The organism is Lentilactobacillus hilgardii, assembly GCF_009832765.1.
GTDB classification, from domain to species: Bacteria; Bacillota; Bacilli; order Lactobacillales; family Lactobacillaceae; genus Lentilactobacillus; species Lentilactobacillus hilgardii.
On sequence record NZ_CP047121.1, the window covers coordinates 173,015 to 230,685 of the forward strand.

General features: G+C 39.4%; 51 protein-coding genes and 1 riboswitch (2 of these 52 running past the window's edge). Of the genes, 32 read left to right on the plus strand and 19 right to left on the minus strand.

The window, feature by feature from the left end; genetic code table 11:
• A protein-coding gene (locus tag GQR93_RS00800) for a glutamate--cysteine ligase (RefSeq protein WP_003551322.1) crosses the window boundary here: on the plus strand, positions 1 to 378 show its 3' end. 960 nt of this gene lie to the left of the window's left edge; 378 of the gene's 1,338 nt are visible here — the last part of the coding sequence; its start codon lies beyond the left edge, outside the window; its stop codon occupies positions 376 to 378.
• Between the two features lie 105 nt (positions 379 to 483).
• Here GQR93_RS00800 and GQR93_RS00805 read toward each other — a convergent pair whose 3' ends face one another.
• From GQR93_RS00805 to GQR93_RS00815, 3 genes are all read right to left on the minus strand, one after another.
• Complete coding sequence (locus GQR93_RS00805; RefSeq protein WP_003556915.1) at positions 484 to 1,224, minus strand: gamma-glutamyl-gamma-aminobutyrate hydrolase family protein; 741 nt, start codon at positions 1,222 to 1,224, stop codon at positions 484 to 486.
• 131 nt (positions 1,225 to 1,355) lie between these two features.
• Complete coding sequence (locus GQR93_RS00810) at positions 1,356 to 2,732, minus strand: glutamate--cysteine ligase (protein ID WP_159298617.1); 1,377 nt, start codon at positions 2,730 to 2,732, stop codon at positions 1,356 to 1,358.
• Between the two features lie 265 nt (positions 2,733 to 2,997).
• Positions 2,998 to 3,615, minus strand: a complete 618-nt coding sequence (locus tag GQR93_RS00815; RefSeq protein WP_225430411.1) for a DUF4349 domain-containing protein — start codon at positions 3,613 to 3,615, stop codon at positions 2,998 to 3,000.
• 268 nt (positions 3,616 to 3,883) lie between these two features.
• Here GQR93_RS00815 and GQR93_RS00820 point away from each other — a divergent pair, with 268 nt between their 5' ends.
• Positions 3,884 to 5,641, plus strand: coding sequence for an ABC transporter ATP-binding protein (locus GQR93_RS00820; RefSeq protein ID WP_003551330.1), 1,758 nt, complete (start codon positions 3,884 to 3,886; stop codon positions 5,639 to 5,641).
• On the plus strand, positions 5,634 to 7,427 hold the full coding sequence (locus tag GQR93_RS00825) for an ABC transporter ATP-binding protein (RefSeq protein ID WP_003551334.1): 1,794 nt from the start codon (positions 5,634 to 5,636) through the stop codon (positions 7,425 to 7,427). The genes GQR93_RS00820 and GQR93_RS00825 overlap by 8 nt, the downstream gene beginning before the upstream one ends.
• A gap of 69 nt (positions 7,428 to 7,496) precedes the next feature.
• Here GQR93_RS00825 and GQR93_RS00830 read toward each other — a convergent pair whose 3' ends face one another.
• Both GQR93_RS00830 and GQR93_RS00835 read right to left on the minus strand, forming a co-directional pair.
• Positions 7,497 to 7,931: an Hsp20/alpha crystallin family protein gene (locus GQR93_RS00830; RefSeq protein ID WP_003551336.1), complete on the minus strand. Its 435-nt coding sequence runs from the start codon at positions 7,929 to 7,931 to the stop codon at positions 7,497 to 7,499.
• Between the two features lie 120 nt (positions 7,932 to 8,051).
• Positions 8,052 to 8,486 (minus strand): Hsp20/alpha crystallin family protein, encoded by a 435-nt coding sequence (locus GQR93_RS00835; protein WP_003551338.1) that lies wholly within the window; start codon positions 8,484 to 8,486, stop codon positions 8,052 to 8,054.
• A 275-nt stretch (positions 8,487 to 8,761) separates the two neighbouring features.
• Between GQR93_RS00835 and GQR93_RS00840 the strand changes: the two genes are divergently transcribed.
• The 4 genes from GQR93_RS00840 to GQR93_RS00850 all read left to right on the plus strand — a co-directional run bounded on the left by GQR93_RS00840 (position 8,762) and on the right by GQR93_RS00850 (position 13,200).
• Positions 8,762 to 9,337, plus strand: coding sequence for a TetR/AcrR family transcriptional regulator (locus GQR93_RS00840; RefSeq protein WP_003551339.1), 576 nt, complete (start codon positions 8,762 to 8,764; stop codon positions 9,335 to 9,337).
• A gap of 104 nt (positions 9,338 to 9,441) precedes the next feature.
• Positions 9,442 to 9,564: a hypothetical protein gene (locus GQR93_RS15535; RefSeq protein ID WP_003551341.1), complete on the plus strand. Its 123-nt coding sequence runs from the start codon at positions 9,442 to 9,444 to the stop codon at positions 9,562 to 9,564.
• Between the two features lie 52 nt (positions 9,565 to 9,616).
• Positions 9,617 to 11,311 carry an oleate hydratase gene (locus GQR93_RS00845; protein WP_035444215.1) on the plus strand — a complete coding sequence of 565 codons (1,695 nt, stop codon included), beginning with the start codon at positions 9,617 to 9,619 and terminating at the stop codon, positions 11,309 to 11,311.
• Between the two features lie 245 nt (positions 11,312 to 11,556).
• The gene (locus GQR93_RS00850; protein ID WP_003551344.1) at positions 11,557 to 13,200 is read left to right on the plus strand and encodes a hypothetical protein; all 1,644 of its coding nucleotides are present in this window, start codon (positions 11,557 to 11,559) and stop codon (positions 13,198 to 13,200) included.
• 814 nt (positions 13,201 to 14,014) lie between these two features.
• On the opposite strand, the gene GQR93_RS00855 is transcribed toward GQR93_RS00850, so the two are convergent.
• Positions 14,015 to 15,046 (minus strand): NAD-dependent epimerase/dehydratase family protein, encoded by a 1,032-nt coding sequence (locus GQR93_RS00855; protein WP_003551346.1) that lies wholly within the window; start codon positions 15,044 to 15,046, stop codon positions 14,015 to 14,017.
• Between the two features lie 92 nt (positions 15,047 to 15,138).
• Here GQR93_RS00855 and GQR93_RS00860 point away from each other — a divergent pair, with 92 nt between their 5' ends.
• Positions 15,139 to 15,795, plus strand: coding sequence for a TetR/AcrR family transcriptional regulator (locus GQR93_RS00860; protein WP_003551347.1), 657 nt, complete (start codon positions 15,139 to 15,141; stop codon positions 15,793 to 15,795).
• 58 nt (positions 15,796 to 15,853) lie between these two features.
• On the opposite strand, the gene GQR93_RS00865 is transcribed toward GQR93_RS00860, so the two are convergent.
• Both GQR93_RS00865 and GQR93_RS00870 read right to left on the minus strand, forming a co-directional pair.
• Positions 15,854 to 16,561 carry a VIT1/CCC1 transporter family protein gene (locus GQR93_RS00865; protein ID WP_003551349.1) on the minus strand — a complete coding sequence of 236 codons (708 nt, stop codon included), beginning with the start codon at positions 16,559 to 16,561 and terminating at the stop codon, positions 15,854 to 15,856.
• A 32-nt stretch (positions 16,562 to 16,593) separates the two neighbouring features.
• The gene (locus tag GQR93_RS00870; protein WP_003551350.1) at positions 16,594 to 17,283 is read right to left on the minus strand and encodes a VIT1/CCC1 transporter family protein; all 690 of its coding nucleotides are present in this window, start codon (positions 17,281 to 17,283) and stop codon (positions 16,594 to 16,596) included.
• 231 nt (positions 17,284 to 17,514) lie between these two features.
• On the opposite strand from GQR93_RS00870, the gene GQR93_RS00875 reads away from it, so the two are divergent.
• The 6 genes from GQR93_RS00875 to GQR93_RS00900 all read left to right on the plus strand — a co-directional run bounded on the left by GQR93_RS00875 (position 17,515) and on the right by GQR93_RS00900 (position 23,338).
• Entirely contained in the window at positions 17,515 to 18,282 is a 768-nt protein-coding gene (locus GQR93_RS00875; protein ID WP_003551352.1) for an NADPH-dependent oxidoreductase, read from the plus strand.
• A 411-nt stretch (positions 18,283 to 18,693) separates the two neighbouring features.
• The gene (locus GQR93_RS00880) at positions 18,694 to 19,353 is read left to right on the plus strand and encodes an amino acid ABC transporter permease (protein ID WP_003551354.1); all 660 of its coding nucleotides are present in this window, start codon (positions 18,694 to 18,696) and stop codon (positions 19,351 to 19,353) included.
• Positions 19,334 to 20,023 (plus strand): amino acid ABC transporter permease, encoded by a 690-nt coding sequence (locus GQR93_RS00885; RefSeq protein WP_003551356.1) that lies wholly within the window; start codon positions 19,334 to 19,336, stop codon positions 20,021 to 20,023. The genes GQR93_RS00880 and GQR93_RS00885 overlap by 20 nt, the downstream gene beginning before the upstream one ends.
• Positions 20,016 to 20,756 carry an amino acid ABC transporter ATP-binding protein gene (locus tag GQR93_RS00890; protein ID WP_003551358.1) on the plus strand — a complete coding sequence of 247 codons (741 nt, stop codon included), beginning with the start codon at positions 20,016 to 20,018 and terminating at the stop codon, positions 20,754 to 20,756. Before GQR93_RS00885 ends, GQR93_RS00890 begins: the two co-directional genes overlap by 8 nt.
• 30 nt (positions 20,757 to 20,786) lie before the next feature.
• Positions 20,787 to 21,635 (plus strand): transporter substrate-binding domain-containing protein, encoded by an 849-nt coding sequence (locus tag GQR93_RS00895; protein ID WP_003551360.1) that lies wholly within the window; start codon positions 20,787 to 20,789, stop codon positions 21,633 to 21,635.
• A 419-nt stretch (positions 21,636 to 22,054) separates the two neighbouring features.
• On the plus strand, positions 22,055 to 23,338 hold the full coding sequence (locus GQR93_RS00900) for an MFS transporter (RefSeq protein ID WP_003551362.1): 1,284 nt from the start codon (positions 22,055 to 22,057) through the stop codon (positions 23,336 to 23,338).
• A gap of 212 nt (positions 23,339 to 23,550) precedes the next feature.
• Here GQR93_RS00900 and aroD read toward each other — a convergent pair whose 3' ends face one another.
• Positions 23,551 to 24,306: a type I 3-dehydroquinate dehydratase gene (gene aroD / locus GQR93_RS00905; RefSeq protein ID WP_003551364.1), complete on the minus strand. Its 756-nt coding sequence runs from the start codon at positions 24,304 to 24,306 to the stop codon at positions 23,551 to 23,553.
• A gap of 169 nt (positions 24,307 to 24,475) precedes the next feature.
• On the opposite strand from aroD, the gene GQR93_RS00910 reads away from it, so the two are divergent.
• Complete coding sequence (locus GQR93_RS00910; RefSeq protein WP_225430369.1) at positions 24,476 to 25,288, plus strand: YhfC family intramembrane metalloprotease; 813 nt, start codon at positions 24,476 to 24,478, stop codon at positions 25,286 to 25,288.
• 108 nt (positions 25,289 to 25,396) lie between these two features.
• Here GQR93_RS00910 and GQR93_RS00915 read toward each other — a convergent pair whose 3' ends face one another.
• The gene (locus GQR93_RS00915; protein ID WP_035444218.1) at positions 25,397 to 26,449 is read right to left on the minus strand and encodes a polysaccharide deacetylase family protein; all 1,053 of its coding nucleotides are present in this window, start codon (positions 26,447 to 26,449) and stop codon (positions 25,397 to 25,399) included.
• Positions 26,450 to 27,007: 558 nt separating this feature from the next.
• Between GQR93_RS00915 and GQR93_RS00920 the strand changes: the two genes are divergently transcribed.
• From GQR93_RS00920 to thiW, 8 genes are all read left to right on the plus strand, one after another.
• Positions 27,008 to 28,273 (plus strand): metal-dependent hydrolase family protein, encoded by a 1,266-nt coding sequence (locus GQR93_RS00920; protein ID WP_003551372.1) that lies wholly within the window; start codon positions 27,008 to 27,010, stop codon positions 28,271 to 28,273.
• A gap of 346 nt (positions 28,274 to 28,619) precedes the next feature.
• Complete coding sequence (locus GQR93_RS00925) at positions 28,620 to 28,934, plus strand: chorismate mutase (RefSeq protein ID WP_003551374.1); 315 nt, start codon at positions 28,620 to 28,622, stop codon at positions 28,932 to 28,934.
• Between the two features lie 12 nt (positions 28,935 to 28,946).
• Positions 28,947 to 30,116: a chorismate synthase gene (aroC, locus tag GQR93_RS00930; protein WP_003551378.1), complete on the plus strand. Its 1,170-nt coding sequence runs from the start codon at positions 28,947 to 28,949 to the stop codon at positions 30,114 to 30,116.
• 11 nt (positions 30,117 to 30,127) lie between these two features.
• On the plus strand, positions 30,128 to 31,432 hold the full coding sequence (gene aroA, locus GQR93_RS00935; protein WP_003551380.1) for a 3-phosphoshikimate 1-carboxyvinyltransferase: 1,305 nt from the start codon (positions 30,128 to 30,130) through the stop codon (positions 31,430 to 31,432).
• Positions 31,433 to 31,449: 17 nt separating this feature from the next.
• Positions 31,450 to 32,307 (plus strand): prephenate dehydrogenase, encoded by an 858-nt coding sequence (locus GQR93_RS00940; protein WP_003551383.1) that lies wholly within the window; start codon positions 31,450 to 31,452, stop codon positions 32,305 to 32,307.
• Between the two features lie 6 nt (positions 32,308 to 32,313).
• On the plus strand, positions 32,314 to 32,820 hold the full coding sequence (locus tag GQR93_RS00945; RefSeq protein WP_003551387.1) for a shikimate kinase: 507 nt from the start codon (positions 32,314 to 32,316) through the stop codon (positions 32,818 to 32,820).
• A 29-nt stretch (positions 32,821 to 32,849) separates the two neighbouring features.
• Positions 32,850 to 33,722, plus strand: coding sequence for a shikimate dehydrogenase (gene aroE / locus GQR93_RS00950; protein WP_003551389.1), 873 nt, complete (start codon positions 32,850 to 32,852; stop codon positions 33,720 to 33,722).
• An 87-nt stretch (positions 33,723 to 33,809) separates the two neighbouring features.
• Positions 33,810 to 33,912, plus strand: a riboswitch (TPP riboswitch).
• Positions 33,913 to 33,958: 46 nt separating this feature from the next.
• Entirely contained in the window at positions 33,959 to 34,471 is a 513-nt protein-coding gene (thiW, locus tag GQR93_RS00955; RefSeq protein WP_003551391.1) for an energy coupling factor transporter S component ThiW, read from the plus strand.
• A 104-nt stretch (positions 34,472 to 34,575) separates the two neighbouring features.
• Here the strand turns inward: thiW and fucP are convergent, their stop codons facing one another.
• The 3 genes from fucP to GQR93_RS00970 all read right to left on the minus strand — a co-directional run bounded on the left by fucP (position 34,576) and on the right by GQR93_RS00970 (position 37,589).
• Positions 34,576 to 35,940 carry an L-fucose:H+ symporter permease gene (fucP, locus tag GQR93_RS00960; protein WP_003551392.1) on the minus strand — a complete coding sequence of 455 codons (1,365 nt, stop codon included), beginning with the start codon at positions 35,938 to 35,940 and terminating at the stop codon, positions 34,576 to 34,578.
• Positions 35,941 to 35,993: 53 nt separating this feature from the next.
• Positions 35,994 to 36,389, minus strand: a complete 396-nt coding sequence (gene rbsD / locus GQR93_RS00965) for a D-ribose pyranase (protein ID WP_003551394.1) — start codon at positions 36,387 to 36,389, stop codon at positions 35,994 to 35,996.
• A 180-nt stretch (positions 36,390 to 36,569) separates the two neighbouring features.
• Entirely contained in the window at positions 36,570 to 37,589 is a 1,020-nt protein-coding gene (locus GQR93_RS00970; RefSeq protein WP_003551396.1) for a substrate-binding domain-containing protein, read from the minus strand.
• A gap of 356 nt (positions 37,590 to 37,945) precedes the next feature.
• Between GQR93_RS00970 and GQR93_RS00975 the strand changes: the two genes are divergently transcribed.
• From GQR93_RS00975 to GQR93_RS00985, 3 genes are all read left to right on the plus strand, one after another.
• Positions 37,946 to 39,904: a glycoside-pentoside-hexuronide (GPH):cation symporter gene (locus tag GQR93_RS00975; RefSeq protein WP_035444220.1), complete on the plus strand. Its 1,959-nt coding sequence runs from the start codon at positions 37,946 to 37,948 to the stop codon at positions 39,902 to 39,904.
• A gap of 296 nt (positions 39,905 to 40,200) precedes the next feature.
• A complete protein-coding gene (locus GQR93_RS00980; protein ID WP_003551400.1) occupies positions 40,201 to 40,386 on the plus strand; it encodes a hypothetical protein in 186 nt (61 codons plus the stop codon).
• 243 nt (positions 40,387 to 40,629) lie between these two features.
• Complete coding sequence (locus GQR93_RS00985) at positions 40,630 to 42,081, plus strand: MFS transporter (protein ID WP_003551401.1); 1,452 nt, start codon at positions 40,630 to 40,632, stop codon at positions 42,079 to 42,081.
• Between the two features lie 80 nt (positions 42,082 to 42,161).
• On the opposite strand, the gene GQR93_RS00990 is transcribed toward GQR93_RS00985, so the two are convergent.
• Positions 42,162 to 44,012 (minus strand): VIT1/CCC1 transporter family protein, encoded by a 1,851-nt coding sequence (locus GQR93_RS00990; RefSeq protein WP_003551403.1) that lies wholly within the window; start codon positions 44,010 to 44,012, stop codon positions 42,162 to 42,164.
• An 860-nt stretch (positions 44,013 to 44,872) separates the two neighbouring features.
• Between GQR93_RS00990 and GQR93_RS01000 the strand changes: the two genes are divergently transcribed.
• The gene (locus tag GQR93_RS01000; RefSeq protein WP_003551407.1) at positions 44,873 to 45,961 is read left to right on the plus strand and encodes a PTS transporter subunit IIC; all 1,089 of its coding nucleotides are present in this window, start codon (positions 44,873 to 44,875) and stop codon (positions 45,959 to 45,961) included.
• 71 nt (positions 45,962 to 46,032) lie between these two features.
• Here GQR93_RS01000 and GQR93_RS01005 read toward each other — a convergent pair whose 3' ends face one another.
• The gene (locus tag GQR93_RS01005) at positions 46,033 to 46,389 is read right to left on the minus strand and encodes a hypothetical protein (protein ID WP_035444222.1); all 357 of its coding nucleotides are present in this window, start codon (positions 46,387 to 46,389) and stop codon (positions 46,033 to 46,035) included.
• A 343-nt stretch (positions 46,390 to 46,732) separates the two neighbouring features.
• Here GQR93_RS01005 and GQR93_RS01010 point away from each other — a divergent pair, with 343 nt between their 5' ends.
• Together GQR93_RS01010 and GQR93_RS01015 are read left to right on the plus strand one after the other, a co-directional pair.
• On the plus strand, positions 46,733 to 47,506 hold the full coding sequence (locus GQR93_RS01010; RefSeq protein WP_003551412.1) for an acetoin reductase: 774 nt from the start codon (positions 46,733 to 46,735) through the stop codon (positions 47,504 to 47,506).
• A gap of 138 nt (positions 47,507 to 47,644) precedes the next feature.
• Entirely contained in the window at positions 47,645 to 48,238 is a 594-nt protein-coding gene (locus GQR93_RS01015; protein WP_003551414.1) for a PAS domain-containing protein, read from the plus strand.
• A 98-nt stretch (positions 48,239 to 48,336) separates the two neighbouring features.
• On the opposite strand, the gene carB is transcribed toward GQR93_RS01015, so the two are convergent.
• Both carB and GQR93_RS01025 read right to left on the minus strand, forming a co-directional pair.
• Complete coding sequence (gene carB / locus GQR93_RS01020; protein WP_003551416.1) at positions 48,337 to 51,402, minus strand: carbamoyl-phosphate synthase large subunit; 3,066 nt, start codon at positions 51,400 to 51,402, stop codon at positions 48,337 to 48,339.
• Positions 51,402 to 52,463 (minus strand): carbamoyl phosphate synthase small subunit, encoded by a 1,062-nt coding sequence (locus GQR93_RS01025; RefSeq protein ID WP_187117500.1) that lies wholly within the window; start codon positions 52,461 to 52,463, stop codon positions 51,402 to 51,404. Before GQR93_RS01025 ends, carB begins: the two co-directional genes overlap by 1 nt.
• A gap of 566 nt (positions 52,464 to 53,029) precedes the next feature.
• On the opposite strand from GQR93_RS01025, the gene GQR93_RS01030 reads away from it, so the two are divergent.
• Entirely contained in the window at positions 53,030 to 53,977 is a 948-nt protein-coding gene (locus GQR93_RS01030; RefSeq protein WP_003551421.1) for an aspartate carbamoyltransferase catalytic subunit, read from the plus strand.
• 67 nt (positions 53,978 to 54,044) lie between these two features.
• Positions 54,045 to 55,316, plus strand: a complete 1,272-nt coding sequence (locus GQR93_RS01035) for a dihydroorotase (protein WP_003551423.1) — start codon at positions 54,045 to 54,047, stop codon at positions 55,314 to 55,316.
• 125 nt (positions 55,317 to 55,441) lie between these two features.
• Here GQR93_RS01035 and GQR93_RS01040 read toward each other — a convergent pair whose 3' ends face one another.
• Together GQR93_RS01040 and GQR93_RS01045 are read right to left on the minus strand one after the other, a co-directional pair.
• Entirely contained in the window at positions 55,442 to 56,011 is a 570-nt protein-coding gene (locus GQR93_RS01040; RefSeq protein WP_003551425.1) for an NUDIX hydrolase, read from the minus strand.
• 567 nt (positions 56,012 to 56,578) lie between these two features.
• The gene (locus tag GQR93_RS01045) at positions 56,579 to 57,226 is read right to left on the minus strand and encodes a helix-turn-helix transcriptional regulator (RefSeq protein ID WP_035444223.1); all 648 of its coding nucleotides are present in this window, start codon (positions 57,224 to 57,226) and stop codon (positions 56,579 to 56,581) included.
• 361 nt (positions 57,227 to 57,587) lie between these two features.
• Between GQR93_RS01045 and GQR93_RS01050 the strand changes: the two genes are divergently transcribed.
• Positions 57,588 to 57,671 carry the 5' portion of a hypothetical protein gene (locus GQR93_RS01050; RefSeq protein WP_155114970.1) on the plus strand. Its footprint extends 90 nt past the window's final position, so only the first 84 of its 174 coding nucleotides appear in the window; its start codon is at positions 57,588 to 57,590; its stop codon lies off the right edge, out of view.

The following is a 57,671-nucleotide window of genomic DNA, read 5'->3' on the forward strand; positions in this document are numbered from 1 at the left end:
GCTGTTAAGAAAAACGATACGGTTGCCTTGGAGAATCCGTTGACGGTTACTCAATTCCATGATCAAGCGGTTTCTTTCATTGAAAAGCTGAGCGCGTTTAGCCAAATGATTAGCTTACCATTTAATGCTGAGGAGTTATGTTTAAGAATGCTTGAAAGAATTGATAATCCTTTGTTAACACCGAGTGCAAGGTTAGTAACTTGGTCAAATAACGATGCCCAGCAATTATTTGACAAATTACTGTTAATGGCTAAGGGTTATCAGAATGATTTCTTGGATCACCCACTCTATGGGTATGAGGATCGATCACTTAAAGAACAAAAACGAAAGATTCAGCAATTGAAAATGGGTAAACAATTAGTGTTAAAAAATAACTAAAAACGTGAACTTCTATCAATGGTCAAAAAACGGTATGATAGAGGCTCACGTTTTTAGTTATCACTAAGTGAAAATCATTTTAAAAGTTGTTCAGAGCGTGCAGCCTCACGTACGACTCTTCTCAGCAACCTTTTTACTTCGTTCAACAAAATCTTTAAACAATTTTTTTGAATCTTCATAGTGTTTGAAGATATTTTCCGGATGCCATTGCACGGCAAGAATTTGATCACTCTTAATTGATTCGACACTTTCAATGACTTGGTCGTCGGCACGTGCCGTCACCTTTAGATAAGGTGCGACATCTTTGATTGCCTGGTGATGACGAGAGTTAACATATGGCCGGGCACCAATCAACTTATAAAGCTTGCTGGTAGGATCAACGGTAATATGGTGTGAAGGCATGTTACCGGGTGCTTCTTGAGAATGCTTTAAAGTTGCATGAAGGTCTTGGGAAAGGTCTTGATAGAGTGTGCCACCCAAACCAACGTTGATCAGCTGCAAGCCACGACAGATACCCATAATGGCTTTGCCAGCGGTAACAGATTGTTTTAACAACTCAATTTCAAAAAGATCTCGTTTTAAATAGGTTGCTCCCAACTTTTGAAAAGGTTCTTCACCATAGAAAGTTGGGTCAACGTCCGCGCCCCCTAGGAAACAGACACCATCAAACAGCGTCATGTAGTCGCGAACATCTTCTGGATTCACACTAGGGAAAATGACAGGCACACCACCTGATTTAACAATGGCTTCAATCGCTGGCCTTGGTGCGAAAGCCGCGTTTCGTTCGTTAATAATATTGGTTGCTTCAGCGAGTGTATCAGCTGGTAATGCGATTCTTGGGCGCAAAATAATCCCTCCTTGGGTTGTGATAATAGTTGTTTTAATATAGTAGTTTTGCATTTTTATAGACGACCATTATTGTACTTTAAAAAGAAAAGATTTAGTTATAATTTGACTTTATAGGAACTTTTTGGTAGTTACCGTTGACCCTTATCTTTATCCGGTTCCCAGCTACCTTGAAAAAGTTCATGCTTCAAATCATTCGCTGAAATTTTTCTATTGGTTTCAAATCCCTTGAATGGTCTAATTGATTGTAAAGCCGATGCCTGATAATGTTTTGCACGGCGCAACGCGTAGTCGGTCAGGGAATTATTTTTGATATGTGTAATCATCTTTGCACTAGGCGTTGATAATGGATTTTCCACCCGATCCTGTAAATCTTCAATTTCTTCCTGATACTCAGGGCCAAGTTGAATTTTATCGGCATACATCTCCAAGCGTTGTAAAAAGGCCCTTGCACTTGCCTGATACTTGGAAATATCGTTTGGATGTTCTTCGGAAACTTCCTCGTTCATTTTATCAGCTCGTTCAACAACTGCATTGACCTGATCCGGTTTGAGAGCGGGTGACATAATGAAGTAACTGGCCATTAAACGAAAGAACCGTAATGTGTTCGTACGAATGCCAACAGAACTGCTTGGATCCAGATCAAGCATGCGTAATTCCAAATATTGAACACCGGTTTTCGGTAATTCTTTGAGGTTTGTATTTCCCTTAAACCGGACAGCCCCGTGAAACTCATAATCAGAAATTAGTTTCCCATCAGAGACGCCTTGTTCGATTCTATTAACATATTGCTGGAAATTTGTGTAATCACCCGTAAATTTGTTGCCAAATCCATGAGAACTTTGGCGGATACTTCTGATAGGTGCTTTTGGACCCTGTCCTTTATCAAAGTAATTGGCTTCAGCAATTGGACTGGCACCAAATAAGTATGTGATCACCCAGCGATATCTAAGAAATCCTTGCGCAATTTTTGCGTATAAGTAATTTTGTAGGTCCAATTCGGAATCAAATTGGTCGTGCATTCGATCGTAAACGAGATTAAAGACGTGGGGATCGATACTAAGGTTAATGTGTGCGCCACAAGGGGTTCCTTCAGAGAAGCCGTGGCGTTTCAACCATTCCTTAAGGTAGGCTTCTTTTTTTGGCCCCATCTTGGCTAGTGGAATCCGGCTCTTGTCTTTTGGTAACCGTGGTGGCATAGATAGTGGCCATAATAATTCACCTGGAGAAAGGGCTGTTCGTAAGGCATTGTTGATGCCGTATAAATAATGCATTGCATCAAGCGCGTGAGCGGCAGGTGGTGTGACAACCTCGGACATTGTTTCCAAGAAATCATTTGTAATCCATGGGTTGATTTTTTCATCTCCCGCTCCGGCAGGATAGGGTTCTTGGCTAAGTTCTCCTGTTTCATCCACTCGTTGCATTTCGATTTCCAAACCCATTGTAAAGTCGGAGGTTTTTGCGACGGCTTCATTATCGAAAATAAATTGTCCAATTTCACTGAACATAATTGCCACCTCCAAAAAAATTCTAATAATTAGAAAATAATGATAATTGATGACAAAATACTAACACTATCATAATGAAACTTCAACGGTAGTGCCTTGTCATTGAGATTGTCGTCGGGCTAATTCAATAAAGAAATACCTGTCACCTGATTTTGGAATTAACAATTAAGTTAAAAAAGAAGGCATGAAGCCGGGGCTCAAATTATTTTGTCCCGCTTTCGTGTCCTTCTGAAAAGTAGATATGTGTCGTAAAATTGGTATCATCTTATAGCATTGGCTTTTGCCAAAAGTGTTTAAAGAAGTTGCCGTCCTCTTTTTCAGGTTTTTGAATAATCTTTACCTTGGATGACTGACCCTGATTGTCTACTTGTTGTTTTTCTGCCTGATCCTTGTCGAAATAGTCAGGATCTAATTGGCCGCGTTCATTACTTTGAGGTGCCCTTGTAAGTGTTGCGACAGCGGATGGTGTGCTGATCTGCTGCTGCAATTCGGTTACTTGTCTTTCAACCTTTTGAGTCCGCTGTTCGGCAACTAATTGCAAACGCTGAGATTGATCAAGGAGACGTGTTAACGTTTCGATTTGCGTTTGTTGGGCCTTTACCCGATCATTCAATGATTCGAGTAAGTCGTTTTCTGTAGCACTGCGATTAGTCTGTCTCGGTTGCGATGCTGTTTGGGCATTTGCCGGTTCGGTTTGTCGAATCGCGCTTTCAACGGCATTTTTCGCTTCTTGATCGAAGTAAAGCGTTTGGCCCTTTTTAAACGCCTCTGTTAAGCCAAGCCTTGAAATCGTTCGGTAGACCCGCATTTTATTCACGCTGAGTTCATCAGCGATCTGTTTCATTGTCCAACCCTGTTTTTCCTGTTCACTCAATTGAATCACCACCGTTATGTTATGTATCGTTACGTTATTGCTTTCAACCCCTTATTATACATTAAAATCAAAGTAAACAACAATTAATTATAACAGGACGGTTACGGTCTCGTGAGCAACATCAGTAAGTGGAAATATTGTTGTTAACTGTTGTGAAAGATCGGCCATAAGTATTAGTCATCGTTGTTGCGGGAGATGGCCTTTTGCCCAACAATATCAGGGATTTGTGCTATCATTGTTTCTGTCTAATTAATTTCTAATGTAAGAGGTGAATCCGATGAGCATCTTTGTTAAATTGAGTTGGTATTTTAAGCAGGAATGGAAAACCTATATGGTTGGGGTGTGCGGTTTGATATTGACTGCGTTATTAGCAATTATTCCACCAAGAATTATTGGTGTTTTAGTAGATGCTATTCACAGCGGCAAACTCGCCGCCAACAATCTGATGATTTTGTTAATTGTACTGGCCGTTGTGGCAATTGCACAATATGGAAGTCGCTATATGTGGCGGACGGCTATTTGGGGTGAAGCTGCCAAACTTGAGAAAGTTCTCAGAAATCGTTTGTTTTGGCATTATACTCAAATGGATCAGGCCTTTTTTCAAAAATATCGAACTGGGGATTTAATGGCTCATGCAACCAATGATTTATCAGCGATTCAACGAGTTGCCGGCGGTGGCATTCTTCAATTTGCTGATTCTATGATTACTGGTGGAACAACGTTGATCGCCATGGTTAGTTTGATTGATTGGCGACTCACAATTATTGCGATTGTGCCATTTCCGTTGTTGGCTGTTATGGCGCGATATATGGGATCAAAAATTCATATAGCTTTTCGTGATTCGCAAGCAGCATTTTCACGGTTGAATAACAAGGCAGAAGAAAGTATTACAGGAATCAAAGTGATCAAAGGGCTGGGTCAGCAGAAAGAAGATATGGCGGATTTTGATAACCAAGTTGCCCAAACAATCAATATTAATCGGCGGGTTAACCGACTTGATTCATTGTTTGATCCGATGACAACAATGATCATTTCTTTATCATATGTCATTACGATTGTGTACGGCGGCTATTTGGTGACAACCGGTCAGATCACGATTGGATCATTAGTGTCGTTTGTTTCTTATTTAGCCATGATGATCTGGCCGATGTTTGCCGTTGGTATGCTATTTAACACACTTGAACGTGGGAATGCCAGTTATGATCGGGTCATGGATTTATTGAAGCAACAAAGTAAGGTTATTGATGACCCTGATGGCGCAAATCAGTCTCCGAAAGGTGAAATTAAGTATGATGTGCAACAGTTTGCTTATCCAGGAGATGATCGACTTGCCTTACAACAGATTAATTTTGAAGTGCCGGCTGGAAAAACAGTTGGGTTGGTAGGGAAAGTCGGTTCCGGAAAGAGTACGATTCTTCGTTTGATTTTGCGGCAGTTCGATAATTATAAAGGATCAATTAAATTTGGCGGCATTGATATCCGACACTACAAAATGGACGCGTTAATTCCGGCAATCGGGTATGTACCGCAGGATACATTTTTATTTTCAGATTCAATTCGCGAAAATATCCGCTTTGCAAGGCCTCAAGCCAGTCAAAAACAAGTCGAGTTGGCAGCCCAAAAGAGCGATTTATTTGATCAAATTAAAGGAATGCCGGATGGCTACGATACAGCGGTCGGCGAAGAGGGCATTTCTCTTTCCGGTGGTCAGAGACAGCGACTTGCAATTGCCAGGGCCTTACTAATTAACCCTGAACTTTTGATTTTGGATGACGCATTGTCAGCTGTTGATGCCGAAACGGAAACCCAAATTCTTGATAATTTACGTTCTGAAAGAAAAGAAAAGACGACCATTATTTCTGCTCATAGACTGAGTTCTGTTATGAATGCTGATGAGATCCTGGTTATTAATGATGGCCGAATTGCGGAGCGGGGAACTCACGATGAACTAATGACGCTCGGGGGTTGGTATCATGATATGTTTGAACGTCAAGAATTGGAAACCAAGGTGAAAGGAGGGCAAAATAATGGCTAGTTCGAAGCGTCAGTCAGCATGGTCGGAAAGCATCCCTGTTAAAGAACAGATTCATATTATTGGTCGTTTGTTTCACTATGCTGCACCATATAAATGGTACTTTTATTTTTCCGTTTTCTTTGCGATTGCGGTTTCTGTTGTTAATATTTTGTTGCCGAGGATCATTCAGACTTTTATGGATTCACATTTAGTGGTTGGTCATCCGGATTTTAAAGTCATGTGGTTTTTTGCCGGCCTTTACTTCTTTGGGATGATCATGAAAGCAATCATGCAGTTTGCACAAACCTATCTGTACGAAATGGGTGCCGAATATATGCTTGAAAATACTAGGCGACAGTTGTTTTCAAAGCTGCATCGATTAGGAATGCGCTATTTTGACCAAACCCCAAGCGGCTCGATTCTTTCACGATTAACAAATGATACAATGGCCTTTTCAAACTTCTGGGCATTGTTCAGTAGTTTGGTGGTCACAATTTCAGCGATGATTTCTTCGTTCATTGCAATGCTGCTTGCTGACACGACGATTGCACTTTGGCTGCTTATATTTATGCCGTTTTTAGCAGTTACCGTTTGGTACTATCAGCGGTATAGCACACGTGTATACCGACGAATGCGCGAGCGGCTTAGTCTGTTAAATGCTAAATTAGCTGAAGGTATTACCGGGATCAGTGTGATTCAGCAGTTTCGACAGGAAAAACGGGTGAACCATGAATTTAACGATACAAATGATCAGTATTTTAATACGCGACGTGCAATGATTCGAATTAACTCGTTATTGTTAAACCCGATTATTAATTTATTTTATGCTTTGGGAAGTGTTCTGGTCTTAGGTATGTTTGGTGTTCGCGGTTTACATGGTTATGTGGCCGCCGGTGTCATTTATGCATTTGTCACTTATCTTGATAATTTTTATAACCCGATGTCTAATATGATGGATCGTTTGTCAGACTTTCAGGATGGTGTAGTTGCCGGTTCGCGAGTGCTTCGAATTATGGACGATCAAACGATGGAGCCTCAACAGCATTCGGTTGAAGGGGCAACGATCGCTCAGGGGAAGATTGAATTTCGTCATGTGACGTTTGCCTACGATGGTCAAAACCCGGTACTCCATGATATCTCTTTTGTTGCCGAACCGGGGCAAACCATAGCGCTGGTTGGTGAAACCGGAAGTGGGAAAACTTCTATTATTAACATTTTGATGCGGTTTTACGAGTTTGGCAGTGGTGAAATCTTGATTGATGATCGTGATATTCGGGATTATACGATTAAAGAACTGCGAGAGAAAATGGGGTTAGTCCTCCAAGAGCCCTTTATGTTTTACGGGACGGTTTCGTCCAATATTCGAATGTTTAATGAGCATATTACGGATGAAGAAGTTCGCAAAGCCGCTCACTTTGTTCAAGCAGATCAGTTTATTGAAGCACTTCCCGATCAGTATGAGGCGCGAGTGATTGAACGTGGGGCCAGTTATTCAAGTGGTCAGCGACAGTTGATTTCTTTTGCGAGAACGCTGGTAACGGATCCTAAAATTTTAATCCTGGATGAGGCAACTGCCAATATCGACACTGAAACTGAGCAGGTTATTCAAAAGGGACTGGCAAAACTTCAGGAAGGCCGAACAACGATCGCAATTGCCCATCGGCTATCAACTATTCAGAACGCAGATCTCATACTGGTTCTGGAAAAGGGTCGAATTGTAGAACGAGGAACAAATGATGAGTTGCTGAAAAAACGTGGGTATTACTATGATATGATCAAACTGCAAAATTCAGCGCATCTGGATTAAGAAAAGATCAGTAAATAAAAAAAGCGGAAACCACCAAATGTGGTTTCCGCTTTTTGTGATGATAAACAATCATTGGATTTCAATTTGACTGTTCTTGTCGTTACTTTTAGCAGCTTTTGGCAAAACAATGTTTAAAACGCCATTTTCAACCTGAGCTGAAATATGATCACGATCGACACTAGGAAGTTCGTAAGTCCTGGACATAACACCGTGACTACGTTCACTGGCAATAACCCGACCTTGTTCGTCCTTCTTTTCGGAAGCATGAGTTTGGTCAATATTTAATGCTAAATCGCCATCATTGTAAGCCAAGTGAATGTTCTTCTTATCAATTCCAGGAACGTCAACCTTAACCATATAATCCTGATCAGTTTCTTTAATATCAGTCTTAAGGGCACCCATATTTACTGAGTCGTTTTCCCATTCAGTTGGACTGAAGAAGCGACGTGCTAAACGATCAAAGAATGGATCCACTGCAAAACGATTCATCATTTCATTTGCCATAATACCAATCTCCCTTTTAAAAGTTATTGGATTATGAAGCGTTTCAATCGGTGAAATGAAACTTCTCTCATTCCCCCAATTAATGTTAATTGAGTTAGCGTTTTTATTTTTTAAATAGAATTAGTTGATTTCGATATGACCATCCTGATCATGACTTTCAGTAACTTTTGGCAATGTCACATTTAAAACACCATCGTCTACCGATGCAGCAATGTGGTCGCGGTCAACACCGGGCAATGTGTAGCTGCGTGACATGACACCATGACTACGTTCACTGGCAATAACTCGACCGTTCTCATCTTTTTGTTCAGATGAATGATCTTGGTTAATGTTTAGTGACAATGTATCGTTTTGATAGGCCAGATGGATATCTTGCTTATCAACGCCTGGTACATCGATCTTTAAAGTATAATCCTTATCGGTTTCTTTAATGTCAGTCTTTAAATTGCCAAAGTTTGCATAATCATTATCATAATTACTTGGGCTAAAGAAGTGACGTGCCATACGATCAAAGAATGGGTCAACATCGAAACGATTCATTAAGTCATTTGCCATAACTACCAATCTCCTTATATACAAAATTTTATGATCGGTAAAAGTTGACGGAACACTATTTTTTTCTTTTTTGGTTCCCCTTTACCTTTCATCTTCTATAATAATCAGTTTGAACAAGAATGCTAGTAATTAGCACTCTCGTGTTTAGAGTGCTAATTATCATAAAATCTTTCATCTTATTTGTAAGACAATAGCGAACCGTTGCTGGAACGGTATACTATAAATGAAGACTTTTTAAGATCACTATTTGAATTGCAATTTGAGGTGTTGTCTACGTGAAAAGATCAGATACTAAAATTAAGCTCGGCGGAACACTTAAGTCACTTATGATGACGACGCCGGTTGATAAAATAACGATAGATATGCTGACACAGAAAGCAGATTTAACCCGCAATACTTTTTACTACCACTTTGAAGATATTTATTCGCTTTTGGAATGGGTCTATAAACAAGATTTGCTATCAAATATTAATGCCTATACTAAGATTGAAGATTGGAAGGTGGCTTATCGGTTGATTCTCAATTATATTGAAGATAATAAAACGTTTTGTATGAATACGTTTCATTCTGTTGCGCGTGATTTGTTGGAAAATTTTCTTTATTCGGTTGCAAGTGATTTGGTTGGTAAGGTTATTATTCATTCGGATCGAAATGTTTCTAAAAAATTAACCGAGTCAATCCAGGACTTCTATGGATGGGCATTGGTGATGCAAGTTGTTCAATGGCTTTCCAATGATTTGAAAGAATCAAAAGCAGATGTGATTCAACGAGCATCAATTATGCTAACTGGGGGTATCGATAATGCAATTCGAAACGGTCAGCGAGTGAAAGGATTTGGGCAAATGAGTTGAATTGACCATTTTAATTTTAGAGAAACAACTTTAGAATGAGAGTATAACGTAACAGCTTACAAGGTTACCAGATAATCTATAAACTATTGATTGGAAGTGTCACAATGAAACATAAAGAATTATTGATTTTTGGGCTTGGACTAACCGTGGCCAGTTTATATTTTTTGAAATCAATTGGTTGGTTTGAGGATGATTCCCACTTATATGATGAGTATGAAGCCAAATAGTATATGTATAAAATGAGTTGAAATTGATCGGATTTATCAGGGAGGTTTTATGATGACAAAGAATAAAGCGATTATGATTGGTGCCGGTCTTGCAAATATGGCTGCAGCAGTGTACTTGATCCAAGAAGGTCATTGGAATGGTAATCAAATTACCTTCTATTCGTTAGATGATCACGGATCAAATGATGGTTCTGCTGCTAATGATGCTGCTGATGAATATTGGAATAAAAATCATCCGTTGGAAAACACCAAGGGGTTTGTCGCTCGAGGCGGACGGATGCTTAATTATCGAACATATGTTGATTTAATGGACTTGTTAAGCAGAGTCCCGTCAGCTACTGAGCCCGGGATGACTGCAGCTGAAGATACCAGAGATTTTGATGCTCATCATCGGACCTTTGACAAGGCCCGTTTGATGGAGGGTGGTAAAGGTATTCTAAATGCTGGAAAACTTGGATTAAATAACAAAGACCGTCTTAAACTGACAGAATTAATCTTGATGCCGGATTCTAAAGAGGAAAAACTCGACAATGTAACCATTGCCGACTATTTTCAAGATGATCCGCATATGTTTGAAACACATTTTTGGTATATGTGGGAAACAACGTTTGCTTTTCGAACTCAAAGTTCGGCTCAAGAGTTGCGCCGTTATATGCACATGATGATTTATGAGTTCACACAGATTGAACATTTAGTAGGTGTTAATCGGACGCGTTATAATCAATTTGAAAGTATGATGCTGCCCTTAATCAATTATTTGAAAGATCAGAGCGTCAATATAATTTTAAATCGACGAGTGACGGATTTTGATTTTAAGGATACACCGATGCAGGATGAAATTACGGTCACGGGGTTAACCATGACCAATACTGAAACCAACGAAGAGGAACATGTTGACGTTGATGACGATACAGCCGTTATCTTTACAAATGGCTCAATCACTGACTCTGCGACTCTTGGAGATTACAATACACCAGCTGCGGAGAATATGGATTACGGGGCTGCAGCGAGTCTTTGGAAAAAGGCAACTGCCCGTTTCTATAATTTGGGAAATCCAGACAAGTTCTTTAACGATCGAAATGCCAGTGAATGGTCCAGTTTTACTTTAACGACAAGTAATCATGTTTTGTTAAATGAAATCACCCGAATCACTACTCAAGTACCAGGTAATGCACTTAATTCGTTCTTATCTACTTCGCCGATTACGTCACTGGGGCATAAGGACGTTAATATGTCGATTGTTGTCCATCACCAACCGCATTTTACAACGCAAAAACCAAATGAGTCCGTTATTTGGGGATATTTCCTTTATCCTCGGCGCCGCGGTGAATTTGTCCAAAAAGAATATATTAAAATGACGGGTAAAGAAATGGCTGAGGAATTGATTGGTCAATTATCAAAAGTTGATCCCGGCCCCGGTAATATTATGGATAAGAAACAGGAGATTCTTGACAGTATTATCAATTGCATTCCGGTTTATATGCCCTATGCATCTGCGTTGTTTAATAATCGGGCCAAGTCGGATCGACCAAAAGTGATTCCACAGCATTCAACTAATTTAGCGTTTACCGGTGAGTTTGTTGAACAGCCATATCAAATGGTTTTCACGGAACAAAGTGCGGTTCGTTCCGGTGAAATTGCTGCCTATCACTTTGCCGGTGTTCCAATGGCAAAATTAGTTAAAAACAAGCGTTATGATCGAGATCCAAAGACGTTGGCAAAAGCAACAAAGAAAATGTTTGAATAATGTTTGAGGAGCACAATAAGCAATAACAGTTGGAGAAAGCATTCAAATTCAGTGAATAAATTTGAATGCTTTTTGTATTAATAAAAATTAACAGAGGGGATGACAATGTGACAACTAACGGATTGTGATGAAATCATCTCTAGGCATAGAAAAATAAATCCAAAAATGGTATTCTATAAATTAGTTATAGTTTGCGTTACACTTAAAACACACTTTATGTCTCCATATTAAAGAAGGGAATTCTTATGACGCATTTTGACAAACAATTCAAACGACTTTTTTTGGCAATAGCCGCTTTAATCTTATTCATACCACTATTTGGCAGTTCGGTTGCAAATAGTCTCTTTAGTGATGGTCAGGGAATGGCTAGTGCTGCGAAGAAATCGGATAAATTTGATGTAAACAAGGTTGTTAAGGCGACGGTTGTTTATTCCAAGCATGTACCAATTTTAAAGGTAACCGTTAAGCCGACTATTACAAATGCGTTTGCAAAAAAAGATCAATTGAAGTTTGAATTTGACAAGAAAAATGTTGATTTGAAGAATATGCAGGCAAGTGTTGAAAAAAACCTGCCTTTTAAACATACAACCAAAAAAGATACTGCCCTTCTATTAACGTTTGAAAAGGATGTTAAGTCTGGTACATATAAGCAAGCGTATGCTATTCCAACCAAGAAGCTTTCTAAAATCACTAAGATTAAAGCCACTTATAATGGACAAAAGATTAAAATAACCAATAATAAGATCAAGTCTGGTAAATATGCTCAAAAACAAGCTGATACGGCGTCCAAGAAAGATCAAAGCGATTTTAAAAATAAATCAACAAGTACGACCAATAAGTCCAGAGATAGTCAGTCAGCAGATAACAATTCCAGTAATCACACAACAGGTGCTCGGGAAAATAGTTATCCAGTTAAAGCTGGCGCTGTAAGTGATACTCAAAGTACCGTTGCTCCACAGGCAAGTGGACAGTACAGTAACGATCGGTCGGCAACTTCGACGTCTCAAGAAGCGTATGGTCATACCACAACGATTAGTCATTATGGGGATGCAACTGCCAATACAAGTAATAATTACGCCTCAAATGGTTCTCAAAAGACAAATTGGACCGCTACAACTTCTCAAACCAATAATAAAGACTATGGTCGGGGAACAGGATCATCTTCTGCTAACGTTACCTATCGTCCGGTTTCATATAATAGTGGCGTAAATAGGTCAGGTAACGGTGTATCGAACAAAAATACAAGCCGCCATAACGATAAAAAAGCAGCAAGATCTAATAGTCAAAAGTCCTCGAAGTCAACTGTGAAGACAAAGAAAACTGAAACCGGTAAAAAGACGACGAGTGACAAAACTAAGGCTTCTGACAGTAAGAAAACAACTAATAAAGATAGTAATGATAATCAGAAAACCTCAAACAAAAACAACAAGAGCGATTCAACTGTAAATAAAGCAGGTGATTCTTCCCAAAAGAATGATGATGGCGCATCAAATAATAATGCTTCCCAATCATCTAATACTAACTCAAATGCAGACAGTAACGATCAAACAACGCCAACCTCGCCAACAACTGATAATAACCAAACGCCTGCTGTAGGTGAGGACAATACGAATTCTCAGGAATCTTCAACGGTAGATAGCAGTGGAAATACTGATAATACTCAAAATGGATCTCAGACAACAAGCGATAGTCATTCGGCAACGACGACTAATACTAATGCAACTTCAACAAGTTCTGATGATGGTAGTAGTAACCAAACACAAGCATCATCGACAACCAATGATCAGCAGAGTACACAGGATCAAAGCGCAACTCAAACAATGACAGCTTCAACAACAGGAACGGCGACTGCAGGTAGTAATAGTGTTAGTACAGCTGTGGCAGCATAAACATAAATTAATATAAAATTTTTGAGCCATAAGGATCCCTTTCTATCAAGCAGATAGAACTAGGGGGTACTGTGACACAGTAAGCTAAATTGCATTGAAATGACAAGACAAGCACTAGTATTCAGGTTTATTAAAGTCATCAAAAAATTGACGCATTAAAATTCTGCCAAAACAGCAGGCTTATTAAATTTACCTTTTTTGCTTTATTATGGATTGATATGATAGTTATCCATAGCCATAGTAGTTTTGATAACGGTTCTATTTAAAGGATGGTTTACGACTTTGCGCTCATAGTTGATCATAAGCGTATTAATTAATTGTTAATATGGGATGGGGCTTAAAAATCGCAATTTTAATGATGCGTAAGTAAGCTTAAAGTTCATCATTATTTAGAACAAAGCTATAAAATAATTGAGGCGGTTTTTAAACAGCTTGACTTTTAATATGAACATGAACAGATTACAACAGTACGAGTTCCTTTTTGCATAGAGAGGTCATTAAAAAGGAAGGCATTGTGTGGCCTTCAAAGTGTGGACTAAGATAGATTTAAAACTAAAATAGGGATGTGTTGGGGAAAGCTTAAAGTTGCCGCCGGCTTGTTCACTATATTAAACGCAAGACTGTGGGAAGCACTCTCAATAATTTTTAAATCGGAAACCTATCACGAACTGGTTCGCGAACTTGTGGGATTAAAATGAAAATAATTTTCATACAGTTTCTTGAGTATAGTGCACTCAAGAAATGAGTGTAAAAAAAGAATCCACAATTTTTTGTGAACTCTTAGGGATTACCCGATAATGTTTAAGTTGAGGATTTAACGGTATGTTTTTTCAGGAATGTTTTTAACTAACTTATTGAATATCAATAAATCAGCAGCATCAGTTATCGTTTTCTGAACGGGTCGCTGCTTCCAACCTAATAATTTTTGCGCGGACTGGGTTGTATGGCTATACTTTCGTTTTAGCATCGGCACCAGCGGACGTAATGAAGGTGAAAACTTTGAAGCAAGGACAGTAACCCAATTTGGCAGATAGGTGAATTTAAGTTGTAGCCTTGGATACTGTTTTTGATAGATTTGCGCGATTTCTGCCATCGTTAGTTTTTGGTCAGCTGCCAGAAATCGATGGCCGATTGCGACATCTTTTTCTAATGCAAGACGGTGTAAGGTTGCCAAATCGCGAACATCGCTGATTTCCATCGGCACTTTTGGAATCATTCGTTCACCGTTTAGCAATTTTAATAAGATCTCATCAGAACTTAAGCGATCTGGTGAAAGAATGGGGCCAAAAACTGCACCGGGTAAAATTGTTGTTAATTGTAGTTGATTGTCCTTTGCATATTGCCAAGCAGCTCTTTCGGCCTCAATTTTGGAGATTCTATACGCATCCAATTCTGGATTTTTAATGTCTGACCAAAAGTTTTCGTCAATTGTCTTTTCACCAACGCTTATAGATGGTGTTGAGGCGGCCTCTGAACTTGTCATGATAATTCGTTTGATATGATTATCTTTTGCGGCTTTTAAAACGGTAAGCGTACCGCCCTTTGCTACCTTGACCATCTCTTCCACTGATTCAGTACCGTGACCAAGAGGTGAAGCAACGTGAATCACGCCATCTGCCCCTTTCATTCCCTCATCCCAACCATTATCATTTGTCAGATCAGCTTTAAAGAAAGATAAATTCTTTGAAAGTGCTGTTGGTTGAAGTAGCATGATTCCCTGACCAATTTCTTCTGCCCTAGAAGTGTCTCGTAATGATGCACGAACTTTATAATCATGAGTGAGTAGTTCTCTGATGATCCAGCCAGCAACAAAGCCGGAACCACCGGTAACAACGATTGTCTTCATCTTCAGATTCCCCTTTAGTCCTGATATTAGACAAAATATACTTCTTTTTGTATAATTTGTCAATAAAGATGGTAGATGAGAGGAATTGAAAAATGGTGGATAGGAAAATAGAGCTTGTCGACAAATTAAACCACATTATGACAGCAAATGGATTTAATACTTTGTCAATGAATGAATTGGCAAAGCGTGCAAATGTTAGCCGTGCAAAGCTATATATCTATTTTAAAAATAAACAGGAAATTGTCACTGCTGTTGTTGATCGCCATTTAAAATTTATTAATCAGCAACTTCACGAAGATTTTAAATCGACAGTTACTGATTATGTGCGGATTAAACTGAATCAATTATTACTTATTGGTGCGCAGTCACCGATTTTTAGAACTGAACTAAAACAATATTTTCCTGAGCTATCTATTAAGCTGGAACAGGCATATCATACCTTTAAATCATCTTTTTTATCAGTTATGGTTAAGCTTCAAAATGAAAATATTATCATCCAGCAAATCGATTTTGAAAACTTGTTTATTCAGGATGAGTTGATGATTCACGCTGCGTTAAGCCACGCCATAGACAATAAATTTAATTTAGAAAAAGCTCAAAAACTACTTGGGAATTATTTAGAAATTGAAATCCGGGGCACGGTTAACGATCAATCATTGGTCGCAAATGCCTTTTTAAGCAATCAAGAACTTTTGAAAATAATTTGGCAGGAATTAAACGATACTTATTTTAGCGTAATTTCCTATTAAAAAAGTCAATCGCTAAAGTTTAACGATTGACGAAAGGGTAACAATTATAATTAATTAACTAGGCTTGTAACAACATTCCCAAGGAATAGTGAATAATCATGGTAATAATACCAACAAGCACATTTCGAATCATAGCGGTTTTTACAAGACCGTTTCCCAAACGAGCGCTCATAAACCCAGTTAATGCAACTGAAAAACAAACGGCAAGGATGGTGGCCTGCCACTGATAGGCAACGGGTGTGACCGTCATTGCTACTAATGGAAAGATGCCTCCTGCAGCTGCAGAGAATAAGGAAGAAAATGCTGCGTCCCATGGATTCATATAATGGCCTAGTTGAAGATCATACTTAATATTAACGATAGTTTCCAAGGGTTTCTTCTTCATAAGATCATCTGCAATCTTGTCAGCCGTTTGTTTTGTGACGCCTTGATCGACGTAATAATCGGAAACAGTTTGCAGTTGTTGCTTATAGTTGGTTTTTAAAAGTTCTTTCTCTTTTCTGACAACGGATTGTTCGGTATCTTTTTGGGTACTTACAGAGGCATATTCACCGGAAGCCATTGAAAACGCACAGGCTAGAAGATCGGAAAGTCCTGCAATGAAAATAGTGAATTGATTTGTAGTAGCAACAGCAACACTAAACAGGACGCCGACAACCGTCAGGATACCATCATTGGATCCTAAGACACCGGCTCTTAAGGAGTTTAGTTTTTCATCCATCGTTTGAGATGGCTTTTCTTTCTTTTTTGAACGAATACTCATCATTTTTCTCTTCCCCCGATAAAATGGTATCAAGATTACGAACCGATTAAGGTTCCGATAATATAAGTGACTGTCATAGTCAAAATCCCCGAAACAACGTTTCTAAACATACCTCGATTGGTGTTAGAGTTTCCAAGCTTTGCAGCGGTAAACCCTGTGATTGCTAAGGCAATGATAACCGCAATGGCAGTTGCAATAATTCTGATTGACTTAGGAAACATTGTGATTGCCACAAGTGGTAAAATAGATCCTGTCGGAAAGGAAATCATTGAGGCAATTGCAGCTGAGAGTGGGTTCGTAAACTCACCAACGTTAAAGCCGTATTTTTGTCGAACCGATGTTTTTAATGGATCGCGTGTCATCATTTCTTTAGTTGCTTGTTCTGCAAGATCGGTAGAAATACCGTCTGACACGAGCTTCTGACGGACAGCGCCATATTCATGATCATATGATTTTGCGAGTGCATTTTTTTGCTGATTAATGGCATTTCTTTGTGAATCCTTCTGGGTGTTTACAGAAACAAATTCCCCCATAGCCATTGAAACGGTTCCGGCTAACATTCCAGAAATTCCGGAAATAAAAATTGCAAAGTTATTTGACGTAGCACCTGCAACACCGATAACAATTCCGGCAACTGACACGATGCCATCATTGGCTCCCATTACAGCGGCTCGCATGACGTTTATTTTCTGTGCTAAAGTTTTTTTCTTGGCGTTTTGTGCCATGGTTACACCGGCTTTCTAATTTATAATGATTATTATCTGATATCGATTATTATTGTATCTCAATTCATTACAAATGTAAATTAAATTACCGGATTAATATAGATAAAATTATTTCGGCACACCTTAATTTTAACTTAGATTTCCATAAATACATAGTCTATCTATAAAAACTTTACCAAATTAGTTATTTTTGAGTTTCAAACGGTATCTATATTTAAGGAGGCAACGTCTATGTCATCAGCAACCAACCCAATAATTGAGCAATTGTTAGCTCACCGAAGTATCCGACAATTTAAGGATAAAACCTTAACAAATCACCAGATTCATGAGCTGATTGAGGCTGCCCAGCATGCTTCTACGAGCACTTTTTCTCAACAGTATTCGATTATCAGCGTAACGGATCAGCGGATACTGAGTGAATTTGCAGAGATCACCGGGCATCCATGGTTACTTAAAAGCAGTCATTATTTTGTGATGATTGCAGACCAATATCGTAATCTCCAAATTGCCAGGAAAGCAAATGCTGATCCGTTTGTTCTGCACACAACTGATAAATTTTTAGCGGCAGTTTTTGATGCATCCATTGCAACCGAAAATGTGATGGTTGCAGCAGAAAGTATGGGGCTTGGTGCGACCATTATGGGTAGTATTTTAAATGATTCAAAAAGAGTAATTGACCTTTTAGGGCTTCCGGAATTAACGTTTCCATTATTGGGAATTGCGATTGGATACCCTGCAGATCAGCCGGAATTAAAGCCCAGATTGCCTCAAGAAGAAGTTCATTTTGTTAATCAATATCAGTTACGAAGTGATAAAACACAGTTAAAGCAATACGATCAATTACTTTCGGATTATTATCGAAGTAGAGGTTCTAACAACAGGGTGGAAACTTTCAGCCATCATATTGTTTCCGAATTGGGAATCGGGCATCACGTTAGAGCTGATTTATTGAGTAATATTAAGTCTCAAGGCTTTTTGATTAGCCAAGCGGAAGATTAAAATCTGCGCAGAAGCTATATGATAAAATAATGAGAATAACAGTTGACTTTTTTTGCAATTAACTTTACATTTATTAGTAATTGGTTGACAGTTTTTTACTTCAACATTGACGAGAAGAGTAAATCGAAAACCTGATATAAAGCGACCATTAATAGTGAAAGAATGGGTTAGGTTGATTGAAAGTGCACTCTGAGTTGGAGATAGGGATTAACCCTAAAATTTTATAAATTCTAATGAAGGTGTGTGGGGACGATACAGTCCTTAAACACAAAGTAGGGTGGAACCACGTTGAAAACGTCCCTGTTATTTTGGCTAATCCAAGATAGCAGGGATTTTTACATTTAATTTTTAAAATGCTGTTGATTAATATGGTAACTTTTTTGATCGAATTAAGACGGGAGATGATTTTTAATGAGTTGGGCTATTATCCAGCAAAGTTTGCCAATGTTTGGTAAAGGCTTTGTTTTGACGTTATGGCTATCTTTTGTTGGCATTATCGGCTCAATTATTGTTGGCTTGATTTGTAGTTTGTTTCAATACTTTAAGGTGCCTATTCTTCACCAAATTGCCTCAGTGTATGTTGAAATATCTCGTAATACACCACTCTTGATTCAGTTATTCTTTTTATATTACGCTTTTCCGGTTATTGGAATTAAATTTGGTGCCGAATTATGCGGTATTATTGGTTTGATCTTTTTAGGTGGTAGTTATATGGCTGAGGGATTCACGGGTGGTTTCAATGGCGTTTCCAAGGGCCAAGTGGAATCGGGAAAAGCAATCGGACTGAGTCGTTGGCAATTGGCAAAATACGTTGTCTTTCCCCAGGGATTTTCATTAAGCGTACCGGCAATGGCTGCAAATATCATCTTTTTGATCAAAGAGACCTCAATCTTTACAGTGATTGCAATCCCTGAATTGACTAATACGGCTTTGGATTTAATCGGGATGTATTATCGATCAAATGAGTATTTATTGGTCTTGGTGATTGGGTATGCCATCATTTTGGTGCCGTTGTCAATTGTGTTAACGTTACTGGAAAAGAGGGTTCGTTATGGCGCATTCGGGAATTAGTGTATTGCTCGAGGGAACAAACTTTATGCGGCTTCTTGGCGGACTTTGGGTAACCGTTAAGATTGCAGCGGTTGCATTAATTGCGGGTATTATTCTAGGTATCGCCTTAGGTGTTTTGAGAACGTTTAAGAATCGTCCGTTAAGGATTGTGTTAAGACTTTACCTAGAGTTTTTCCGAGTTGTTCCAACCGTTGTTTTGCTGTTTTTATTCTATTATATTTTGCCAAAGCAGATGAACTTTAATTTGCCGGCTGATCAACTTGCAACTTTGGTATTTGCACTTTGGGTTGGAGCAGAGATGAGTGATATTGTACGTGGCGCTCTGATTTCAGTTCCCAAGCATCAGATTGAATCCGGCAAAGCGATAGGCTTAAGTCGATTTCAGCTATATTGGTACGTTTTGATTCCGCAATCGATTAATTTGGAAATTCCGGCAACAATTAATTTAGCTACTCGGGTTATAAAAACGACTTCAATCCTGCTATTAATTTCGGTTATGGATGTCATTAATATTGGTCAGCAGATTATTGAGGCCAATAATCATACTTATCCGACCGGTGTCTTTTGGGTTTATGGATTAATATTCCTGTTCTACTTCCTGATTGATTATCCGTTGTCGTGGTGGGCAAAGCGATTAGAGAAGAAGAGATTGGAGCGGGAAAATGGCTGAAAAAGTGTTGCAGGTTGAGCATTTGGAAAAGTCTTACCAAAAGAAACATGTGTTACATGATATTAACTTTTCTGTGGCGCAGGGAGAGGTTGTTACGCTGCTTGGCCCGTCCGGTTCGGGTAAAAGTACCCTGATTCGGTGCCTGAACGGTCTGGAGATATATCAAAAAGGAACGATTACATTTGAAGGGCAAAAAATCATTCCAACTGAGAAAAACTGGCAACAAATTCGTCAAAAAATCGGAATGGTTTTTCAAAGCTATGACTTATTTCCAAACTTAACGGTCATGGACAATATTTTGCTCGGCCCTACAAAGGTTCAAAAAAAGGATAAAGTAACAGCTCGCTCTGAAGCCTTATCGCTTTTAAAGAGTGTGGAGCTAGATGATTATGCCAATGCCTACCCCAGAGAATTATCTGGTGGGCAAAAGCAGCGGGTAGCGATTGTCAGAGCATTGGCACTTCACCCGGATTTTATGTTGTTTGATGAAGTAACTGCGTCACTCGATCCCGAGATGGTTCGTGGTGTATTGACAATTATTGAAAATTTAGCAAATCGAGATAATATGACGATGATTGTGGTCACCCATGAAATGAATTTTGCCAAACAAATTGCTGATAGGGTGCTCTTCTTGCAAGATGGCAGGATTTTGGAGCAAACGCCATCCGAGCAATTTTTTACAGCACCTCAAACGGATCGGGCAAAAGCGTTTTTAGATAGTATGGATTTTTAACTGAGTGATATCTTGAGGAGGAAACTTATAATGAAAAAGCATTGGTTAACGAAGTTGATTGCGGTTGTCAGTGTGTTGGCAACTTTGCTTCTGGTTTTGTCTGGTTGTGGCAATAGTAAAAAGAGTTCCAGTAACAATCCGAGTTCAGTTTCGCAAATTAAGAAAAAGGGAACAATTCGGGTGGCCGTATTTGGCGATTTACCACCATATGGTTGGGTCAATAAAGATGGTAAACGGGTTGGATACGATGTTAAATTAGCTCACCAGGTTGCTAAGGACTTGGGCGTAAAAGTAAAATTTGTTCAGGTTAATGCCAACAACCGAGTTGACGCATTGAATTCAAACAAAGTCGATCTTGTTTTAGCTAATTTTACGGTAACGCCTGAGCGTAAACAGGTTGTGAGTTTTGCAAAACCCTACATGAAAGTTTCTGTTGGCGTTGTTTCACCTAAGAATAAGCCGATCACTAAAGTTAGTCAGTTGCAAAATAAGAATGTCATTGTGACTAAAGGAACAACGGCTGAAAATTACTTCACTTCAAAACAGCCAAATGTCAAGTTGCTAAAGTTTGATTCCAAGACACAACAATTTAACGCATTGAAGAATGGCCGTGGTGTTGCACTTGCAGATGATAATTCATATCTTTATGCATGGTCCAAGAGTAACTCTAAGTATACCGTTGGCATTAAGAGTATTGGACCTAAATCGTACATTGCACCGGCTGTAAAGAAGGGGAACAAGTCACTTCTTAATTGGACAAATAAAGAAATTACCAAGCTGACTAAGAAAAGTTTCTTTGTTAGTGACTACAATACTGATTTAAAGCCTTATTTTGGTAAAGAAGTTAAACCATCGGATATTGTATTGCCGACAAAATAAATGAGACGGCTAATAAATGAATGAAGCGAGAACTTGATCGCCTGAGTTTCCGATTGGGTTCTCGCTTTTTGTGGAAACACAAGTTATTGCGAGCTACTAAGAATTCGGAATATTAAAATAATTTTAATGTTGACGGATAATTTCTAATATGTTTTAATAGATTCAACATCAAACAGGAAAGGAATTTTTACTATGACGAAACTTGTTCAACAACTTAATGCCTATTATTACGGCTATGCTTGGTTTAGATAGCGCCCGTGTAGATGCGGGCGCCTACGCGTTCGCGTCTAACAGCAAAGCCGTTATTGGTTGTTGCCAGCTAGACGCCAGAGTCTAGCTGGATAGGATAATTCTTTTACGCGAGTAGAAAATTAGCCAGCTGGATTCTCAAATCCAACTGGCTTTTTTAATACTTTGGGATGGAGAGTGACATTATGATGAATACAATGACAAAATCGAACAAACGGAGGCTTTCAATCAGCCTTTACTTAAACTACCTTGTTCATGGAATTGGGTTGATTATTTTAACTCAGAATATGCAGGCTCTTGGAAATTTCTGGAAAGTACCAATTGCAACTGTCTCCTACGTGATTTCAGGAATTGGAATCGGTAAATTAATCGCATATTTTTTATTTGGTTACCTATCGGATCGATTTGGCCGCCGTCAATTGGTTTTAACCGGAACCTTAAGCTATATGGTTTTCTTTATCGGGATCCCATTTACTCATAATATTGCGATTGCATATGTATTTGCTATTATTGCCGGAGTTGCTAATTCGGCACTTGATTCGGGCACATACCCGACCTTTGTTGAAATGGGCGGTAGTTCCAGCGCTTCAAACGTGTTTATTAAAGCTTTTATGTCACTCGGTGAGTTTATCCTGCCATTGGCAATTGCGATGCTTGAAGCTAAGAGCTTATGGTTTGGCTGGTCATTTATCGGGACGTTGCTTGTGCTTGTTGCCAACCTGTTTATTCTTCGAGGTGCAAAGTTCCCCGAGATGAATCATGCTGATGAAGCTTTTATCGAAAATCACGAGAATACATCGAAATTAAGAAAAATTATTGCAACAGTTTCACTCGCAATTTATGGCTATACGACAATGGCTATTATGATTTTATTTACTCAGTGGATTAGTATGTTTGCGACAAATAATCTTGGTTATAGTTCATTGGTTTCTCACGGATTGTTATCCCTTTATAGTATTGGTTCAATTAGTGGTGTGATTTTCAACTTTATTCTTCTGAAAATGAAAGTGTCGGAAACTAAATTACTGGTTGCGATGAACGCGCTCTCGCTACTTGCAATTTTTGTTGTCAGTCATTCGGCCACTGTCCTGGTCACCTTTATCGCTGCGTTTGCATTTGGTTTTACTGCAGCAGGTGGGGTTATGCAGGTTGCCTTGAACGTTTTGTTGAAGATGTTTCCAAAACATAAGGGTATTATTACGGGTACCTACTTCACTTTTGGAAGTATTGCGACTTTTACAATTCCAATTGTGACTGGGTGGTTGTCAAAAACAAATATTCAGTTAGTGATGAACTTTGATGTGATGATTGAATTAGTCGGTACTATATTAGTTGTTCTTGCTGCAGTTTCGTTGAGTTCTGGCAGTGTACTTTCAAGCATTCGCCATATGGTAACAGGGTTACTGCACGTGCGAACATCAACGATTTCCAGTGATCAAACAAAAGATAACTAAAAATGACGTATAAAATAATGGAGGCTGCGACAAAAATAATTTGTCCAGCCTTTTTTAATATCATCACGACTATTATTGAAAAAAATGTGAAAAAGAAAGCAACATTCTGCCATGAAATCGAATTATCCCACTATCTCTACTCAAAACATAGTTGGATAAACCAATTCACTCTGAAAGTTAATTGCCTCTTGTTCCACTCTTATTTTTTACAATCAGTTCAAAGTGGCCATGCCTTTTCTGACAGCTTCCACCGTTAGTTGACCAGGTGCAGATGCCTCTGCAACGGTTGCAAATGAAAGTGTTGATCCAAAGAGCGGACCGGTTACCCTGCTAACCTTACCCAAATTTCCCATAGACATTGTAATAATGGGAATTTCAAGTTCGCGGTTTGCTTTTTCGGTAGCGTTTAATAAAGTTAAAACATCTTTGGAAGTATGTGGCATAACAGCAATCTTACCGATATCGGCATTTCTTTCCTGCATTCGTTTTAACTTTGAAATGATCTCAGTTTCATCAGGCGTTGATTGAAAATCGTGATTACTTAAGATTACTGGGATATTTTGATGGTGAGCTAAATTAATCAAAAAATCAACCGTGGCTTTATTGCGATTTAATTCAATATCGAGCATATCAGTTAGCCGATTTTCTAAAAGCCATCGATAGGTAGAGAAGTACTCTGCATCTTCAAGGCTTGAGACACCGCCTTCATGAGCGGTCCTAAAGGTCGTTAAAAGTGGTGTATTCCCAATAAGTGACTGAATATGGTCGACGGTGTCTAGATAGTTCTCATGATCAAGTACATCGCGATCATAGTCAATACGCCATTCTATGACGTCTGGATGGTGATTAAGTGCTTGTTTGACTTGACTAATAATGTCAGTACTAATTTTACCGGTAATCGGGACAGCGATATTCGTTTTACCGGATTCAAATGTTGTATGTTTTACTTGAACAATTTTCCCAGCCATTATAGAAATCTCCTTACATTTTTATTGAATTAAGTTTAGCAAGACAATGGGATAAACACAATTTAAAATAATGGTTAATTCTATTAAACCGGCTAATTTAGTAGTATTCTTAAGTCGAATATGATGGATGAACAGGGTGATCATTAAACTGTTTGGAGGCGATTCTGATATGGGAAAATTAGCAACTAGTGTTAGTATTTCCGGCGGTATGATCGGCTTTATGCTACTCACCGGTATTGTCATGTTTTTAATTCCGATTGGAACTTATTGGGGATTGAAAAGGCATTATAAACTGGTTTCAACACCAGTATGGGTTGGGATTGCAGTTTTTATTGTTGCAGTAATGATTTTGGAACGAATCCTTCACATGATTATTCTTCAACCGTCTGCGGATGGTTCTATCGCTTTGGCAACTCATCATCCATACATGTACGTTGCCTATGGCGCCTTGGTGGCTGGTATTTTTGAAGAAACAGGACGTTTTTTCGGCTTTCGTTATCTCAAAAAACGGGTTTCCGGCTTTGGAACAGCGATTGCATACGGGATTGGTCATGGCGGCATTGAAATGATTTTAATCGGGACGATGGGAATGGTTAACCTTGTTGTTATGAGTGTGGCAATTAATTCGCGAAACGCTGCAGTTTTATCTAAATTACCAAGTGGGACGATTCATTCTCTGATTAGTCATGCAGGTGCTGCGACTACTAGTTCTTTTTTTGAACGAATTGCCGCCTTTATTATTCAAATCTTATTATCCATTATTGTATGGGCCTCGGTTAATTATGTGGGAAAGATTTGGTTATATCCTTTGGCTATTGGCCTACATGCGTTAATTGATACGCCTGCAGCAATGTTTCAGGCTGGCATAATATCTAACGAATTAACTGTTGAGATTGTTTTATGGATTTCTGTCTTGGCAATGGGCGTATTTGTGTATCTATATATTGGTAAGTTGCGGAAAAGTCGTGTCACTACTAGTTAATTAAGCTAATAAATTAAAGTAAATAAAAGACTGTCATTTATATTTCAAAATTGTTTAAGAAGATAAGCAATTTTGAATCGTTAATCAATGACAGTCTTTTTATCTGAATTAGAAACCGCGGAAATCGTTTCTGCCAAAGTATTGTAAATTGGCTAATAGCGGTTTTTCATTTAATTGCTCCAAAGTAACAAACGTGTAACCGCGCTTTTTTAAAGAACGGATAATTTGAGGAACGGCGGCTACCGACGTTGCGTGAATATCATGCATCAAAATGATAGAACCGTTGGTTGTTGTGGAAAGTACGTGGTCAACTGTTTTAGCAGTATTGAGGTAAGACCAATCTCTGGAATCAACGGACCAACGAACGATTGGACGATCGTACAAATTACCAATCCGTGAATTAACAGCGCCATATGGTGGTCGGATATAATATGGAATGGTGCCAGTTGCTTTATAAATAGCCGCATCGGTTAGTGAAATTTGTCGAAGTGCTTTGGCATTGGTCAGATCGGTTAACTGTGGATGGCTCCAAGAATGATTTCCGATTTGATCACCATATTTCAGGACCAGTCGGCTAATATTTGGATATTTAATAACGCTGCTGCCAACTTCAAAGAAAGTTGCCGGTACCTTGTATTTTTTTAAGGTTTTTAGCAACCTTGGCGTTAAAGTTGGATCCGGGCCATCATCGAATGTGAGTGCAACAACCTTTTTGGCGGTTTTCGGTTTAACAAAGTCGTATTTAGCTGGCATATAACGGTTTAAAATGATGCCGGTGAGTTTGCTGAGTGGAATAGCAACATTCTTTACGCCATAGTTATTTTTGGTCAAATGAATTGTTAAGTGTTCATTGTCGAGTGTAAAATTTTTCGCGGTTAATCGTTTTGGCAGTGGTAAATAAACCAGTTGCTGAACTTGCTTACCTGTTAGTTTATGAGTTTCAGCCAATGTTGTTCGGGTCAATTGTCGGATAGTGCCTAAACGTTTCGTACTATTGTTCGTTATGTCACCGTACGTTAGTCGTTTCGTTGTGCTGGTAGTCTTTGTTGCTTTAGTCGGCGTTGATGCTGCAAAGACAGGTTGATTAGCAATAGCTGCTAATGTGAAGCCAAATAATGCAGCAACACCCAGCCGCCGAACTAATGAATATTTTCGAATCATAAAAATCCCCCCAATATGGATAACTGATGTTTCTAAATCCAGTTTCATTTTTACATTTCGGTTATGAGATGTCAACGAGAACGGAAGCTGAATCGAAAATCGGGATGGAAAAATGGATAAATAATAAATTGATAGTTAATGGTTGACAAAATGATATTTTCGGAATAAAGTACCGTTAACATTAAAAACAGATAAAAAAATACTTAGAAAAGTTGAGGAGTCGATTTTAAGAAATCCTAAGAGAGTGTCACTATCTGGGAAGACATGATTTCTTAATGATTCAAAGTCAACTTCGAGTATTGTAATTCGTAAGAGTTATGCGGGTGCGCCCATTACAGCGTCAACGTTATACCGTTAATCCGGTCGTACGTGAGAGACGAAATTTATTTCGTAAGTAAGGTGGTACCGCGTAAAAGCGTCCTTTCAGAAGACTATTTCTGATTGGGCGCTTTTTTTATTGGATTTAAGTATCACGTAGGCAATGATTTTACTACTAAAAAGAAAACACTAAGAGCAGTTAATTGATAAGCGATTTTGGAACTGAAAGGAAGATTTATTATGACAACGACTAACTATGTGAATGCAGCAATTTATAATCATAATCAACAGAAATTCATTTTCAACCAACACATGATTGTGGATGAAAATACTGGAAAAATTATTGAAGCGGGTAACGGGCGTACAACCCGACAAGTTTGTGATGACGTTGTCGATCTTAATGGCAGATTTGTGATGCCGGGTATTATGAACGCACACACCCATATAACCGATATGCCAACCTATTGGTGGCATAACGGTGAGGAGAAACGTCATCCGGACTCCCGCGAGGTTTGCACAATGTTTGCGATTCGAAATATGCAGGATGCCCTTTCACATGGCATTACATATATGCGTAACGTAGGTGCAGAATTTGATATAGATGTTGAAATCAAGAAAATGCAGGAAAAAGGTTGGATTAAAGGACCAAAAATCATGACCTCTGGTCGAGCATTTTCAATTACAGGTGGGCATGATTCTGAAAGTACTTATGAGGTTGACGGTATTGATGAGGTTAGAAAAGGCGTTCGTCAGGCTTTGAAGAACGGTGTTGATAACATTAAAATGATGGTTACCGGTGGTGTTCTAAAGAATGGTGAGACACCGGATGATATTCAGTTTACTTTGGAAGAGGCACGGACTGCTGTATCTGAGGCACATCATAAAGGCAAAACAGCTGCTGCACATGCGCAGGGAAATGCCGGAATTAAAGAGGCGGTGGCTGCCGGTTTTGATACGATTGAGCACGCTTTTGATATTGACGATGAGGCCATCACAATGATGAAAGAACACGGGACTATCATTGTTCCAACGATGAACGCCATGTTTGCAATCTATAAATATGGTCGGGGTGTCGTTCCGGACTGGGCACGTGAAAAGGTCATTTTGAATATCAAAAAACATTTTATGAGTATTGCTAAAGCTGCAAAAGCCGGCATCCCTATTGCAATGGGGACGGATGCCGGTACACCGTTTAATGGTTTTCAAAACGAGAGTGCCTATGAAATGCAGCTTTATGTCGAAAAAGCTGCAATGACACCAGCTCAAGCCATTGATGCCGCGACTATTAATTGTGCAAAGGCAATGCATATTGATCAGGAATATGGGCAGATTGCTGCTGGAAACTATGCAGACTTTCTTGTCATGAATGAAAATCCGATAGATGATATCAGTGTGGTTGGCCATGATAAAGACGTTTATCAAAATGGAAAGAGAGTTCATGCTCAAGAAGTGGTTAATGAGCTAAAAGCCACCCAGAAAATTAAAAAAATATCCGCAGCAATTTAGCGACAAGTCGCGATTAAAAAGAGATGAGAGAATTATTAGGGTTGACGGAACTTCCCTAATGTGGTTTAATAATGACAATCTAATGAGAGGAATTGATATTAATGACAAAGCATATATCTCATGTAAATACTTTTTATTTTGGCTATGCCTACTTTATGTAGTGTCCGCAGCGATGCGGACGCAATTCACGCGTTCGCGTCTGAGTGGTGCAGAGTCAATGCTTTGTTGTTGACCGCTAGACGCAAAAGTCTGGCTGGGTCAACTACCAATTCTTTACGAGTTTAGTAAACCGGCTGGATATCATTCTAGCCGGTTTTTTTCTTGAAAAAAATACGAGGTGGGATAAATGTTGACGAAAACAGATCCAGCGTGGAACAGTTCAAAGGAATTGACCGAGGCCAGAAAACAGATCAATCAACTTGATGAATCAATTGTGGCGTTATTGGCGAAACGGTTTGAAACAGCTGCCAGGATTGGCAGTATCAAAGAGAAGCAAGGGCTACCGGTTTTTGATCCGACTCGTGAAGAAGCCGTACTTGAAAGGGTCACATCATTTGATCCTAATAGAGATACCAGACAATATCTCTGGAACATTTATCGATCGATTATGGAAAATACCAGGCAATTTGAACACGATTCAAAAGAAAAGCCTAAAAAATAGGGGGAAAATACATTGCTTAACTACTTAACCGCAGGAGAATCTCACGGGCCACAATTAACAGGAATAATTGAAGGCGTTCCTTCCGGCCTACGTTTGGATATTGATGAAATTAATGAACAGTTAAAGAAACGTCAAGGCGGATATGGGCGAGGCAATCGCCAAAAAATCGAGCATGATCAGGTCACGGTTGTTGGCGGCGTTCGGCACGGGATCACCTTGGGATCGCCAATTGCCCTGGTCGTTAATAACCGTGACCACGCTCATTGGAATGAGATCATGAATCCAACAAGTCCAGAAACATCGGAAAATACATTACGAAAAGTGGAACGACCACGCCCCGGTCACGCGGATTTAGTCGGTGGGATGAAATATCGTCACCATGATCTAAGAAATGTGCTTGAACGTTCGTCAGCTCGTGAAACGGCCATTCGAGTAGCTGTAGGATCTGTTTGCAAACAACTATTAAAGCAAGCCGGTATTCAGATTACCGGTTATGTTGAACAAATTGGGCCGATTTCCACGGATGATAAACCGGAATTAAATGTTTCTAAAATTGAATCAGAGATTAATCATAATGATTTGCGAATTATCGATCAGTCCAAAGTAGAGCAGATTCATGAATTGATTGATAAGACCAGAAAAGACGGTGATACGCTTGGCGGCATCATTCGAGTAGTCGCTACAAATGTTCCGGCCGGACTTGGCAGCTATATTAGTTGGGATACCAAACTAGACGGTAAATTGGCTGCTGCGGTTATGGGAGTTAACGCGATGAAGGGCGTTGAAATTGGTGATGGTTTTAAAGCAGCTACCAGTTATGGCAGTCAGGTAATGGATGAGATTGACTGGAGTAAAGAAGATGGGTTTTCCAGGGAAACGGATCATCTTGGCGGCTTTGAGGGTGGTATGACTAACGGGATGCCTATTATTGTAAAAGCAGCTATGAAGCCGATTCCAACCCTGTATAAACCACTACAGAGTGTCGATATTAATACCAAAGAAATTAAAAAAGCCAATGTTGAACGTTCGGATACAACGGCAATTGTTCCAGCATCAATTGTGATTGAAAGTGTTGTTGCAATTGAGCTGGCAAAGGCATTGACGGACAAATTTGATGGTGATAATGTTCAGCGAATGCAGGAACAAATTGCTGCGTACAGAAATGAATTAAAAAATTTCTAGGAGGGAAGCTAATGAAAGAGCTATCAGATAAACTCAAAACCGGGCTGCATGGTGAATTGTCGGTTCCCGGCGATAAGAGTATTTCTCATCGGGGAATTATGTTTGGCGCTGTCAGTGAAGGCCGGACGACCTTACACCATTTCTTAACTGCCGAGGATTGCTTATCTACTTTAAAAGCTTTCCAACAGCTTGGTGTATCAATTAAACGCGATGGTGAAACGGTTGTAATTGAGGGTGTCGGCCTTCATGGATTAAAACAATCGGGTAAACCTTTAGATATGGGGAATTCCGGTACAACAACCCGGTTAATTATGGGATTATTGGCTGGACAAAATTTTGATTCGACTTTATTTGGGGATGATTCATTATCAAAGCGCCCTATGAAGCGGGTAAGCGAACCGCTAGCCGAAATGGGTGCTGACATTTGTGTGACGGATGGGCATTTGCCGGCAAGAATTCATGGGCAGAAGTTGCATGCAATTGATTATCAGTTGAAGGTTGCCAGTGCTCAGGTGAAGAGTGCGTTGATTCTGGCGGCTATCCAGGCTGATCAACCTTCTACGTTGATTGAAAAATTACCTACTCGAAATCATACGGAAAAAATGTTAAATGCGTTTGGCGCCAATATTCAAACAATGGCCGATAACGTCACTATTAAGGTCAATCCACAACCGAAACTAACAGGAATCGATTTAACGGTTCCCGGAGATATGTCTTCGGCAGCTTTCTTCCTGGTTGCAGCTACTTTAGTTCCTAATTCAAAATTGACATTGAAGAATGTTGGGGTTAATGAAACGCGAACCGGTTTGCTGTCAATCTTAAAACGAATGGGTGGCAAGGTGATCGAACGCCATCGTAATGATTCCGGTGAACCAACTGCAGACTTGGTTGTTTCCAGCGCTGAATTAAAACCAATTGAAATTGGTGCGGAAGAAATTCCGGCCGTTATTGATGAATTACCGTTGGTCGCTTTGTTGGCTGCAAAAGCAAATGGCATCAGTAAGATTACCGGTGCCGGCGAACTACGTGTTAAAGAAACAGATCGGATTGCGGCTGTTGTTCAGGAGTTTTCTAAGCTGGGAATTGCCATCCGTGAATTACCAGACGGCTTTGTGATTGACGGTGCCAAGCCTTGGCGCGTTGAAAAGACCAAATTGGATAGTCACGGAGATCATCGAATCGGGATGACACTTGCCATCGCATCATTATTGTTGGATGAGCAGCTTCAGCTTAATGGTGCAGAGAGTGTTAATATTTCATATCCTGAGTTTTTTGATGATTTGGCAAGCGTTACAAATATTGAAAGTTATTCATAAATTGAGGTGGAAAAGTCATGACAACAGTGCTGATTAGTGGATTGGGGTTAATTGGCAGCTCAATTGCAAGGGTGATTAAACAAGAAAATTCGGAAATTGAAATCATCGGTAGTGATCCTGATGATGAATCCGCCCAGTTTTTACTTGATCATCACTTGATTGATGACCGACAAGTGTTTACAAATGCGGTTCCTTTAGCAGACTTTATCATTTTAGCCGGACCGGTTTCCGTAATTATTAGACAGATCAATGAATTGATAACCTTACCGCTGAAACCGGATGTATTTGTAACGGATGTTGGTAGTACCAAAGAAGCAATTATGGATGCCGCCAAACCTTTAATAAGTGAAGGTGTTAATTTTGTCGGGGGGCATCCAATGGCTGGATCGGACAAATCGGGAAGTCGATCCGGAAGGCTGGATTTGTTTGATCAAGCAGTTTATTTTGTCGTTGGTGGGACAACAGCCAATCCCAAATTGGTGCAGTTTCAGAATCTTTTAAGTGCTGCTCATCTTCGTTGGCAAGTGATTTCCGCGTCGTTACATGATCAGCTGGTCAGTGAGATAAGCCACGTTCCCCATGTCATCGCGGTGACACTGGTTAACACGATTGCCGACGACCTTAGTCGTAATCCGGATGCACTTAAAGCTGCGGCAGGGGGCTTTCGAGATACCACTCGAATTGCTGCTTCAGATCCAACTATGTGGACAGCCATTATGATGAGCAATGCGGAATTGATCAATCACGAGCTATCCAAATTTCAACAACATCTGTCTCAGTTTCAAACAGCACTTGAAGCACGTGACGAAGAAGAGATTAAAAATATTTTTAAGAACGCACAATCTGTCAGAAAATCATTAGATGAAAGGAAATGACAATTAATGAAAGCAATTTTAGTTGGATTTATGGGAAGTGGTAAAACCACCGTTGGTCGATTGCTCGCAAACCAAATTCAGGTACCTTATCATGACTTGGACGATGTGATCGTTCATAATGCCGGCAAGTCGATTCAGCAAATATTTGACGATCAGGGCGAGGATACATTTAGAATGTTGGAGCACGATGCCTTGATGAACTCGCTTGGAGATGAGGGAATATTGGGAACAGGTGGCGGGACACCTATTCAACCCGCTAATTTTGAACTGTTGCTTCAGACGACTGTCCCCGTTGTATTATTGGATGTTCTTCCCGAAACGATTTGGGCCCGTCTAAGGGGTGATAGTGGTCGTCCACTAGCTAAAAAGTTAGGGTTGGCTGGTTTGATTGATTTAAAGCATGAACGGGATGACAAATATAATCAGGTGAGTGACATCCGTATTGCGACGGATAGCTTAACGCCTGAACAAGTCGTTGAGAAAATTATGCAGGAACTTTCAGTATTGAAATAGTAAGTTATTAACGAGAGAGTGGTGTCATTATGATTGACGGTCATACAAAACTTTATGGATTATTGGCGCACCCGGCTGCTCATAGTTTGTCGCCCTTAATACATAACACAAGCTTTAAAGTTACAGGAATTAATGGTGTTTATTTGGCTTTTGACGTCATGCCTAATGAGCTGCAAACATCTGTTGATGCAATTAGGACAATGGCAATTGGTGGTGTGAACCTATCAATGCCCTTAAAAACAACTGTGATTCCGTTACTTGATGAGATTACATCAAGGGCCGAACGGCTAAATGCGGTCAATACGGTTATTAATCGGGATGGTAAGCTGGTCGGCGATACAACAGATGGACAAGGCTTTATTGATGCGCTGAAGTATCAGAATGTTAGTGTTGAGGATAAAACGCTGACTGTTTTGGGTGCAGGTGGTGCAGGCAGATCGATTATTGCCGCTGCTGTTGAAGCCGGTGCTGCCAAAATCAATGTGTTTAAAAGACAAAATCAGACTTTTAAGTCACGAAAAGAACAACTGGAAAGCTGGTCCAGCGTGATTTCAGTAATCCCTTACGAGGATGATGACGCAATGCAGGAGTCAGTTGCGTCAAGTCAGATTGTCAGTAATTCAACGAATATTGGCATGAGTCAAGATAATCATTTACCGATTAGCCAAGCGGTGTTGGCCAGATTAACACCGCATCATGTTGTAACGGATGCCATTTATTTTCCGCTTGAAACGCCCTTTGTAAAGGCTGCGAAAGATAGAGGATGCCAAACATTTAATGGCATTGGTATGTTGGTACACCAGGCAGCAGGATCCTTCTTTGAATGGACTGGGCAAAAAATGCCGGTTAACGACGTTATTAGTGCCGTAAATCAAGAAATTGTTAAAAGAGAGCACGATTAAGTGTTTACTAAAAAATAATTAACAACTATTCTCCCCGCCACTAACTATTTGGTGGTATATTTAATCTATTCACTAGGTAAATAGAATTGATGACATTAGGGGAGCCCACCGGCTGAGACGTGATTAATATGCGAACCCTTTGAACCTGATCTGGTTAAATCCAGCGTAGGAAAACTGTCGGCTTGGGACCCTCCTTCTGTTGTCGTTATGCTCGAAACGGACGGAGGATTTTTATTATGAATCGATCGGCTACATATAAAATGATTTTAACAGCATTATTATCTGCCTTAGGAGTTGTTGGCGGTAGTATGTTTGAATTCACGATCGGGGTTGCTAAAGTTGCGCCGATGCAGCATCTTATTAATTTGATTTCCGGTGTGCTTGTTGGACCATGGTGGGCCATTACACAAGCTTTTATCACCTCATTGATTAGAAACATTTTGGGAACAGGTACGGTACTCGCATTTCCTGGCAGTATGATCGGCGCTTTTTGTGTTGGCTGGCTCTTTCAGAAAACCAGGAATCTGTTTGTGGCCGCCTGTGGCGAATTAGTTGGAACCGGCATTATTGGTGCTATTGTTGCCTATCCGGTTGCAAAATGGCTTATGGGCGCAAATGGCGCGCTTTGGTTGTTTGTTCCGAGCTTTTTCCTAAGTGCTCTGGTAGGTGTTATGATAGGCTATGTGATCTTGCTAAGCATGTGGAAACAAATTATTTCTCCACAATTAAAGAAGCTCGATAAAAAGTAGTTAGGCTTTGAAGATGGCAGGGATTAAAGCGATCATTATGAGATAGAAAAACGTACTCGTCGAAATTTAATCGGCGAGTACGTTTTTGGGCTTCGGATTTATTTTTAATGCTCAGCAACTTCGTCTGGATGTTTCTTTTCAAAACGATATTCAAAGTAGAAGTAGCCTGTAATTAATAAGTAGCAGATAGCTGGTACGATGAATGATAATTGCATTGAACCGCTGAAATCGGAAACCAATCCTTGAATGGCAGGGATGATTGCGCCACCAATTAAGGACATTACAATGATTGCCCCAGCCGTTTCAGTATATTTCTTTTCTGTTACGGCATCGAGTGTATGAGTGTAAATGGTTGGCCATTCTGGACCAAAGAAGAAACTGGTCATAATGGCAGCATAGACAGCAGTCATATTTGGAACGGTAAATGTAATGATTAATGATAGTGTTCCGAGAAGGGAGTAAGTGGTTAAAACGCCTGTGATCGAAAACTTGCTCATGAATATGTTTGCGATTAGTTTTCCAACAAACCAGGCGATATAACTATAAATCATAAATGTTGAAGCGGCACTATCGGAGATTTTATCATTTAGATTCAATGCCAAACGGATCGTGAATGACCACACTGTCGTTTGAAGTCCTGCGTAAATAAATTGAGTTAGAACGCCCTTCTTGAAGCGAGCATTCCCCCAAAGGTATTTGATCGTTTCTGCCAGGCTCGGTTTTTCTTCCTGGGCTTCCATACCTTCTTCAGCTGGTTCTGCAGTGGCTTTTGCGCGTGGCATGGGTGATAATGCAAAGATAATAAGCATAATGATCAAAACAGCTAAAATGTATTTATAAGGGCGAAGAGTTAGCTGCAGCATTTGTTCACCGTAGGCAATTCTTGCCGCACCATGCATAGTGCTCATTTTTTCAGAAAGATTGCCAACGCTGCCGAAAATGAGGTACTTGCCGAGAAGAATTCCGGCAATATCTCCCAATGGAACCAAAGTTTGTGAGAAGTTCAAGCGCATTGTAGCGTATTTTTTCGGTCCAAGCATTGAACTGTAAGTATCACAGGAAGTTTCCAAAAAACTCAAACCAATTGCGATTGCAAAAATCGCAACCAAGAACATGGAGTATGTAGCGACTCTTGATGCAGGGAAGAAGAGGGCACACCCAAGAATGTAAAAAATAAGGCCGGTCATAATGGCAAACTTGTAACTTTGTTTCTTAATGATTAATGATGCTGGAATCGCAATTAGGAAATAGCCTCCATAAAATGCGCTTTGTACGAATGCGGTTGCGGCATCGTTTAACATAAAAACAGTTTTGAATTGCGTGATTAAGATGTCATTTAGACTGGCTGCCGCACCCCAAAGCGGAAAGATCATTGAAACCAGTAGGAATTGAAAAATGGGTGTTTTACTGAGATAACCGTCTGATAGTTGAGTCCAACTATGGGTCTTTTTAGCTGACGTAAGTTCCATGTTAATTAAATCCTCCTAATAAATTGCTTAATAAAACGTTTTACTTTCAAAAGTTAGAATGTAACGCCCGATTCCAGAATAATATTCGAAAAGGGAGTCATTTCACCTGTACGGACAAAAGCGTGGGTTCTTGCCAAGTCTTTTTTTAATTGAGTATGGGGCACATATTCGATCGCAACATTTGGCAAAGTGTTTTTAATCTCAGAAAGTTGCTCGGGGTTTTGAGTTTTAATTTCTTCTGCCAAGTAAATCTTTTGCACTTCAAGTTCAGTTAAAATATTTTTTAAAACTTGTTGAAAGCTCGGCAAGTCCTTGGATAATGCTAAGTCGATTTTTTTAGTTCCCATCGGAACCGGCATTCCGGCATCGCCAATGCTTAGCCAATCCATATGGCCCATGTTGGCAATCACTGTTGATAGTTCTGAGTTAATGACATCTGTTTTCTTCATGATCAAATTCTCCTTTAAAGCTTTAACGATTTAATAAAAGGTTTTACCTAAAAATTTCATAATTGAATATTAACATGTTCTGCAAGGGCTTTCAAGAGAATCTTTTGTAAAAGGATAAAAAAACGACACAAACATTGCTTAAATTCCCAAGCAATCAACGTTGTGTCAATTAGTAAAAATTTATTTATATGGGTTAAAAGTTTCGCGATATTTAATTTTTCCTGGAATAATATTTCTAACAGTCCAGTTTCGCTTAAGGTTGGTTAAAGACTTGGCATGTAAAATGGCTTGAAAACCGAGTTCGGTTTTTGGAATCCAGATACTGGAAAGAGATGGTGTCAGAAAGGAGGAAAATTCTAAATCGTCAAAGCTCATTACAGCTAAGTCTTTTCCGGGCATCAGATGATATTTTGAAAGGGCACGCATAACACCAATAGCAAAAGGGTCGGACCAAACTAAAATTGCGGAGAGCCGCTGGCCATGCTCTGAAATTAAACCTTCAGCAACAGCCATTGCAGATCCTGTATCAGGTTCGATTTCTTTATAAATTTCCGGCTTTTGATGGAGTGATGTCCATTTCTTATAGGCTTTTGTGCGGGCATCAGGAACTTTCCCGACGATCCTGCCATCAAGAGCGACTTGATTTCGGGCACAACCAATGAATGCGATATCTCCTTTGGTATGTGCGTTAAGTTGATCCAACGCGTCTATGGTTAGTTCAGAAAGGTTGGTGTCGACGATATCTACCAAGCCGTGATAATAACCGCCACCATCAACAATAACCACATTGGAATTATAGTGTTTTATTTTTTTTACAGCGTCTTCTGTCACTGTTCCTATGATGATAACAGCATCTGATTTGATCAGCTTTTGAGGATCAAAACCGTCTTGAATACGAATGACATTGTTAAGATCGATATTTTCCCTTTCTGCGGCTTCATACATACCGCGGCGAACGAAACGCCAATACTCATCGTGGGTTTCTTCCTCAAGACTCATAGTTGTTAGTAAAGTAAATTCTAGTGTTTTTTTTGAATCTTTAGAATCGCTATCATACTCGTATCCCAAACTGTCCGCAATGGCCTTGATTTTTTGCTTGGTTGATTTAGCAACAAATTTACTTTTGTCAGAGCTTAAAGCACGGGAAACGGTGCCGGCAGAGACACCCGCTGCTTTAGAAATATCTTTAATAGTTGCCATTCTATTACCTCCATTAGAAAACAATTTATGTATATTGCTCAAAACTAAACTAAAATTTTAGTAAAAAATAATCGAAATTAATTTAGAATTTTTTTGCCCGAGCAATTATTTTTTATTTTGAATGACCCAAAGTCTAATTATGCAAAAAAGAGGAAAAAGGGGCGTAAAACAAAGGACTTGTCTTAAGAAACTGTATAATAAATAATGCAACAAAGTTAAAAATAATGCAACTATATTAAATAATCAAGAAAGGAGACTAAATACTTTAATAAAATCGTTTGACATTTACACTGTAAACGTTTACATTCAAATTAGCAATTATTTTATTTAATCTTATCTTTATGGAGGCATCCTTTATGGCAAGTAATACTGGTGAAACTACTGGCCGCAAAATTACGTCACGGTTGTCGTACTCATTTGGTGCGTTCGGCCATGATATGTTCTATGCGACCCTGTCTACTTATTTTATGATTTTTATTACTTCTCATCTATTTGATAAAAATAGTAGTGCAAGTAATGACAAAATGATCTTCTTCATTACATTTATTATTGGTTCTCTGCGATTTGTTGAATTGTTAATTGATCCTTTCATTGGGAATGCAATTGATAATACCAATACTAAATGGGGTCATTTTAAGCCCTGGATTTTAGCTGGTGGGACTATCGGTTCGATAGCCTTGGCTATTTTATTCAGTAACATGTTTGGATTGAATGTTTCAAACCCGGTTTTATACTTGGTGATTTTTGCATTTCTGTACATTACAATGGATATTTTCTATTCATTTAAAGATGTTGGTTTTTGGTCAATGATTCCTGCGATTTCATTTGATTCTGCCGAGCGTGAGAGAACAGCAACATTTGCTCGTGTGGGCTCAAATATTGGGGCAAATATCGTTGGTGTTATTGTCATGCCCCTAGTTGTCTTCTTCTCAATTAACAAGAATCATGGTCAAGGTGATTTAAGAGGCTGGTTTATGTTTGCCGCTACCATCGCTTTGATTTCCTGGCTATCGGCCGTTGTTGTTGCATTGGGTACTAAAGAAAATGATTCATTACTCCGAAAGAATACCGAAAAAACTCGTTTAAGAGATGTCTTTAAAGTATTGGCACGTAATGATCAATTGATGTGGCTTTCCTTGACTTACGGTCTTTATACAGCAGGTATTCAAATTACGAACGCTTGTCAGCTTTATTATTTCACGTATATCATGGGAAAACCCGGTCAATATTCGTGGCTAATGGGATTAAATATGGTTGTCGGAATTGTAGCTGTCTTACTTTTCCCACCATTGGCTCAAAAGTTTAGTCGTCGAAATGTATTCTTCTACTGCATTGGCTTAATGCTACTCGCGATGTTGATCTTTGCTTTTGCAGGTTCTTCATTAATCCTGGTTTTGATCGCCGCAGTGATGTTCTATATCCCACAACCATTGATTTTCTTGGTTGTCTTAATGATTATCAGTGATTCAGTTGAATATGGACAATTAAAATTCGGACACCGTGATGAATCACTGACATTGGCTGTTCGTCCATTACTTGATAAATTAGGCGGGGCCGTTTCAAACTGGGTTGTTGGAGCTGCTGCTGTTCTTGCCGGAATGACTGCTGGTGCCACAGCTGGTAGTATCACTAACCAGGGTCACCTTGTTTTCAAACTGTTCATGTTTGGTGTTCCAGCATTACTAATGTTGACCGGAACATTTATCTTCTTTAAAAAGATTACTTTGGATGAAAAAGAGCACGCCAAGATTGTTGATGAGCTTGAGAAAACTTGGCACGAGCATTTGGAAACAAACGGTGAAGAATCGATGCAGGATATCGAAAAGAAAGTTGCTGCAACGACGACTTCATATCAGTCACCTATTACCGGAACACTGATTTCCCTTTCAGATGTTTCTGATGAGAACTTCGCTTCAGGTAATATGGGTAAAGGATTTGCTGTTAAGCCAACGGATGGTAAAGTCTTTGCACCATTTGACGGTGTTGTTGAAGCAACGTTCCCAACTCGTCATGCGATTGGTTTGCGTTCGGATGATGGTATTCTGACACTGATTCACATCGGAATTGGCACTGTTAAGATGGAAGGTACCGGATTTGTTCAGTATGTAGATAAGGGACAACGTGTCAAACAGGGTCAAGAGTTGATTGAATTCTGGCAACCTGCTATTAAGAAAGCCGGTTACGATGATACTGTCATGGTTGTAATTACTAATTACAAAGACATTAAAGCGTTCAATTACATCAAAGATACTGGCGATGTTACTCATGGTGAGGAGATTTTAAACTTATCGAACCCAAATGAGAAAAAAGATTAAATGTCCTAATTAGATATAATCGTTCATAACGTGACAGCAATCCCTTGAACCCTGTTTGTTAATAACAGGTTTGGGGGATTGTTTTTATTATTTTAAATAAAATCAGTGATACAATGACTTATTAATTTGATCTAAGATGGTGACATCTTATCTATCTTTTATGCAAATTGTAGCTTAATCATTTTAGGATTAAAATGAAATTGGATTGAAGCAGGTTCGATATTTGGATGCGATTGACGAGTAAAAGAAACGATTATGACCGTTTCTTATGATGAAATTATGAGAAGGTGTTAGTGATGATCAAATTTTTTCTAAAGTTGGTGATTGGCATTCTTCTGGTTTTCAGTACCACTCAGCTAACTTTTTCAAGTCGTTTAGCTATGTTTTTAACAGTAGCAATAATTAATATTGTTGCGTTGATTTTATTAAGTTCTGCCATTGCTGATGTCATTAAGAGCTATATTAAGAAAAAGAAACTATGAAAAATGGTCAGGGGAAACCTGATAGTCGGTTTAGCAAAGAAAAACCAGTCAGGGATGATCTGAAATGAAACGTTGCTGCCATGTGACAGTGACGTTTTTATTTTGTTTAAAATACAGTCATCCATTTTGTAATCTTGATAAAAGTTGTACTATGGAAAGGAAGCTTAAAAATGAAAAGAGGGGAATGCTGTGTCAAAACGCGATGTTTTGATCGTAACGTGCGCGTTACTGTTATCAAATGCAATGGGTGGACTTGATAATACGATCATCAATACTGCATTGCCTGCAATTATTTCCGATCTTCATGGAATTGAATTGATCGGCTGGATTGTGGCCGTGTTTCTCTTGGGAACAGCTGTTAGCACACCGCTGTGGAGTAAACTCGGTGAACATATTGGCAACAAGAAGAGTTATCAGTTGGCGGCATCCTTCTTTGTGATTGGATCATTCTTACAAGGGATGTCACCAAATATTATTTTCTTAATATGTGCACGAACTTTGATGGGGATTGGAAACGGTGGTATGATTTCGCTGCCGTATATTATTTATGCTCGAATGTATTCCAATCCTCGCAAACGTATGCAAGTTCTTGGATTTGTTTCCGCTAGTTATAGCATGGCCACTATCATTGGGCCGTTAGTTGGTGGATATATTGTTGATACCTTTAGCTGGCATTGGGTTTTTTATTTAAATGTTCCGATTGGGCTTATTTCGATTTTCTTTGTTCAAATGTATTATCGAATGGAGGAGCAAAAGCATCAAACCAGCCCTGTTGATTATGCCGGGGCTGCGTTAATGACAGTTGGGCTGGTCGCACTGTTAACCGGGATCGAATTTATCGGTACTGTTAACTGGTTGATTGTTGCGGGTTTAATTGGGTTTGCGGTTATCGTTTTGATCATCATGTTTCGGAATGAAGATCGAGTTACAGATCCGATTATTCCAAGCAGGCTGTTTAGGAATCGGCCATTAATGATTGATTTTGCCTTGTTTACACTTATTTGGGGTGCTTTTATCGGTTTCTTGATTTATAGTCCGATGTGGGCGCAAGGACTGCTTGGAACAAGTGCGCTTATAGGTGGTGCTACTCAAATCCCCGGATCAGTCACTGACTTTTTAGGATCAGGGACAGTGGCACCGATGAGGCGGTTTTTAACTCCTCAAAGGGTAGTTGCAGTTGGTATTCTGACGTTAATTATATCGTTTGCACTATTAGTTTTTGCCGGTGTTAAAACGCCTTATTGGATTTTACTGATTGCTGGTGCCTTTGAAGGCTTCGGTAATGGGGCCTGCTTTAATGAATTGCAAATCAAAGTTCAACAGGATGCGGACATGCAGGATGTTCCAATCGCAACTTCTTTTAGTTTCTTAATTAGAATGTTGAGTCAAACCTTTACGGCTTCTATTTTTGGCATTATTCTTAACCATGCTTTGAAGAATGGTGTCATTCAGTCCGGTGGCCGAATTACGATGCAAATGATGAATAAATTGAGCGATGCGACAAACATTGGCGGTTTGCCTCAAAATCTCATTCCACAAATGAGGGCTATTTTGTTTAACGGCCTACATAACATTATGGTTTTATCACTTGGCTTAATGTTGATTTCACTCGCTATTAACGTTTGGGCACAAAAGCTTGAACATGAAAAATATCAGTTGAAAAATTCTGAAGCTGCTCAAACAACCGAAAACTAACTAAAGTATAAGAAAAGCAGGATTCGCAAACCCGACAAATCGGGTTTGCAAATCCTGCTTTTTTAATGTTTTTGTTTTGATTATTTTTTGGTTGTGTCTAGAGATTGATCTTTAAAGGTTGATAGGGAAACATTTGCGGTTGATAAGCCGTCATTGCTGCCCGATTCGGCTTTGAAACTAACCTTATCACCCTCTGAAATAAACTCGTAAATTGGTTTGAATCCTTTGGCAGAGGTATCCAGTTGATAAACCTGGTTATTGTCTTTCAAAATAAACATTAATTTATTATCGGTTGTTCTGACAATTCTGTTGATGGTTCCTGAAATCGTTTTGCCACTTGGCTGTGCAACTGTCACGCCCGTTTTAGCCTCAAGCCGTTGGTTAAATAATGCGAGTGTACTTTGTGCATCATCACCAATTGCATAAGTACCGCTTTGGTTATTACCATCAGCAAGCAGGTAAACAAACTTCATAAAGGAATTATTATCTCGATCAAGCATTGAAACAACCCAGGTTGGATCACCATTAATCCGATAAAGTAATGGCAATGTACCACGATAATTCTGTGGGTTAATGTCCTGTTGTGCATATGAGATAGCTCGTTCAGGTGTCATAACGTTTCCATGCTCTCTGTAATAGTGAAGTGTATTGGTTCGGGCATCTACGAACGCGTAACCCAAGATTGAACTTTGATGGGCATTAACACTGGTCATACCAGTAAAGTAGTATACACGACCCTTATAGGCATAAGGCGTTAGGTGATCGCCACCCTCGGTACCAGCCTTGGTTGGCTGCATAACACCACTATGACCACCAAAACTTGTCGCATTCCAAAAGCCTCGGCGATAGCGGCCAAATAAGTTTACTTCTTGAGACACCAATTCAGGTGACACTGCAATATCGACAAACTTTGGCACATTATTTGGAGAATATACGTTGACTTTACCTGTAATTGTATTTAATACAGCAACTTTATAGTGCTTGTAATCATAATTTCTGTTTAAATATGAAATTGGTTTTGCGAGCGTTCGAACGTAGTATGGCGTCCCTTTGTCATCAATTTCCAATTGAGAAGTTGAACCAACCATTGAATATCCCAAACTATGGGCACTGATTCGGCGATCAGCATCACTATTGAAGTAGGCACTTGGCGTATATTTCATTGGCCGGCTGACAAACTTTGGATCGGCGTTCTTATCTGTTGCATCGGTTCTAAAGTATCCCGGGACCTTTAGATAATGGATATAGCGCCAGAAGCCACCGGAGAATTCAACCGGGGCAACATAAACCATCTTTTTACGGTACATCTGGACACGCATATGGTTCAAATCATAGACGTTTGAATTTTTAAAACTGTTCAAGGAGTTGTTCATATCGGTGGAAACGGTTTGTGGTGCATTAACAACCGGGGTTTCCGAACTGTTTTTAATAACCGGCATTGGCGCATTCTTTGTATCGTCATTAATGTCGGTTTTAATTGATTCCACAGCTGGTCGAGGATTCATTTTGGTGACCAATTGTGTCACGCTTCCCAGGATAATAAAGACAATAACAGCAAGCACAATTCCGACGGCTAGCTTTCCCAACCATCCAAACGCTCCCGTGAATCTGGAAATAGTTTGACCGATAATACCATCACTACTCTGTCCGGAACGAGCTGGTGTGGTGTCACCACCAAAAACGAAGCGTTTCAAAACAGCGACAACGATCAGCCCACCGATCAGCCACATTAGCCAGCCGTCAATTAGCGATGGATAGGCAAGATCAGGCAAACTGAAGTAGGTATTGATGTAGCTTACAACAAAAAGTATGATGACCGCGATCGTTGACCAAATCCGCCCTCGACGGTTTGCAATAATCATCAGCCAGATATATGGAATGATTAGCCCTGATATTTCGACCAGGGTAATGAGTGCAAAATAACTCAGCATTAAGTTTAACTCCCTTCAAAAGTAAACGATTTCTTTCTTCCATTATACATGGAAGTTCTCAGACAATCCGGTATTCATCAAAATAGTTAGTCGCCGAGTTCCTTAATTTGATGCTATCAAAGAATAACAAGTGCCTTTGAGTCCAGGTGAAGTCTCGACAACCGGTCTGATTCACCCGGTCAGGAAACTAACATTCGAAAAATGTGCTGCGACCAAAGTTAAGGTATCGATAATTTCAATAATTGAAAGGCCTTGGTGGATTGATTTTGAAATGCATTTCACAAAATTGTCACGAAGGTCAATTGACATATAAAAATCGTTAGTAAAAGCGTCAAATTTTGTGTACTGACGAACAAGACTATGCGGATTGTCAACGAATTCGATCATACTACCAGAAGCCAAGTGAGTATTGGAGATTTGATCGTAACTTTATGATATCAGTGACGATTGCATTTTTTATGAGGGGATCCTTTCTTGATTGTGATTTACGAAAATAATAACGCAAAAGCATCATGACATTTTTTGTAAAGGATATGTCTTATTGAATTTGAATTATGAGAATAAAAATGAGAAGAATTGTATTTCGGCTTTTAAAAAAGGACATTCTAAAAAACATTGAGCTTACTTTTGGGTAATTTGAGAACGACGCATATCAATATAATCGAAGATAAATAAGGAACAGAATATTTAACAATAAGCCGATATGACTGATACATAGCCAATTAAGAGGCCGCTAATTCATAATGGTATCTAAAAGACATGTTGACATTATCGCGTTACCGTGTTTATATTAGAATAATTTCATTTTTATCATTTTATTCTCATTCAATTGTAAAAAATAAGGAATCGAGGTTTTGTTTATGGATTCATCTGTTGATAAGCCAGCAAATAAGCTGACCGTTAAAGATTATGTATATTTGGTTTCTGCCGGTGTCTCTAACGCCGTTTTGGTTATGCTGGGAATTGGATTATTAACGCAATCAATTGCCAATTTTGTTCACTGGCCACAACTACATCAAGTCGGTGCCATTGCACAATGGTTACTGGCACCGGCCTTCGGTGCCGCCGTTGCCTCACAGTTAAAGACTAACACATTGGTATTATTCAGTTCTATGATTTCTGCAACTGTTGGGGCAAATGCCGTTTATTTCATTGCAAATGGTGTTCACGCTGCTACCGCAACGGGTAACCAAATGTTTCAAGCAGCTCAAACCGGTATTTTTACAACTGGACAGCCAATTAGTGCGGTTGCTGCAGGGCTGGTTGCTGCTTTAGTAGGAAAATACTTAACTGGTAAAACACCTTTGGATATGATGCTTGTACCTTTAGCTGCAACACTTGTGGGCTCAATTGTCGGTCTTGGCCTTGCCAGTGTCACAACGCCTGCCTTAAATTGGCTGAGTGCTTTTATTGCCGAGTCTATGAAGGTGAACCCATTGCTTGGGTCAATGTGTGTTTCACTTGCCTGGTCAATCTTTTTGATGACACCAGCTTCGTCAGCAGCACTAGCCGTTGCTGTTATGCTTGATCCGCTGTCTGCAGGGGCAGCATTAATTGGGACGACTGCCCAGTTTGTTGGCTTTACGGTTATCTCATGGCGACAAAACGATATTGGTACAAACATTGCCCAGGGTGTCATTACGCCTAAAGTACAGTTTCCTAATCTGTTAGCGAATCCAAGGCTGGCGTTGCCGTCAATGATTGCAGCAGTTGTTGCGGCACCGATTGCGACGTTGTTCTTTGGATTTAAAGTACCATTTACATTAGGTGGTTTGGGATTGAACTCACTTATTGCCCCAATTACACTGGCTTCAACCAGTATGCCTATGTTGGTTGCATACTTGGTAATGGGCGTCGTTGTTCCGGCTATCATTTCAATTGTTATTTACCGTGTTCTTCTTGGTCTTAAATGGGTTAAGGATGAACAATTACATTTGGAAATTGTCTAATTGATACATTGAATTTTTCAAAAAAATCAGTCAGGGAATCTTTGAGGAATCTCTGACTGATTTTTTTGTGATTATTTCACAGTACCATTAATTGCCCGAATTTCATCGATGATTTTAAGTAAATCATCTGCGGCTTGTTTATAGTCGGCAATTTTATCGCCATATTGTTGATTGAAGCCTTCGAGACCACCAGCAGCGAATGCATACTCATAATCATAAACTTTTTCATATGCAGCAGCAAAACGAGCCAATAACTCATGTTGACCACCGTCTAATTGTAAGGATATTTGGACAACTCGAAAGTCTGTATAGCCCATTTCAAACTGAACTGCCCATGCACGAATAAAGTCGTGTTGTGCTTCAATATGGGCATAGTGGTGCTGTGTATTCCAAGTTAACCGATCTAATGATTTTTTAACATCCAACATGATAAAATCCTCCCTTAAGATAATTCCCCTAGAAGTATCAATAAACGAATAACAATTTTTAAACTCATTATCCACCTACATTCAACTCTTTTTGATAAGAAACAGCAATTAATATGACTGCTTTTTCAAAGTTCATAAATAATGATCAATCTGTTGTTGGAAAATGATTCCTAAATAAAGATAGTTCAGTGAATGAAAAAAGCTTTCTAACGGGTTTCTAGTAAAATAACTGGTGAAAATTTACTAGTAAAAACTTTGTATTGTGTTTCACAACTAGCCGTCATATAATTTTGGAGATGAATAAAAGTTAACGAATTCACAAAAATGATGGAGGCTATACAACATGTCAAAAAAAGTTGCTTTGGTTACTGGTGCCGGTCAAGGAATCGGTGAGGGAATTGCACGTCAATTAGCTGACGATGGGTTTGCTGTTGCACTTTCAGGTCGTCATTTGGATAAAGTTCAGCGGGTTGCCGATGATATTGAAAAGAATGGTGGACAAGCATATGCAATTGAAGCAGATGTCCAATACCGCGATCAGGTTTTTGATTCAGTGAAAAAAACGGTTGAGCATTTCGATCATTTGGATGTTTTTGTTAATAATGCCGGAATTGCTCATGTTGCCCAGATTTGCAATACTAAAGAAGAGGACCTTGATAAATTACTTGATATCAATGTTAAGGGAACATTCTTCGGCATTCAGGCAGCTGCAGCCCAATTTCGTAAACAGGAAACACCTGGTAAGATTATTAACGCTTCATCAATTGCCGGTCACGAAGGTTTTGAATTGTTGGGTGCATATTCGGCAACCAAGTTTGCTATTCGTGGATTAACGCAGGCGGCTGCTAAGGAATTGGCACGTTATAAAATTACAGTTAATGCCTATTGCCCAGGCATTGTTTTAACACCAATGTGGGATCAAATTGATGAAGAAATGGGTCAGGTTAACCATGTAGCCAAAGGTGAGTCTTTGAAGCAATATCTATCTGGAATTGCGTTGGGACGTGGTGAGGAACCTGAGGATGTTGCCAATCTTGTTTCGTTCTTGGCAAGTGATAAAGCCAATTACATTACTGGTCAAGCAATTATGGTTGACGGCGGCATTAAATACGTATAATAAAGATCATTTTACGGTTGGAATGGGATTGAGACAAAAGTATTGTTTGTCCAATCCCTTTTTTATGGTTACGCTAATGTTTGCCGTATAATAATCAGTGAGATATTAAAATTGACAATTGAAAGAGATGGCTTATTAATGGCAGAAGTTAATCCATTTATTAAAGATGCAGTTGTGCAGTTTCAAACCGGCGCACTCTCATTAAAACAGATTGAGGCAATCTTCAATGTGTTGCCGTTTGATATTGATTTTATTGATGTAAATGATCGGTTTAAATGGTTTTCTAATAAACCCAACCGTGAGCATGCACGGTCTACCTCTCAGCTACAGGATACGCTTCAGCAACTTCATCCGGGGACGGCTGCAGCCCGTGCTCAAGCGGTTATTGATTCATTCAAAAGGGGAGAGAAGCAACATGTTGAGATCCCGTTGAATGTGGATGGAAAATTAATTGATATTAATTATTATGCTGTGCGGGATAACAAGGGTGAATATCTTGGCACGATTGAATATACAGGGACAATTAATCATCTCAAGGAGCTGATTGATCAGGGCGCCTGGAAGCAGGATGTCACGACAGGTGCGTCAAAGGATGGAGAAACTGACTCATCAGGAAAAGGTGATGCCGTTTCGGGAGCTTCTCGAAATGAAAAAGCTCATTCAGAGAAGAAAAGTGATGCAACAACCGGGCCATCACGTTTAAGTATGAAGGATGATCGTTGGATTCCCTAATTTGATATTGATAACCTAAATTTATAAAAAACAAGCGAACCAGACGAGGATAAGCTCTTTTGTCTGGTTCGCTTGTTTTTTATCTTATGACCTAATATCTATTTAATGAGCTGTGGTTGAAAGATGCCCATAACTGTATCCTGAGCCGTAAATACTGGAATTTCATGACTTAAAGCATTGGCAACCAATTGTTTTTCATCATCAGTTTCATCTTGGGAGCTTAATGCAAAGGCAAGCTTATCTGGCCATGGCATATCTTTTTCATAAACCTGAACATCGAAATCACTGTGGTCTAGTTTGTTTACAAGTTCCTGATCGTCAGCGTCGGCTTTTGAAATGAGGACGGTACCTTCAACCGTATCCGTATTAATATGGTAACTATCAAATAAGGCGTTGTGGAGAGCTTCCTGTAACGTTTCGCCGCTACCGATGTCTTCACCGGTTGACTTCATTTCTGGACTAAGCGCCGTTGGAGCACCGGGTAACTTGGCGAAAGAGAACACCGGTGCTTTAACGTAAACCTTCGTAGGCTCCGGATATAATCCGGGTGTCAGTCCAATTTCAGCAAGTGATTTACCAAGAATTAATTGTGTTGCTAATTGTGCCAAGTGCATTTTGGTAATCTTGCTCATGAACGGTACGGTTCGAGAAGCCCGAGGGTTGACTTCAATGACATAAACATCGTTAGCACAAATAAATTGGATATTCATCATACCAACCGCATGGACCTTCTTGCCGATCTTGGTTGCGATCGAGACAATCTTTTCCTTTTGTTCGTCGGTTAAGTGCTGTGGTGGATACATGGCAATTGAGTCGCCTGAATGAATACCGGAACCTTCGAGATGTTCCATAATCCCCGGAACGAAGACGTCTTTACCATCACTTAAGATATCGACTTCACATTCGGTTCCTGGAATATATTGATCGATTAGGATTGGTTGGCCGGCGCTTGCTTTAAGGGCTGGAACCAAATATTCATCGAGTTCTTCACCATTATGAACAACGGCCATCCCTTTTCCGCCAAGAACGAAGCTGGGACGAACGAGAACCGGATAACCAAGCTTGTTTGCAATTGCGTGAGCTTCATGCCCATTCATTGCGGTGTCTCCTTGGGGATGGGCAATATTTTGGTCAATGAGTAAATCTTCAAAATCATGACGATTTTCTGTTTCCTCAATACCGTGCATGGAGGTCCCAAGAATTTGAACCCCGTGTTTAGTCAATTCCTCAGTCAAATTAATAGCGGTTTGACCACCAAACTCAACAATAACTCCCATAGGTTTTTCCAAGTTGATAACGTTCATGACACTGTCGATATCCAATGGTTCAAAATAGAGTTTGTCGGAAATTGAAAAGTCGGTTGAAACGGTTTCCGGGTTGTTGTTAATAATAATGGCATTTTTTCCGGCTGCCTGAATAGCTTTAACACAGTGGACAGTGGCATAATCGAATTCAACCCCTTGGCCGATTCGAATCGGGCCGGCACCAATAACCAGTATGCTGTTTCCGATTGGCTGGCTTTCATTTTCAGTTCCAATAGTGCTGTAGAAATAAGGTGTTTCACTTTCGAACTCAGCTGCACAAGTATCAACCATCTTATAGACCAAATGTTGATCGGCCATTTTATCGAGTTTTTCAAGTTCGTGATCCGTTGCGTGATGAACGGCTTTGATCATGGTATTATTAAAGCCCATTTTACGAGCTTTCAGAACCATATCGGAGCTCAACAAGCCATCTGTAAGTTGTTGTTGCATTTTGATAATGTTTTCAAGCTTTGAAAGAAAATAAAGATCGATTTTAGTTGAACGATGAATCTGTTCGATTGTTGCACCCTTCCCAATGGCTGCAAACAATTCGAATAAACGATAATCAGTTGGCGTTTTAATTTTTTCGATCAAATCGCCAAGTGACATTTGACGAGTGTAGTCAGGGATAAGATCACACTGAGCCTGCTTGTCCAACTCTAATGATTGAACGGCTTTGAGAAGTGACTCCTCAATGGTACCGCCGATTGCCATCACCTCACCGGTTGCTTTCATTTGAGTTCCCAGTTTGCGATCGGCGTTTGTGAATTTATCAAACGCAAAGCGTGGAATTTTTGCGACAACGTAATCCAGTGCAGGTTCAAACATGGCATAGGTTGTTTGAGTAATCGGATTGATGATTTCATCAAGATTCAAACCAACCGCAATTTTGGCGGCGATTTTAGCAATCGGATAACCGGTTGCTTTAGAAGCTAATGCAGAAGAACGACTCACACGCGGGTTCACTTCAATCACGTAGTAGTTTTCGCTGGTTGGATCCTGTGCCAGCTGAACGTTACAGCCCCCTTCGATTTTTAAAGCGTTCACGATAGTCAATGAAGCGTCACGTAAGCGTTGATATTCCTTATCTGTGAGAGTCTGGGTTGGCGCGAAGACAATTGAGTCGCCAGTATGAACACCGACTGGATCGAAGTTTTCCATACCAGTGACGATGATTGAGCTGCCATGGTGGTCACGCATAACTTCAAATTCAATTTCTTTATAACCGGCGATGCTTTTTTCAACCAAGCATTCAGTTGATGGAGACATTGTTAAGCCACGGTTTAAAATGGTCTTCATTTCGTCATCGTTATGAGCAATGCCGCCACCGGTACCGCCTAGTGTGTAAGCTGGTCGGATAATAACCGGGTAGTCAATTTCATGTGCAAAATCAAGACCGTCCTCTAAATTGTAGACGGTTTTTGAATCTGGAATTGGTTGATGAAGTTCTTTCATCAAATCCTTGAATTGTTCACGGTCTTCGGCTTGGTTGATGGTGTGTAAGCTTGTACCCAATAATTCGATTCCAAGTTTATCCAAGATACCGTCCTTAGCTAACTCAACAGCCAAGTTAAGGCCTGTTTGACCACCCAGGGTAGGCAGAATCGCATCAGGATGTTCTTTTTCAAGAATCTTCTTCAAACTCGGAACCGTTAATGGGTCAAGGTAGACTTTATCTGCAATCTCATTATCAGTCATAATTGTTGCTGGATTTGAGTTAACCAAGATAACGGAATAACCTTCTTCGCGCAAACTCAAACATGCTTGGCTACCGGCATAATCGAATTCTGCGGCTTGACCGATCACGATTGGACCGGAACCAATAATCAAAACTTTTTTAATATCTTCTCTCTTTGGCATTAATGAACCCCTCCATTGACATGCATTAAATCGATGAACTTATCAAATAATGGTTTTGCGTCGTGTGGTCCCGGTGCAGCTTCCGGATGGTATTGCACTGAGAAAATCGGTCTTCCGGGATAGCGCAGTCCTTCACACGTCTTATCGTTAACCTCAAGTGCGGTCACTTCAAGAGGCGTTGACTTAACTGAATCAATATCAACTGCATACCCGTGATTTTGAGAAGTCATATAAATGTCACCAGTGATTAAATCTTTAACAGGATGGTTACTGCCACGATGACCGAATGTCATCTTGTAAGTAGTAGCACCATTCGCAAGCGCGAGTAACTGATGTCCCAAACAAATACCGAAGATTGGATATTGTTCCTGAAGTTTTTGAATAACTGGGAGAAAATCTGAATAATCTGTTGGATCGCCAGGACCGTTGGATAAGAGAATTCCTGTAGGATGAAGTTCTGAGATGTCTTCAAATGTTGATTCGGGTGTAACAACCGTAACATCAATTTCAGGACGTTGTAATGACCTTACGATGTTAGATTTAACACCGAAGTCAATAACGACAACGTGTTCATTCTCTTTACCGTCCGTAACAGAACGAGTTGCTGATTTAACAATGGCGGATTGATGAGCCATTTCAGCCTCCTTAGCGTTAACAGGTTGGTTTGTTAAACTAGCTTTCATTGTTCCATATTGACGAATAATCTTGGTTAGCTGCCGAGTGTCAATACCGCTGATTGCTGGAACTTTTTGTTGCTTCAGAAATGCGTCTAATGAGATAACACTTTGATAGTGATAGACTTCATCAGTCATTTCACGAACAACAACTGCTGAAGCTTGAACCTTGTCTGACTGACTGGTGCCAAGTGAGACACCGTAATTACCAATCAGTGGATACGTAAATGTAATGATTTGATTTTTATAAGACGGATCCGTCAAGTTTTCTTGATAACCTGTCATGTTGGTTGTGAAAACTAATTCGCCTTCAATTTCGGCGCCTAAGTCTCCGCAGGCTTCCCCAACAAAGACATCTCCATTCTCTAGAGTTAGATATTTTTTCATTTCCGAACCTCCTAGTTTTGTTCCTAACATGCAAGCGGTATGAGCAGCTAACGCTTTTGATACATAAAGATAGAAGCTTTTAAAGGAATTGTCAAGTCGTTTTATGCAAAAAAAAGCCATATATGGATTTTTATGAAGAAATATTTTTTCTTATGAATATATATTAAAATGAAAGAAAGCTTGTAAATGGCGTTATATATACATAAGAAAATGACCGATATTCAATTTCTTGTCATTCTTGGATAAATAAACATTTTCAAAAACTTTTTTAAAAATAAGCTTGTGTTTTCTTCAAAAATGTCATATGATTTTAACAACGAATTGAAAGACCTTTAATATTAACCCCGTGAGGTTAAGAAGGAATCGGTGAACCTAAGTCTAACTTGGGAGAAACTACAACCTCTTTACCCAACGGCGGTAAAGAGGTTTTTTAATGCAAATATGTTGACTGTAACGACGATTTAATTGTTTCCGTGAGAGCAAAACGTCTAAATTAGTGATTTCACTCCACTAAAGGGCGCTTTGCGAACACGGCAAGGCGCTTAACTTTTTAGGAGGAATTCACTATGATGCAAATCACCAAACCCGTAAGTTTTGAAAATGTTGTTAGTATGGAAGACCTTTCAGCTGAAGACGTGATGTCATTTATTCATGAGGCCATTGAATTTAAGCAGGGCAAGCAAGTTGAATTGGCCCGGCCGGTATATGCCGCAAACCTGTTTTTTGAAAGCAGCACACGGACCCATACCAGCTTCGAAATGGCAGAACGCAAGCTTGGCCTTCAGGTTTTGAACTTCGACCCATCAAACAGTTCACTTAAGAAAGGTGAATCAATGGGCGACACAGTTAAGACTTTCCAAGCAATTGGTGCTGACGTTGTAGCTATTCGTGACAAAAAGAATGAATATTACAAGGACTTGATTGAAGATCCCAACGTTCATTTGGGAATTGCCAATGGTGGCGATGGTTCGGGACAACATCCATCACAATCATTACTTGATATGATGACAATTTATGAAGAGTTTGGTCATTTTGAAGGATTAAACGTTGCTATCGTTGGTGACTTGACTCATTCCCGCGTTGCTCGTTCAAATATGGAAGTTTTGACAAAATTAGGGGCCCACGTTTTCTTCGGCGGCCCTAAGGAATGGTATACAGAAGACTTCCAGAAGTATGGTGAATGGATGCCTATCGATGACTTGGTATCACGAATGGATGTTATGATGTTTCTCCGGGTTCAACACGAACGAATTGCCGTGGACAAAAACGGCAGTTTCTCTGCAGAACGTTATCATAAGGTTTATGGTTTAACTCATGCACGTGAACAAAGAATGCCGGAACATTCAATTATCATGCATCCGGCTCCTGTTAACCGAGGCGTAGAAATTGCTGATGAGTTGGTTGAATGTGATAAATCCCGTATCTTCCGTCAGATGGAAAACGGTGTCTTCGTCCGAATGGCCATTATGACCAGCATGCTCCGTTATCGCGGACTTGTAAAAAGCGAATACTAAAAAACGACTTCCTATATTAATGAAGTAAATTAACATAACCTCATAAGCGAAGGGATTTTGACATAAAATGAAACGTGTAATTGCAAATGGCCGGGTTCTTGACGGCAGCAAACTTGTTCAGCGGGATATCCTAATTGAAGATGGATTAATTAAAGCAATTGAACCTGATATCAAGATTGATGATGTTAATGAAGTTATTGATGCTAAAAATCACTTTGTGAGCGCGGGTTTAGTTGATGTCCATGTTCATTATCGGCAACCAGGGCAGGAAGACAAGGAAACTATCAAGACCGGAAGTCAAGCAGCGGCACATGGTGGTTTTACCACAGTTTGTGCAATGCCTAACCTGACACCGGCACCGGATAGTCCCAAACATCTTGAAGATATCATGGCGTTAAATCGAAAAGACGGGGTCGTTCATATTAAACAATATGCGACGATTACGACTAATCGTGAAGACGATGAATTGGTTGATTTCTCTGCTCTCAAGCAAGATGGCGCATTTGCATTTAGTAACGATGGAAATGGTATTCAAAAAAGCAGTACGATGTATGAAGCCATGCAACAGGCGGCTGAATTGGATATGACCATTGTTGAACACGTTCAAGATGATGAGTTGAGTTATGGTGGCGTTTTGAACGATGGTGCTGCTAAACGATTGCATGTTAAAGCAATGCCTTGGGTGAGTGAAACGGCGCAAGCTGCCAGGGACGTTGTGTTGGCACAGGCAACGGGTGTTCATTATCACATCTGTCATGCATCCTCAAAGCACACGGTTGCCTTGATTAGAGAGGCAAAAAGGGCCGGTATTAATGTGACTGCCGAAGTAACGCCACATCATTTATTATTATCGGATGAGGATATTAAAGAAGACAATTCATACTATAAAATGAATCCACCATTGCGCGGTGAAGATGATCGACAGGCTTTAATCGAAGGCTTGCTTGACGGCACGATTGATATGATTGCCACGGATCATGCACCCCATACCAAGGCGGATAAGGACAAATCGATTGCAACTGCAGCCTTCGGCATTACCGGTAGTGAAACAGCTTTCAGCACGCTTTATACAGCGTTTGTTAAGACTGGCCGCTTTACGCTTGAGCAACTGATTAATTGGATGGCAAAGAAGCCGGCAGCGGTATTTAAAATGAAGGCAGCTGGTAATCTTGAAATTGGAAAGCCGGCAGATATTGCGGTATTCGATTTGGACGAACCACATGTTATTAAGGAAAGTGAGTATCTTTCAAAAGGGAAGAACTCACCTTTCACCGGCGCTACAGTGTTTGGTGATACGGTTATGACGCTGGTAGATGGAAAAGTTGTTTATAAGAAATAATGATAGTTGGGTTTACTTAAAAACGGGTTTTAAGAAAGCCTCATTAGATAAGCATCAAACAATTAAATGTCTATAAAAAGCAAAAAAGGTTCTGTAGTGCAAACCGAGAGTTTAAAAGTCTCGGTTCACACTACAGAACCTTTCATTTTAGAAACAGCATGTAATAACTGACTGCGGATAACTGCCTGCGCAGTATTGACTTTTCCGTCCTTAATCCAGTTCAGAACCCGTTTTAAAGGAACTAAGTGACTATTTACAAATTCATCCGCATCAAAATGTTTTTGAACGCGTTTCGTTGGATCAAATTTAATGAGCATAAGATCTGCAAATTGATCCATGAAGCCCTCTGATGACGTAATTCGTGTCATCTTGGCAACGGATTCGGCTACGTAGCCGGTTTCTTCCTGCAGTTCACGTTTGGCGGCCTGTTCACTGGTTTCACCAGGGTTAACAATGCCAGCCGGTACTGATACGGAATCACTGTTAACACCAGCACGATATTCGCTTGTCATCAAAATTTCTTCATCTTCGGTCATGGCCAAGATCGTAATAGTGGGGGCTGTTTTAATGAGATCACGTTCAACCTCTAGCCCATCAGGGGTTTGAATATGCAACTGATCAACTGAGAAAACCCGACCGGAATAAACGGTCTTTTTCTTGAGAATTTTTCCAGGACGATGCCATGTTTCAAACATTTTTCTACCTCCAAGTACTGACTATATTGATCATATCATAATTGTGGGTAAGAAATAATGATACCGAAATAGACTGAGCTCAAGCCCATCAGCAATAAAACCATCAAACAACTAATAACCAAAGACAATTCATGTGATTTCGTTATTAACATTGCTAGTTTGTACTTAACTAATACCTGGAGTTAAATCCAAGAGGATAATTCTCAAATAATTAATAACAATTTTTTGCAAAATTCTGTGCTTATTTGCAATAATATAATTCAATTTTTGTCAAAAAACGAAGCGATAAATTTATTTAAGGTTAAGTACCCAGCAGGTATACCAGACAATCTTTGATCAGATTTCTCGGAGCGTTCAGCAACTCGACAATCACTGAAATCAATTGATTGCCTAATTTTAAAAATGAATTCCATGAAGCTTATTTGAGTTACGCTTTTTAGAGATTAACGAGATTGAGATGGTGAAAACAAATAAATTTGCCGATTTAAAAAGATTATCGAAAGAACAAACGTAAACCCGGTATACAGACGATTCTAACTAACGTTTATTAGGTATGAATAATACAGGTTATTTATTTTTGTGTTGTCCCTTTTCCTTGGCTGGGCGAAAGAAGATCGCTAAGGTCATGCTGAAAGTAATAAGTAGGATCAGTGTGAACTCCCCTGCTGCAGCTCCAAAAGTTCCAATGACATTATTAGGATTTAAAGATTTTTGAAAATTAAAATTAAGAACCATTGAGAACACGTTTATCAACAAAAGTATAGTAAAAGAGATGATGGATAAAACTAATTTCCGATTTTTTTTAAAGGAATCCCAATTTGAATAATGAGAAAAGAAAACAAGTATATTAATAATTAGGCTTAAGGGGATTATTGATGCGTGAAATCCAAAAGGCCTGAACATATGAATGTAGGACAAAATTAAAAATAAAAAGTTTAAGTTATAGCAAACCCACAGAATATTTCCGTCTTTTTTTGTCTGTTTACCTTGGTCATCGAAATGTTCAATTACTTTGTTATCGTTTTTTAATAAGTCATCAATTTTAATTTCGAAAATTTCACTTAATCGAATCATAGCTCGAAAATCTGGAAAGTTGCGCCCGTTTTCCCAATTTGAAATTAACTTTCTGGAAACAAACATTTTTTCGGCTAATTGTTTTTGAGTTAAGTTTTTTTCTTTGCGATATTGTTTTATTTTTTTTGATAGTTCAGTCATAATTATTACCTTCATAATCAATAATTTTGTGTCATGAAATTTTGAACATATAATTTTGCTCTTCATTATGCAAACTTTAACCGAAAACCGATAACTTCAAAACTCATAAATCGCTTTCTATTTGTCTAAGTAGTGTAGCAAAACCTTTGATATTGGTGTCTAAGGATTCTGGCTAAAGAAAAACAAAATTATGCGATATAGTATTGTCAACATCAAATGGGAGGAATAAATAATAATTATGTTAAAAAACTCGTCACCACCAAACTTCTATTTTAATTAGATTAATTTAGTTAGGCAGTTTAGTTTTTCATAATGTATGAAGTTTCTAATTTTAGAGATTGAAATAAAAAGGAGAAGGATCATGAAAGACAATTTTAAGAATTTAAATAGTTATAAGAAACTCGATGTTAACTCACTTAATTTAATTGAAGGAGGAAATTCAGTG

What these genes read in the sequence shown, in the direction of transcription:
- GQR93_RS00810 (WP_159298617.1), bottom strand. Translation starts at nt 2,732, where the DNA reads ATGTTCAGTGAAATTGGACAATTTATTTTCGATAATGAAGCCGTCGCA.
- GQR93_RS00820 (WP_003551330.1), top strand. Translation starts at nt 3,884, where the DNA reads ATGAGCATCTTTGTTAAATTGAGTTGGTATTTTAAGCAGGAATGGAAA.
- GQR93_RS00825 (WP_003551334.1), top strand. Translation starts at nt 5,634, where the DNA reads ATGGCTAGTTCGAAGCGTCAGTCAGCATGGTCGGAAAGCATCCCTGTT.
- GQR93_RS00830 (WP_003551336.1), bottom strand. Translation starts at nt 7,931, where the DNA reads ATGGCAAATGAAATGATGAATCGTTTTGCAGTGGATCCATTCTTTGAT.
- GQR93_RS00835 (WP_003551338.1), bottom strand. Translation starts at nt 8,486, where the DNA reads ATGGCAAATGACTTAATGAATCGTTTCGATGTTGACCCATTCTTTGAT.
- GQR93_RS15535 (WP_003551341.1), top strand. Translation starts at nt 9,442, where the DNA reads ATGAAACATAAAGAATTATTGATTTTTGGGCTTGGACTAACCGTGGCC.
- GQR93_RS00845 (WP_035444215.1), top strand. Translation starts at nt 9,617, where the DNA reads ATGACAAAGAATAAAGCGATTATGATTGGTGCCGGTCTTGCAAATATG.
- GQR93_RS00850 (WP_003551344.1), top strand. Translation starts at nt 11,557, where the DNA reads ATGACGCATTTTGACAAACAATTCAAACGACTTTTTTTGGCAATAGCC.
- GQR93_RS00855 (WP_003551346.1), bottom strand. Translation starts at nt 15,046, where the DNA reads ATGAAGACAATCGTTGTTACCGGTGGTTCCGGCTTTGTTGCTGGCTGG.
- GQR93_RS00860 (WP_003551347.1), top strand. Translation starts at nt 15,139, where the DNA reads ATGGTGGATAGGAAAATAGAGCTTGTCGACAAATTAAACCACATTATG.
- GQR93_RS00865 (WP_003551349.1), bottom strand. Translation starts at nt 16,561, where the DNA reads ATGATGAGTATTCGTTCAAAAAAGAAAGAAAAGCCATCTCAAACGATG.
- GQR93_RS00870 (WP_003551350.1), bottom strand. Translation starts at nt 17,283, where the DNA reads ATGGCACAAAACGCCAAGAAAAAAACTTTAGCACAGAAAATAAACGTC.
- GQR93_RS00875 (WP_003551352.1), top strand. Translation starts at nt 17,515, where the DNA reads ATGTCATCAGCAACCAACCCAATAATTGAGCAATTGTTAGCTCACCGA.
- GQR93_RS00880 (WP_003551354.1), top strand. Translation starts at nt 18,694, where the DNA reads ATGAGTTGGGCTATTATCCAGCAAAGTTTGCCAATGTTTGGTAAAGGC.
- GQR93_RS00885 (WP_003551356.1), top strand. Translation starts at nt 19,334, where the DNA reads ATGGCGCATTCGGGAATTAGTGTATTGCTCGAGGGAACAAACTTTATG.
- GQR93_RS00890 (WP_003551358.1), top strand. Translation starts at nt 20,016, where the DNA reads ATGGCTGAAAAAGTGTTGCAGGTTGAGCATTTGGAAAAGTCTTACCAA.
- GQR93_RS00895 (WP_003551360.1), top strand. Translation starts at nt 20,787, where the DNA reads ATGAAAAAGCATTGGTTAACGAAGTTGATTGCGGTTGTCAGTGTGTTG.
- GQR93_RS00900 (WP_003551362.1), top strand. Translation starts at nt 22,055, where the DNA reads ATGGAGAGTGACATTATGATGAATACAATGACAAAATCGAACAAACGG.
- aroD (WP_003551364.1), bottom strand. Translation starts at nt 24,306, where the DNA reads ATGGCTGGGAAAATTGTTCAAGTAAAACATACAACATTTGAATCCGGT.
- GQR93_RS00910 (WP_225430369.1), top strand. Translation starts at nt 24,476, where the DNA reads ATGGGAAAATTAGCAACTAGTGTTAGTATTTCCGGCGGTATGATCGGC.
- GQR93_RS00915 (WP_035444218.1), bottom strand. Translation starts at nt 26,449, where the DNA reads ATGATTCGAAAATATTCATTAGTTCGGCGGCTGGGTGTTGCTGCATTA.
- GQR93_RS00920 (WP_003551372.1), top strand. Translation starts at nt 27,008, where the DNA reads ATGACAACGACTAACTATGTGAATGCAGCAATTTATAATCATAATCAA.
- GQR93_RS00925 (WP_003551374.1), top strand. Translation starts at nt 28,620, where the DNA reads ATGTTGACGAAAACAGATCCAGCGTGGAACAGTTCAAAGGAATTGACC.
- aroA (WP_003551380.1), top strand. Translation starts at nt 30,128, where the DNA reads ATGAAAGAGCTATCAGATAAACTCAAAACCGGGCTGCATGGTGAATTG.
- GQR93_RS00940 (WP_003551383.1), top strand. Translation starts at nt 31,450, where the DNA reads ATGACAACAGTGCTGATTAGTGGATTGGGGTTAATTGGCAGCTCAATT.
- GQR93_RS00945 (WP_003551387.1), top strand. Translation starts at nt 32,314, where the DNA reads ATGAAAGCAATTTTAGTTGGATTTATGGGAAGTGGTAAAACCACCGTT.
- aroE (WP_003551389.1), top strand. Translation starts at nt 32,850, where the DNA reads ATGATTGACGGTCATACAAAACTTTATGGATTATTGGCGCACCCGGCT.
- thiW (WP_003551391.1), top strand. Translation starts at nt 33,959, where the DNA reads ATGAATCGATCGGCTACATATAAAATGATTTTAACAGCATTATTATCT.
- fucP (WP_003551392.1), bottom strand. Translation starts at nt 35,940, where the DNA reads ATGGAACTTACGTCAGCTAAAAAGACCCATAGTTGGACTCAACTATCA.
- rbsD (WP_003551394.1), bottom strand. Translation starts at nt 36,389, where the DNA reads ATGAAGAAAACAGATGTCATTAACTCAGAACTATCAACAGTGATTGCC.
- GQR93_RS00970 (WP_003551396.1), bottom strand. Translation starts at nt 37,589, where the DNA reads ATGGCAACTATTAAAGATATTTCTAAAGCAGCGGGTGTCTCTGCCGGC.
- GQR93_RS00975 (WP_035444220.1), top strand. Translation starts at nt 37,946, where the DNA reads ATGGCAAGTAATACTGGTGAAACTACTGGCCGCAAAATTACGTCACGG.
- GQR93_RS00980 (WP_003551400.1), top strand. Translation starts at nt 40,201, where the DNA reads ATGATCAAATTTTTTCTAAAGTTGGTGATTGGCATTCTTCTGGTTTTC.
- GQR93_RS00985 (WP_003551401.1), top strand. Translation starts at nt 40,630, where the DNA reads ATGGGTGGACTTGATAATACGATCATCAATACTGCATTGCCTGCAATT.
- GQR93_RS00990 (WP_003551403.1), bottom strand. Translation starts at nt 44,012, where the DNA reads ATGCTGAGTTATTTTGCACTCATTACCCTGGTCGAAATATCAGGGCTA.
- GQR93_RS01000 (WP_003551407.1), top strand. Translation starts at nt 44,873, where the DNA reads ATGGATTCATCTGTTGATAAGCCAGCAAATAAGCTGACCGTTAAAGAT.
- GQR93_RS01005 (WP_035444222.1), bottom strand. Translation starts at nt 46,389, where the DNA reads ATGTTGGATGTTAAAAAATCATTAGATCGGTTAACTTGGAATACACAG.
- GQR93_RS01010 (WP_003551412.1), top strand. Translation starts at nt 46,733, where the DNA reads ATGTCAAAAAAAGTTGCTTTGGTTACTGGTGCCGGTCAAGGAATCGGT.
- GQR93_RS01015 (WP_003551414.1), top strand. Translation starts at nt 47,645, where the DNA reads ATGGCAGAAGTTAATCCATTTATTAAAGATGCAGTTGTGCAGTTTCAA.
- carB (WP_003551416.1), bottom strand. Translation starts at nt 51,402, where the DNA reads ATGCCAAAGAGAGAAGATATTAAAAAAGTTTTGATTATTGGTTCCGGT.
- GQR93_RS01025 (WP_187117500.1), bottom strand. Translation starts at nt 52,463, where the DNA reads ATGAAAAAATATCTAACTCTAGAGAATGGAGATGTCTTTGTTGGGGAA.
- GQR93_RS01030 (WP_003551421.1), top strand. Translation starts at nt 53,030, where the DNA reads ATGATGCAAATCACCAAACCCGTAAGTTTTGAAAATGTTGTTAGTATG.
- GQR93_RS01035 (WP_003551423.1), top strand. Translation starts at nt 54,045, where the DNA reads ATGAAACGTGTAATTGCAAATGGCCGGGTTCTTGACGGCAGCAAACTT.
- GQR93_RS01040 (WP_003551425.1), bottom strand. Translation starts at nt 56,011, where the DNA reads ATGTTTGAAACATGGCATCGTCCTGGAAAAATTCTCAAGAAAAAGACC.
- GQR93_RS01045 (WP_035444223.1), bottom strand. Translation starts at nt 57,226, where the DNA reads ATGACTGAACTATCAAAAAAAATAAAACAATATCGCAAAGAAAAAAAC.